Below are 56,231 nucleotides of genomic sequence, written 5' to 3' on the forward strand. Positions count from 1 at the left end.
ATAGCCTGACCATTAGCGGGCAAACCATTGCAGAGATATTAGCAGACATCCCCGAAGAACCATCTGCAAATCAAGATGTGATTCGGACTTGGAACAACCCCATGTATGCTCAAGGACACTTAGCCATCCTCAGAGGTAATCTGGCAACGGAAGGGGCTGTCGCTAAAATTACCGGCGTGAAAAAACCAGTAATTACTGGGCCTGCAAGGGTGTTTGAATCGGAAGAAGCCTCTTTAGATGCAATTTTGGCGGGTAAAATTCAAGCTGGTGATATTTTGGTTATCCGCTACGAAGGGCCTAAAGGTGGCCCTGGAATGCGAGAAATGTTGGCTCCCACTTCGGCAATTATCGGGGCTGGTTTGGGTGATGCGGTGGGATTAATTACCGACGGGCGTTTTTCTGGCGGTACTTACGGTATGGTGGTTGGTCATGTGGCACCAGAAGCAGCAGTTGGTGGTGCGATCGCGCTTGTAGAAGAAGGCGATAGTATTACGATTGATGCACCGGCTCGTTCATTGCAGTTGAACATATCTGAATCAGAATTAGCCCGTCGTCGTGCCAACTGGCAACCTCCTGCTTTGCGTTACACCAAAGGCGTGTTGGCGAAATATGCCAAATTAGTATCTTCTAGCAGCATCGGTGCAGTCACGGATTTAGATTTGTTCAAATGATGATATATCGGGTAATTGATACAGAGTTTTAATGTTCTATGCTTTGAGACGCTAAACCTCAAAGGCATGAAGCGTCTATGGGGAAGAAAAATTAGCGATTTAGCACTCCGAGACTTTCTAAATATCCTAGAGTGGGTGACAAGGAAGAAAAATAAACAGGTAGTCTATATCAACCAATGGTATCCTTCTAGCAAAACTTGTTCTAACTGTGGGCACATAATAGATCGCCTAGATTTGTCAATCAGACGTTGGCGTTGTCCATCATGTCAATTTGAAAATGACCGAGATGAAAATGCCAGTTTGAATATTAAAAGAGTCGGGAGTTCGACTCTAGGCGTAGGAGATGTCAGACAGTCCCAGACTGCAATCTCTGCCTGATGCCTGAATCCCCCGTTTTGAAAACGGGGGAGTGGCTCAAAAGGTCATTGTCCTCAAGGAGCAATCAATTGCCAAGCTGAGAGCTTTTCGCCGCCATCCAAGAGGCCCAAAGATTGCTCAACCAAAACGAACTTATATTAAGAACAAGCCCCATGTCTCAACTGCTAAGACTTTAGGCCAGAAAACACAGAACATTAACACACCTTGAAAGGGCTAGTCCTATAGTATTAGATTTTACTAATTAATCGGCGAGATTCAAGCCAGTGTAATTATCGAGAAAGAGAGAAGGGAAATGTTGAAGAAGAAAAAACTTTTCCCCACAATGCCAAGAAGTCAAGAAGTCTATTTTTTACTAACCCAAGCAAGATCGGACATTCTCGAAAAAATTGCGTTAGATATTGCTCTAATTAAGGTTGACCAAGGAAGTCCTGTTTGCCAAGTTCGACACCGCAGTGTCTAAGAATGTTATATGCTGTTGTGACATGAAAATAAAGATTTGGTAAAACAAAATAGAACAGATATGGCATTCCTTCAAAAGAGAGAGTATTGTCACGCATTTGTAGGGTAATTTCTCTTTCTTCTGAACCGTCAATTTGTTCAGGTTTAAACGTATTTAAATGAGAGATAGTTTTTTGAATGCGGTCAATAAGTTGAGGAAATGTAGTTTCATTGTCCTCGAATTTAGGTGGTTCTATAAGAGCTAACCGTGCAGCACCTCTATTTACTATGTCAGAGGCAATTTGCACTTGTTTTGATAATGGAAACATATCTGGGGATAGACGACTATTAATCAACACAGAAGGATCTATTTTTTTAGTTTCAGCATAAGCAGCACCTTTTTCAAGAATGTTTGTAAGGTTATTCAGTGTGCGAATAGACACGGGTATTAAAGCTTGGTACATTGAAATGGTCATTGAAATTTCTCCAGAAAAAGTTCAAACGACTTTTAGCCGCCCATCTAATATTAGGGGGTATTGACTGTGATGTTGTGTCAAAGAATATGGAACCAAATTTAGTCACAGATCCAAAGATACTGAATGTTTTGAACGAACTCATACAACTCTGGACGATCTTTCATCGCCCAGAAATTGGGGACGAGACGTGCCGACTTTGAGCGGATGACGGAAGCCACATTTTGAGAAGTGGGTGCGTCGGGTCGGCGTTACGTCGGCAGTATGTGTTGGATGAGATGGAGAAGGGATAAGAGTTAGTTCTTTTTACTTGGGTGGAACTAACCTTTTAGCGATCGCTTTCTGTGCCCAACTTTCTCACGCCATCCATTCATTCCACTGTGGCGCATCGACAAGCAGTTGAGCAAATTTGTCATATTCACATTCTCAAACTTCAGCATCACGCCGCGATGCTCACCACTCTTGCCCAAAGTATTGCCCATCTTCTCCAACAGCGATGGCGCAAGCACCCGCCGTAGGCGATCGCCAGCCGCAAGCAGAGGCTAAAAATACTTTTAAAACCTCAAAGTGAGAAACTTTATAACTTAGGTTTTTACTTGGGTTGTCACAATGGAGTGATATCAAGGTTTTCAGCAGCAGATACGGCATTTCTAACCTACGCCGGTACGGTTTACACCCCTTTAATTTTTGTAAAGCCATCGTAATATTTATTTATATAAAGCAATATTTGCTTACATAAGCAAACTCAAATAAAAGAGTAGGTAATAAAAGCGATGAATCAACCCATTGAATTATCTTTAGAACAAGAATTTAGCCTTAGAACTTTCTCTGATCAAGTGCAGCAGATGTCCCGTGAACAAGCTCAAGAGTTTTTGCTGATGCTGTATCAGCAGATGATGATAAGGGAAAAGACTTACCAAGAATTGCTCAAACATCAGTGGGAAGTTGGTTCAGGTTCAATCTTGGGTTAAAACAAACCTTGCTCCCGTTACTTTAAGCGACTCAGAAGATAACGAACACACAATTGTCTTTTTCAAGGGCAAGGCAATAAAGATTATTTGCTTCCAAAAGAAGAAACTGTACAATAACCGACTCACAGTAACAGTTTTGATGGAACAGTGAACTACTTTGACCTACACAGCAAAGAGCCAATCGCACACCAAAGACGTACACCTGCTCCCAAAGTCAACCCCAAATCTGCCACTGCCCCAGGTATGCGTTCCAGTAAGGCTCACCATCAGCAATACCAACAGCCAAGCCTATTGTGGAGACTAGCTGTTGGTAGAACTGACCAGCGCTGTGCAAACCTTGCTGCAATTTCAGCTTCAGGATTTTTGGGTATTGGGTGTTAGGAATTAGGTTGCTAGGTTAAATTATTTGCTTTCTCAACTGCTTCCTTTAACTCTTCAAAGGTAATACTACCGTCTTCGTCTGAATCATAATTTACTAGTAATTCCTGGGGACTAGTGGTATTTGTTTCGGATGAGATGATTGCACTTAAGCCAGGACTTAAAAAAAGATCATTAATGGATACTTTGCCGTCTTGATCGCTATCTAAGGTATTAAAAAGAGATTGAAGCTCTTGCTCGGTTGTCATAAGTTTCTATCTGAATTAGTTTTTCAACTTAATATCTCATTAATCTCTGATTAATCTCTCAAAATTAAATAAACTTGTATCTTTAGACGTAGAAACAGCTATCGCTGGGGCTTAGATCGGGTGTATGCTGTGGGTTATAGGGGTTACACCATATTGACCGTTGAGTAACAAAAGATTTAATGTCTGCCAAACACGGCAATCAACAGATGATTCACGCCATCCACTCCACCCTTGAATTCGCAGACTGCGATGGCGCAAGCGCCCACCGTAGGCGATTTTTATTCCTTAAGGTAGATGACTTTTTTAATTAAAGTATTATCCTGTGAACACAGTTTTCCATTATAAATTTAATACTTTTTTTATTATTTCCATAAATTTTTTCAATATCTAAAACTCTAGTGTTAAACAGCAAATAAGGCTACAATGAACTGTTAATTGCTGGATGTAGCAATTTGTACTTGATTAAATTAAATTTGAAAGTTATTAGGTTAGGTAAACCGAAAAATTTAAGTATGTCCTGTACCTTTTCGCTTTACCTTACCCAATAAATTTGGCGAACTATTAGGTATCAAGAAATCATGTTGAAACGTCGCACAATACTAGTTGGTTTAGCTGCGTTTGGCTTAACGTTAGCTGTTAGTACACAAGTTCATGGACAATCTACTAGCGGGCCAGAAGCTTGGGAAAGTGTCTACAATGAGGCGGCTGCTGGGGCAACAACGATAATTACAGTTCCACTTTTGAACTCCTTATTATCATCTATCTTGCAAGTAGTCTTCAGATTGGCAGGTTATTGGGGTGGTTAACCCGCATTTCTCATACTCAAACAGAAAAAGAGCCTAAATACAGACGAGTGCAATGTAATTTTTGAGTAATTCCTGCGGTGGCGATCGCATTTCGCCCACTGTACGCAATTGTTTGACTATATCTCTTACTTGAAGAGCGCAGATTATCCCATAGCCAAATATTCCAAAAACCGTGAGGAGTTTTCTTTCCATGTTCAAACCTCGCCGAATTTTTAGTGCTTTAATTGCAATTATCCTAGCGTTTGCCATCAGCACGCAGATATATATACAACCCGCAGTAGCTGCTGGAGGAACGTGTAATCCAACTGTGGGAAACCTACCTATATGCCCAAGTACCGCACCTTCCGAGTCAGCTAGTTTTGTTGACCCAACAGCAACAATCACCAATCCCACATATATTACCTTGGGCGAAAAAGTCTACGTCGCTCCATTTGCTGAGTTAGATGCTACTGATGCTCCTATTAGTATTGCAGCAGATTCTAATGCCCAAGACCAAGTGAAAATCACAGCTTCAGGAACGGGAGTGGAGATTGGCGAGCGTGTCATTCTGGCACACATGGCCACGATCAAAGGTGCAGCTAAAATCGGTACTCAAGGCTTAACCGGGCCTTTTACTGACCCAGTTACCAATACTCAGTTTAGTAATACTATTCCAGAGACATTTCTCGCCTTCAACTGTGAAATAGATGGTGCAACTATAGAAAGAAACACAGTAGTCAACTTTCTGGCGCGGGTTGGCCCTGGTGTTACCTTACCTGCTGGTAAAGTTGTTTTGCCCGGTAAAAACGTCACAACTAACCTACAAGCTAGTAGTGGCAGTTTGGGGAAAGTAGTCAACCTGACACAAGCAGACGTTGCATTAATGGAAGGCATTATTGAAGTCAATGAAGCATTTGCCAAAGGTTACACAGATTTAGCTAGGGCAGACTTGACAAACGTCACAGGAATTAATTATGCTCCCGTCACCTTCTTTAATTCTGGAAGTCTGCCGCAGATAGGTGGAAGTCAAACTCGTGATCCAAACTTCCGTAACCGCATTATCGGTAATCTTACTTTCCAAGATTCTTTACCAACTCTCAACAACAAAATAGCTAATAGAATTTCGCTGCGTGCTGATGAGGGTGAACCTTTTAATGTTGGACAAATTGCTGGTATGGCAAACGATGTTGTCTTTCACGCATTAGAAACCACTAGTTTGACTCTTGGTAATGGTGTTGGTTATGGGCCTCGCACTCTAGTTCATGGCGGTAGGCAGGTTGTCAATGGTGTTGCTAATGGCCCTGAAACTAGCATAGGTGATGCTGTAGGGCTAGGGCCGAACTCTGTTATATTCCGCGCCAGCATTGGCAACAGATCAGCAATTGGGCAAAGAAGCGCAGTCTTCAACTCTACAGTAGCTCCCAGAACGCATATCCGTTCTCGAACAATCTATGCCGACAACGGCAGCATCATTCTACCTGTGGAGTGGTAAGGGGAGACAGCTTTCACTCCTATACCAGCCGTATTTTTAGCTGCTCGTTGTATAGCGTAGCTCTCTTTTATAACGGCTGGTATCTTTTTTCTTGGCTTGTGCCTAAGCAATTAACTTTTGCATAATTATGAATCTGAAAATCTTGTCGTTAGTGCAATTACAATGCCTACGATTGATGCTGCTGTTAACTTTGATATTCGGGCTGATATTAGTTGTTGATGATGGTTCATCTGTAGCTGCACAGATTGGGCAACCAGGATTTATAAACCCTGTAACTGCTGATATCAACTCCAGTCAGCCTCAAGTGGTACAACCTTCAGTCACCCGACTTGTGTCTACATTGTCAGATGAAGTCGAGGAATTACCAGCCCAGTTAATTCGCTGGTCGACTTACTGGCAACTTTGCTGGGAAGCATATCCTGAAGCTGAAGCATACGAACTGCAAACGGTACTTATGGAAGGCAAGTCTCCCAAGTTAAAACGACAAAGCGATCGCTGCTTTCGTATACAAGCTGCATCTAATGAAAACGAAAAATCACAAGGATTACTCAACCGTGATGTGATCTTGCTAATGCATAAAATTCAGCTTGGTTATCGAGTGCGAGCCGTCTTAGATAACAACCGCGTCAGTGAATGGTCTCAAGTAATGGCAGTCGGTGCAACTACTAACTCTGAATTGAATGGTATTTAAAACACCTGTGATAGCGGTTGTGGTACTAACGATGGCACCGGGAGTGAGTTTTTCTAATCGTTAAACTCATCATGAAAAACGAGAAGATTGATAAGAGTCCCTTGAATTAGTTCGTCACATATACTGGTGTCGTTAGTACATACACCATGAATGCCTAACTCAATATACAAATCTGAGACAGTAATAGTCATGCTTCCCCTTGAACCATTGTTTTGTCCTTGTTGTACTCCAGCCATATTACATTTGCTGACTCAATCCGACCTGACTCAGCGCCTACTCCAATTAAAAACGCGGTCAGTTTCTGCGCCTATCAGAAAGAATCAAAAACAGTAGCAGCGATCTCTCTATCCGTAGTAGGGCAACGTGATGCGTAAAGCCGCCTGCCTTTAGGCGGCGGATATAAGCGAATAGGACAAATTTATTTGTCCGTCAAGCTTCTGATAAATTCTCTAAAAACATCGTTTAAGCTACGTTCTTTCTTGTGGCAATATTTCACAAGAACCTCGTACTCTTCATCAGAACATCGCACAGTTAACTTTTTCATGCCGTCATAGTGCCGTCGTTGTGGTACAATATTAGCATGAAGACACTAAAATTCAAGTTATATCAGCACAAGCGCAATAAATACCTCAAAGCTAGTATCAATGCTGCTGGAGTTATTTATAATCACGCAATTGCTCTCCACAAAAGATATTATCGAATGTGGGGTAAACACTTGAATTGTGCAAAACTTCAGTCTCATATTGCGAAGCTTCGGAAACGTAAAGATTTCTGGCAGTCAGTGGGTTCTCAAGCAGTGCAAGATATATGCCAACGCATTGAGAAAGCCTACCAGTTGTTTTTTAAACACAATAAAAATGGCTGTTGTCCGCCAGGGTTTAAGAAGGTCAAAAAATACAAATCGTTCACCCTGAAGCAAGCCGGATATAAGTTTCTGGGTGGCAACAGAGTTAAAATTGGAAATCGTGTTTATCAGTTTTGGAAGTCTAGAGAGATAGAAGGAAAAGTTAAGACTTTGACCATTAAACGCACACCGCTAGGTGAGTTGTTTTTGGTTGTTGTTGTCGATAGCGCTGATGAGTCAGAAATCAAATTCACGACTGGTAAGATAGCGGGATTTGATTTTGGCTTAAAGACATTCCTAACCTGCTCAGACGGATCTAAAATCGAATCACCCCAATTCTTCAAGCAATCACTCAATGCCATCAAGAGAGCGAGTCGGCATCACTCTAAAAAATTATTTGGCTCTTCTAACCGGGAACTAGCAAGGAAGAACTTGGTACGCGCCCATGAAGACATAGCCAACCGCAGAACTGATTGGTTTTGGAAATTAGCGCATGACCTAACTAATAGATTTGACATGCTGTGTTTTGAGACGCTTAACCTCAAGGGTATGAAGCGTTTGTGGGGAAGAAAAATTAGCGATTTAGCACTTCGAGACTTTCTGAATATCCTGGAATGGATAGCAAAAAAGAAAGGGAAACTTGTGGTCTATATCGACCGGTGGTATCCTTCTAGCAAAACTTGTTCTTGTTGCGGACACATTTTAGAAACTCTAGATTTATCGGTTAGAGAGTGGCGTTGTCCCTCCTGTCAATCAGTGAATGGGAGAGATGAAAACGCCGCACGTAATATTCAGATGGTTGGGGCATCGACCATTGGGTTAGGCAATGTAAGTCGGTCTGAGACTGCGGTTGCTGTTTGAGCCTAGAATCCCCCGAATTTAGCGGAGCGCATTCGGGGGAGTATGTCAATCCAGGGTCGCTTGAATATTTAGCTGAAACCGCAATTCATCTCACACTCCCCTCCGGGTGAGATGTGATATGAATTGCGGGTGAAGTACAACAACAGTCCTCTGACCAATTTTCCCCATAGGGAGAACAGGACATGGAGGAAACGAACTCTCATTAATCTTCTGGTTGTTGCTGATCTTCTTATCTTCTTCTGGGTCTTCTATCTAATAAATTAACCGCAGCACCAGCAGCAGCACCATTGACACCATTTTTCCAGGTAGTTCTACAACCACCAGAAATTGCACCTGCCAATACACCAGCACCAGCACCTACAGCGATATCTTGAACAGGTAAACGTCCGTTTCTTCTTCTGGCTGTGGTGCGTCTTGCACCATTGGCAGCATTAACAGCAGCACCAGCAGCAGCACCTTTAAAAGCATTGTCTAATACGGAACCACAATTTGTTACAACTCCACTTAATACACCTGCCCCGGCTCCAATGGCTGCATTATTAATAACTCGGTCATCAGCAGAAGCAGGTTGAATCGGGATTAAGCTAGTACCAGCTAAAGTAGCAGCCATCAAGCCAGGTAGGAATGCGCGTTTTAGCAGATATTGCATGGTAGTACCCTCTTAAAAATCTTACGATTGGTGAACAATCAAATTTCAGTGCGATCGCTAATCCTCTTTTAGACAATAGCAATGTTATCTAAAATAAGGATATTTGGATAATTGCACTTACTAACAACGTAATTTTAGCCCAAAGCCTGTTGTATTTACTGAGTGGACAATAATTAAACTGACACATTAGCTAAAAAACAGTAAACCAAAAAGTTTTTCCTCAAAGAGCGATCGCTTCGCTAGGTGGAGCGTAGTCATCGCCTCCTCAATTGATTCTCACGAGTGATTACCGAAAGTGCTGCTGATGTGGGCTATTGGAGCGATAAATGGCGTGTTGGTGGGAAATCTTAGGTCAAGATTCGATTTTGTAGCTCTTTTAGACTGATATACACCATAGGGAAAACGCACCTTATTTACTAATAAAAACTAAGAAAAATTTCAGAATGATATAGATAATTGTAAAATTTAGTGAAATGATAAATAAAATAAATGAAGTATTTCTGAAGCTGAATCACTATTTATTAGTACTAAAATAACTCAAGATTCGAGTCTATAAAAAAAGTATGTTTATCAAGAAAAAAAAGTAATTTCTTCTAAAAAGTCAAATTCAATTTTTGATATATAAGTTTAAGCTAATGCTAAAACTCTTGTTAAATATTTCTTAGAAATTCATCATCGTAATGCCGCACATTCTATTCGCTGTCTCTTCTATCTACCGGAGTGTTATTTTTAAGATTTTTGAGAAGTTGCAAGGATTTTTCATCTAAAATCCCAAATTGGTATGATTTATTTTTCGGAAATCCCTGAGTATAATTCTGATCAGTGTCGCGCTTTCTGATACCAATTGCAAAAGAATCCACAAGCAAGAATTCAGAAGTCACAACTTTAAAAAGCTAATTCTTAGAGAGGTTAGTCATGGGAACTCCTGATTCAGACGCACTGGTATTTTTTGGGGCAACAGGTGACTTGGCCTACAAGAAAATCTTCCCCAGCCTTCAGGCAATGGTACGGCGGGGCAATCTTAATGTCCCAGTAATTGGGGTTGCCGGACGACCTTGGACGACGGATCAACTTAGGGAAAGGGCACGTGATAGCCTAGAACATAATGGTGGTATCGATCAAGCCGCATTTGAGAAACTTTCTGGTCTACTCCAGTACGTTGCTGGTGACTACAACAAACCAGAAACTTACGAAAAATTACGTCAAGCCCTTGGTGATGCCACTCATCCCCTCTACTATTTGGCAATTCCACCGAGCTTGTTTGCACAAGTAGTCTCAGGATTGGGTGAATCAGGCTGTGCTAAAAATGCGCGGGTGGTAATTGAAAAACCATTTGGACGGGATTTGGAATCAGCACGCGAGTTAAATCAAATTCTGGCATCAGTTTTTCCCGAATCATCCATTTATCGCATCGACCATTACCTGGGCAAAGAACCACTGCTGAATTTACTCTATTTTCGGTTTGGCAACTCTTTTCTTGAACCTATCTGGAATCGCAACTATGTTGAAAGCATCCAGATTGTGATGGCAGAGGACTTTGGCATTCAAGGAAGGGGGCGCTTCTATGAAGAGACTGGTGCAATTCGGGATGTGGTGGAAAACCACATGCTGCAAGTATTGGCTTCAGTGTGCATAGATGCTCCCGCCAGTACTGCTCCCGATTCCATTCGGGATGAAAAAGAACGTATTCTCAAAGCTATACCTTCACTGCAACCCGATGATATTATTCGCGGTCAATTTTCTGATTACCGCAAGGAAGAAGGTGTTTCTCCTGACTCTCAAGTAGAAACATTTGTTGCCGTGCGGTTATTTATTAATACATGGCGGTGGTCAGGAGTTCCCATCTACATCCGGGCTGGGAAGAAATTACCTGTTAAAACTACTGAGGTGATGGTCAAACTCAAGTGTCCACCTTTAAATGTGTTCCAGGAGGAAAGAAAAGAAAACGCTAATTATGTTCGTTTTTTACTAGATCCAGAGGTAATTGTGGGATTGGGCGCTCGCACTAAAATCCCTGGAGAAGATATGAGCGGCTCTGCGGTTGAACTCCTGGCCTTTTACGGAGGTGGCGACGAGATGGAACCCTATGAGCGTCTATTGGGTGATGCCATGCGGGGCGACCCTACCTTGTTTGTACGCGAAGATACGGTAGAAGAGGAATGGCGCATTGTTCAGCCAATTCTTGATAACGTCACACCCGTTTACGAGTATGAGCCAAATACATGGGGCCCACCTGAGTCAGATAAACTGCTCTTGCCAAAAGATCAGTGGTACAATCCCTTATCTAGAGAGTAGGATCTATTACTCACAGACTTGGCAATATAATATCAGGGCTTCACCAATTAATGGAAATGGTAAGCAAGTTCGTAGTAAGAACTTTAGTCCTTACTACGAACCTCAAAACTAGCGGGAGCAAAGTATTAGGTAATCACAGTTGGCTGTTCCCGTCCTGTCAGTTTGCGGATCTGGGCGATCTCCTGGACAATAGTGATTAAAGAAGCAAGTGCTTGCTGTGGATCGAGGTCATGTTTGGCGGGATCTGGCTCGTAGCTTTCTAGATAAACTCTTAGGGTTGCACCTTGAGTCCCCGTACCAGAAAGTCGCACTACAATGCGGGAGCCATCGGTAAAGCCAATGCGAACACCTTGTTGCTCGCTAATGCTACCATCAACAGGGTCGGTATAACTAAAGTCATCACTGTATTCAACTTGATAGTTACCGAATTGCTTGCCTTTAAGATTTGGCAATAAAGAACGCAGTCTTTCTATTAAAGTGTTGCCTTGCTCTATCTGTATCTCTTCATAGTCATGGCGGGAGTAATAATTGCGTCCATAAGTCTGCCAGTGTTCCCGTACAATCTGCTCAACAGATTGTTGCCGGACTGCTAGGATATTGAGCCAAAACAGCACAGCCCATAGCCCATCTTTTTCGCGGATATGGTTAGAACCGGTACCAAAACTTTCTTCACCGCAGAGAGTCGCTTTACCCGCGTCTAAGAGATTGCCGAAAAACTTCCAGCCAGTGGGTGTTTCGTAAGATTCAATCCCAATCTGAGCAGCAACTCGATCTACTGCTTGGCTAGTAGGCATCGATCGCGCTACCCCGGCTAAACCTTCACTATAACCAGGGACTAGCTTGGCGTTTGCGGCTAACACTGCAAGACTATCGCTAGGGGTGACAAAGAACTTACGCCCTAAGATCATATTGCGATCGCCATCTCCATCAAAAGCTGCCCCAAAGTCTGGTGCATTCTCTCCGTACAAAATATCCACCAAATCATGAGCATAAACTAGATTTGGGTCAGGATGTCCACCTCCAAAGTCTTCTAGGGGTGTACCATTTTGCACAGTTCCCACTGGTGCGCCCAAACGTTGCTCAAAAATGGCATGGGCATAAGGGCCAGCTACAGCATGTAAGGCATCAATGCTGAACCGAAAATTTCCTCTTGTCAACAGTTGCTGAATCCGCTCAAAATCAAACAGGGACTCCATTAACTCTTGATAATCCTGTACGGAGTCAATTACCTCAACTACCGTCTCTCCCAAATGTGACTCACCTAAAGTTTCTAAATCTACATCTGGTGCTTCCAGAATTTGGTAGCTATCAATGACTTTACTGCGATCGTAGATTGCCTCAGTCACCTTTTCCGGTGCTGGGCCACCATTGCTAATGTTATATTTCACACCAAAGTCACCATTTGGCCCGCCCGGATTATGGCTAGCAGACAAGATGATGCCACCAATAGCCTGATATTTGCGAATAATCGCAGAAGTCGCAGGAGTAGACAAAATTCCCCGTTGACCAACTTTAATCCGCCCAATGCCATTGGCCGCAGCCATTTTCAAAATGATTTGAATAGCTTGGCGATTGTAATAACGACCATCACCACCCACGACTAAAGTTTGAGAGTGCAAGTCCCCCACAGAATCGAAGATCGATTGGATAAAATTTTCCAGGTAGTGGGGCTGCTGAAAAACCTTAACTGATTTCCGCAACCCAGAAGTACCAGGCTTTTGGTCGCTTAAGGGAGTAGTAGAGACTTTACGTATGTTCATAGATACTGTTTATTTAACAAGGCATTTTCTTTTTACAGCTTTGCATAAGTTTGTTACAAAAAATTGCCATGTATCATGTACCCAATGGCAGGCGTAAATCCCTGATTTAACTTTTTAGGGGTGGGGTTACAATCATTGGTGTCAACTTAAGCTCAAACACTCAATTTACCGTAGTTTTAGATCCCCCAACCCCCTTAAAAAGGGGGCAAAAAACTCTAGTTCCCCCCTTTTTAAGGGGGGTTAGGGGGGATCAAAAATCTAGGTGGTACATCGAAAATTTTTGAAATGCTTATCAGACTCGGCTTTCACGTTAAGTTGACACCTATGGGTTACAATAATTGTCGGGTTTTGGGGCAAAGAGACTCATGTTAAAGGGGAAAAAACTTATATATCAAGCCTTCCACTCCTTTTCCCTTTAACCTACAAGTATTATAATCACAGCATAATCAAACCCAGTCGCACACCCACAGCAACAGCCTCAGTACGGCTGGAGACACTGAGCTTTTGAAAAATAGATGAGAGATGAAATTTGACGGTATGCTCAGAAATCTGCAACCGTTTAGCGATCGCTTTATTTCCCAACCCAGAACCAAGCATACCTAAAACCTCTATCTCCCGTGGTGTCAAGGTTTGTACAGGATTTACCACCACTTTCTCCCGGATAGACAGTAATTCTACAGCATCCGGGTGCAGCACCACCAAACCAGAAGCGATCGCCTCTACAGCAGCGACAATTTCTAACTCTGTGCTAGTACTGGGCAATATCCCCCGGATACCAGAACGTAACACCGTCTCTAAGTCGATGCTGTCGAGTTCCTCAATAATGGCGATCGTACCTAATGGGTATTGCTGTTCTTGAATAAGCAACAATTTTTCCCACACCGATTGTTGAAGATTACTACTCAAATCTACCAGCACCACATCTGGTTGTAATTGCTCAACTTCCCTTGACAATTCATCCAAATCGGATGCGCTCCCCATAACTGTTAGTCGAGGATTGGTAGCCACCACAGCTGATAACCCTGCCCGCACAACAGGGGAAGTGGCAACTACCATTACCCGAATCACGTTGCCTCCACAGCAGTTTTTCCAGACTGCACTGCAACATAAATTACTAATTGCTGCCCGCCGCATAGGAGTTGTAGCGGCACAGATCCTTTACTGTCATGGAGATATTTAGTTAAATCATTCACGGTAGTGAATAATCGCCCCGAAACTCCAATTAAAATATCGCCGATTTGCACACCAGAAGTTTCCGCAACACTACCAGGTAGAATTGACAGCACCAATAAACCTAAGCTACGCCTACTTAAAAGCACAGGTTGCAGCGTGACTCCTAGTTGCGGACGACTATTTCCCTGTAAAAAACGCTCAACGGTGTTGCTGGGAACTGCCACAGCTAAACCATTAACAATCATGGTGTTAATTCCCACGACTCGGCCTTGACAGTCGGCAAGTGGCCCCCCAGAATTTCCAGGATATAGCTGCAAATCAGCCATAACAGCCCGCGAATTATTTGCATAGATAATTCCAGTTGTCACAGCACCATTGTCAGCAAAGGGATTACCAACCGCCAAGACCAATTCACCTACTCGTAGCGCCTCAGAATTGCCAATGCTTGCAGCAGTTAAATCAGTGGCGACAATTTTCAGCGCTGCTAAATCCTGCTGTGGATCAAACTGTGTACGCACGGCATCAAATACTCTTCCATCTGCCAATTCCACAGTTGCACGGTTGCTAGTTGCGACATGAGCGTTAGTGATAATTAGCCCGTCAGATTGCCAAATTACACCGGAACCGATTCCTAGAGAGCCACTTTTCACTTTGACAGTGCGATCGCGTAGTTTAGCAGCTACCTCTGTTAATTCAGCAGCGATATTAGTTAATGTTGTGTTTGCCATGTTATACAATTTTTCCCATGTCAAAGTAGAATCTGTTGGCTGACAATTGTTTTTAGTCGGGTTGGGATAATTGAGAATGCTGCAAGATATCAGTCAACCCAACTTTGGAAAGCAAATTTTGACAGTTCCGAGTTCAGAGGCTCAACGTTCGAGTAAAAAGGTCGAAGTTTCGAGTTCAGAGGCTCAACGTCCGAGTAAAAAGGTCGAAGTTCCGAGTTCAGAGGCTCAACGTTCGAGTAAAAAGGTCGAAGTTCCAAGTTCAAAGGCTCAACGTCCGAGTAAAAAGGTCGAAGTTCCAAGTTCAGAGGCTCAACGTTCGAGCAAAAAGGTCGAAATTCCGAGTTCAAAGGCTCAACATTCGAGTAAAAAGGTCGAAGTTCCAAGTTCAGAGGCTTGAATGAATAGAAAATCTAGATAAATCTTCTTGACAGAGCTAGTTAAGGGATTTCCAGAAATTAAATGATCCAATTTTTAGAGCAAAGATGACGATCGGATTCTTTCCCCCCTGCTCACACTTATTCCTCCTTAGTAGGTCGTTCACCAACTGCGATCGCTAACTCAATTAACACTCCACCCCGGACAACTTGCAGGTTGACGGTTTTACCAATGCGATCGCTACTATTGAGCAACGCCAAAACATCACCTGTATCACCCACAGTTACGCCATCGAACCTTACCAAAACATCGCCAAGCAGCACACCTGCATTATCAGCGGGCCCAGAAGACTCAACATTAACGACAATTACCCCAGTTGTAGAAGTTAAATTGAGAGCTGTTTTCAGATTATTTGGTAAGCGTACAGGTTGCATTCCCACACCCAAGTAGCCTTTTGAAATGCGTCCTTTTGCTACTAATTGGTCAACCACGCGATCGACTGTAGCACTAGGAATAGTCAGAGCAGTACCACGCCGCCCTGATGTATTCATACCTACTATAAAACCAGCAGCATCTACGAGTGGCCCACCTGCAAAACCAGAGTAAAGGGTGATGTCTGGGCGGATAAATTGGTCAATATTTCCGCCATTCATACTGCGCCATGCACCGCTAACTACACTCACTGCACCCATCGCCGCCCTTAAATCACCTTCGCTACCTCTTGCCAGTCCTAACACCAGATGACCAACTTTGAGCGTTTTGGCATCACCAACTTTTGCCCCAGGTATTTCTACATTTTCTAGTTTAAAAACAGCTATATCGGTGCTAGAGTCATGACCAACAAGTGTTACTGGTACAGTACTACCATTTGATAGAGTAATGGTGATATCGTCATAGCGCTGGAGAGACTCATCAGAGGTAACAATGATGCCATTACGCCAGTGAATGCCACTTGGGGAAACACGATTACCCCCATTCACAGCAACCACAGCACTTCCAGCTTGTTCTACAGTGTCAGCTAAACTGTTGGACAAAGCCATTAATGAAGACATAAGATTTTTCCAAAAACATTCTTAGATGTTCATATCGTGTCTTTTTCTCAACACAGATGACATCGGAAAAATGGGGAGAACTCATCCTAGAAAAATGGCTAGGATCGGTAAACTAAAAAGTTTTTTCCCAAAGAGCGATGCCTGCGGCAGGTTACTTTTCTACGGGACACTACGCGAACGTGGAAGCAAGCTACGCGCAGTGTCTCGTAGAGAAGTGCGGGCTTTATTGATCCCCCCTAACCCCCCTTTTTAAGGGGGGAACCGGAATCAAAGTCCCCCTTTTTAAGGGGGATTTAGGGGGATCTAGAACTTTTCACTACCGAGAAGAGGACTTTTCAAACATCCTCTTATACTCTTTTTGAGTTATACGGAGTTTTTTCAAAAATCAAATATGAGTCCTATATAATTACTTATTTATTAGCAGAAATCCACGCAGCTTGAAAAAATTCATACTCACAAAACATCGCATAACGGTAGGTTGAATTTACTACGGCATTGTTAGTAGCATAATTCTCAACTAAAGTTTCTAATTGTTTTATTAGTGATTGAAAGTCTGTGCTGCTGTAAGTACGAATCCAGTCTGCATATTGATGATTAGGAATACCATGAAGAGCCAACTGTTTTCCCAAGAAACCATACAAACGCATACAAGGAGACATCGCCGCAGCAGTCAAACCCACATCTCCACCCCAAGCAGTTGCTAACAAAAAATCAGTATAGCGGCGGGTGGCATAGCCAGCTTCCACAGAATGTAAATTCACTCCCCACTGGGAAGCATAGCTACTATGCAACCGTAGTTCTTCTAAAACTGAACTCGCTAAGTTATGAAATGTGGTAAAACCTAACCAGTCTGGTGCTTTAGCTGCGGCGATACTGTACGTCCGCGCAAAAGCTTCTAAGAAAAAAACATCTTGCCCCACGTAGTAGGCAAATTTTACCTGCTCAAGAATACCATTGCCAATGCCTTGAACGAAAGGATGCTCTAGGCAAGCTTGGGCTAAGTCTTGATTTGCTGCCCATAATTCGTTAGATAAAGCCATTTGTTAAAAGTCATTTGTCAACTGTTATTTAATGGTATAGGAGTCCGGTTTGATTTCTGTTCGCGCAGCGTGGCGTAGCTATATTTGCTTGGCGGTGGCTCTGTCCTGTTTTGATCTTCTGAAAGTTGTTCCCTACCTAAAGGCTTATAGCACTCGGCATACCTTCGCTACTTGCGCGATCGCATTTGGGGTATCGCCGGAAAAGGTAGCCTACTGGATCGGCGATAACGTCCAAACAGTTTTGCGGTACTACTGTCACCCAGATGTCACCAAATCTGAGTGTCCAGATTTTTAAATGCTACTCACCTGCTACTCAAAAATGGGCTAAAAATCCTTGTAATCTAGTTGGGTGGCAATTCTAAACTCATTTCACCTAATAACCCCTTACGAAAATCTGTTAAAAGTTGCCTTGCAGCACGCTCTACATCACCTTTGTAACGATGCTCTGCTAAAGCATGTAGATAAGTATCCCCAGTGTCTGAGGTCGAATCGAGTTGATAGCGGGACAGTAATGGTTTCCTCGGTAACAAATCTGTAGTTACAGCTTCCAAGTAGTTGAATAAATCCACTAAGGCTGCTGCTACTAGCTGATTATCGTAAGATGCTTCGCCGATATCATCACAAATGGCTAGTTTCAATGCTGCGTCTTGGTCTTCCAACCTTAGAGGGATGACACCAGGAGCATCTAACAATTCCAAATGTTCAGAAATTCGCACCCAGCGTAATTGGCGAGTTACCCCAGGACGGGCTGCACTTTCCACTACTCGCCGTCCCAAAAGGCGGTTAATCAAAGCCGATTTACCAACATTGGGAAAACCAATTACCACAGCCCGGACTGGACGAGGTAACATTCCGCGATCGCTTCTTCTTTGATTGAGTTCTACTCCGGCCGCTTGCGCTGCCCGCGCCACTTCTGCTATACCTTTACCATGTTGAGCGTTGGTAAAATAAGGGACTTCCCCTTGACGTTTAAACCAATCTATCCACAGCGATCGCATTTGCGGCGTAATCATATCTACTCGGTTAAGTATCAATACCCGTGTCTTACCCTCTACCCACTCACCTATTTGGGGATGATGAGTCGCTAAGGGAATTCGGGCATCTCGTACCTCAAATACCACATCTACGCGCTTAAGCTGTTCTTTTAGCTTCTTTTCCGCTTTCGCAATGTGACCTGGATACCATTGAATTACGTTTAATCTATAGTTTTGAGTTATAGCCATTTTTTTATTTGTCCTTTGTCCTTTGTTATTTGTCCTTTGTCCTACCCTGCGGGAAGCCGCAGAAGCGTCTATGTCATTTGTCCAAAACCAATGACTAATGACAAATGACTAATGACTTTCTGTAGTAGCAGCTTGATGTAAAATCAGACGATTGCCATCAGGGTCATAGGCATAAATTTCTCTGCCGTGAGAAGCAGTGGAAATAATTCCTGGTGGAGGATAGCCTAAAGCTGTTAGGTGAGCGATCGCATCTTTTAAGTTACTCACTTCTAAACACAAACTTATCTTACTTTTGGCGTAGACACCAAGTGCGCTGTCGTTAGACATCGCTTCAAATTCCGATTCGTTTGTCTTCTTGGGTTTAAAAATACCTAATCGCATACCAACCAAATTAAACTCAGCATAGACATTCGGAATCAAAATAACTGCTTTTTGCTCCAGAAATTTAGTATAAAAATCTACTAATTTATCAAAATTAACCGACCCTAGAGTGACAAATGCGTTAGTGTACTCGAAAACCATATTTGCCTATTGCCTGTTGCCTATTGCCTATTGCCTTATCCCAACATCTTAATTTTGGCTAAAGTATTGTGACTAACTAATAACTCTGAGCAAATATTGTGTCAATGTAAAGGCATCTACACCCAATTCAGTCCGCTCTTGGGCTGCCAAAATCCCGGCTTGTGAATGCCACCAAGCGGCAGTTGCCACAATATCTTCTACAGAAATCTGTTTAGTTGCGGCTTGTGCCAACAATCCACCTAGTAGCCCAGTTAATACATCACCGCTACCTCCACGTGCCAGAGCGGGTGTGCTTTCAGTAATCATCCAAATGCCACCTTGAGGGTTTGCGATCGCAGTTCTCGCCCCTTTCAATAACACCACCGCCCCACTTTGTAGGGCTGCTTCCTGTGCTGATTTCACCCTGTCATGTTTAGCATCAGCGACATCAGGAAACAATCGCTGGAATTCACCAGTGTGGGGTGTGAGTACGGTTATGGCAAGACGTTTTTTTAAAGTGGCGATCGCTCCCATTTGTGCCAAAATATTTAAACCATCGGCATCGAGAATCAAAGGGCGATCGCTTTTTATGACCTCTTGCACAATGGGAGTAGCATCTCGTGTTAAACCAGGGCCACAAGCGATCGCATTAAAGGAAGTCAGATCGGTTTTTTCGGGTAATTGCAATTGAGCGATGGCTCCGCCAACACCTTCGGTGAACGCTCCACTTTCCGTCTCTGGACAACCGACGATTAGCGCTTCTGGCAAGTGCGACACCAAAAGAGATTTTAGCGATTCGGGCACAGCAATAGAAAGCATCCCCACACCACTAGCCCTAGCACCCAAACCAGTTAAAATTGCTCCACCGGCATAGCGCCGCGAACCGCAAATCAGGAGTAAATGTCCTTCTTTATATTTGTGGGTAACTGGTGGACGAGGTAAGGGTAAAGTAGCCAGTGCCGTTGCTGGTGTAATACGTTTAATGCTGGGTGCATCTTTGAGAACAGCTTCTACATCAGCTAAAGGAATATCAAAATCGATTAACTCAGCTTTGCCAACATATTCCAGCGCCCGATCTTGGAAGAAAGCTAGTTTCCATAAACCCAAGCAAAAAGTGTGAGTGGCGCGAATGGCAGTTCCTAATACTTCGCCTGTGTCGGTGTGTAAACCTGAAGGTAAATCAATACTATAAATCGGCACAGACAATTCATTTAGCTGATTAATTGCAGAGGCAATAGGATCAGTCAGGTTTTTTTCTAAACCAAACCCAAACAAGCCATCAATCAACAAATCAGAATCTGGCAGTTGCTCAATTGTTTGATAAATTGGAATGCCCAAACTCTGAGCATACTGCAAGTGCTGCGAAGTTAATTCCTTAAACTTAGAGAAAGGAGAATAAATCCAAATCTCATACCCACGAAAGTGTAATTCACGGGCTACTACTAAAGCATCCCCACCATTATGACCAGGGCCGACAAGAATTCCAACACGAGATCCCACCGCTTGCGGCAACTCCTTTTTACGGGGAATTGGGGGGATCGCTTGAATCCGACGGGCAACTAATCCCGCCACCTTTTCCATTAAAGCTACTACAGGCATTCCTGCTGCAAAGATCCGATCTTCAATATCGCGCATCTGCCCAGCAGTCACTATTACTTGTGAAATTTTTTCTTGCCTTTGCATCAGCCCTAAGTCCTATTAGCGATCGCGGGGTATTTAGCCCGTGCTAAATTATAACTTTTAGGTTAATTGAAACTCTTGCAGAAACAGCATTAACTAACGCCAAAATCTTCTCTCTCCTCACTCTGCGTTCTCTGCGCCTCTGTGGTTAATTCATTTCTTGGACAATTTCTAACCGTGACTAATCCATGTATTCCTAGCGTTGTGATTATTCCTCCCAGTAATCCCCAAGTCCCATCAGCAAATACATTAATGCGATGAATGTAGGTGCAATGATAGGCATACTCTCAATACGGTTCGGTTAAGGCAAGAGACGCGATAAATCACCGTGTCTACAAAGGACTGAATTATTGTAAAAACGGCGATTTATCGCGTCTTTGTGATCTAGGGCGTGTCCCATTAATTTTGAGGGATAAGAGAACGAACCGCAAAGGACGCAAAGAGCGCGAAGGAAGAAAAGTTAAGAATGAGTTCACCCATTATATTTAATGGGACAGAACACTAGGTTTACCTGCTCAATGCTGACATAGCAAGAATCTTTGTGTTACAACTTGGCAGATCAATTTGATACATGGAGCGGGTGAATCAAATTTTGGGAATAATCCTCATAGTGTTTGAAGGCATCGTTTTAGTTAGGCTCACGCTATGAGAGCGCGATTTCTAGGTAAAAATCTGATTTTTGGCTGTTTATTTCTTGTATTTTCCTGTATATTGTGGATTTGTTTGTCATTAATTCCAGTACACGCAACTTCCGCAGGGTCTATTGATACTCTGCGACAACAGCAGCAACAAATGAATCGGCAGCGTCAGAGTGTGGTTAACGATCGCGATCGCTTAACAAATCTCCAACAAGAGGCCCAAAAACACCTCACTGGTTTAAAGCAAAATCTGCAAACTACAGATAGCTACATTCAAGAGAGCGAATCTCGATTACAACTTGCCACCCAACGCCTCCAGCAGTTGGAAACTGATTTAGCTGTAGCAGAACGTTCCTACGAGGAGCGGCAAATAGCAACAGTAGCACGATTGCGTTATCTCCAGCGATCGCCTGCATCTGTTGGCTGGGCAGTTTTGCTCCAAAGTGAAAATATCAGCGATTTTATCAGTCGTCGTCATCAGTTGAAATTAGTGTATCAGGCAGACGAGCAAATTTTGGTGAAACTCAACGCCCAAGCAAACCTGATAAATCAACAAAAAACGGGCATAGAACAACAAAAAAACGAAATTGCCTTGATTCGTGAGCAATTACTAGCACAAAAAGCCGGTTATCAAACTCAGGCGGAGTCACAATCAGAATTGATTCAACGCCTCAATAGCGATCGCCTGGCCTTGGAAGCAGCGCAAAACCAGCTAGAGAGGGAATCCAAAAATCTGGAAGCCTTGATTCAAAAAAAGGTAGGAGAAGCCAGAGCAACAGAAGAGGCGCAAACAAAAACCAACAGCCGGACAAGTGTGATCATTCGAGGAACCGGTGTAATGGCATATCCTAGCGACGCTTCTACTAGTAGTCCCTTCGGCTGGCGGATACACCCAATCCTTGGCTATCGTCGCTTTCATGCCGGGTTAGATTTTGCCGCTAGCTATGGTAGTAAAATTCGGGCAGCCGATTCAGGCAGAGTGATTTTTGCTGGGTGGTATGGTGGTTATGGCAGAGCGGTAATTATTGACCACGGCAATGGCATTACTACACTCTATGGACATACCAGCGAGTTGTATGTTTCTGAAGGACAAGCCGTTGAACGCGGACAAGCGATTGGTGCTGTAGGTTCCACAGGTTTCTCAACTGGGCCCCACCTCCACTTTGAAGTCCGTCGGAATGGTACACCAGTAGACCCAGCTAATTATCTGTGAACTTAATAAACCAAGTTTTTCTAGGCTGCAAATTCTATCATAGACGTGCTATAATGGGGGAGGTTAAGGGCGCGTGGCTCAGTGGATAGAGCAACAGATTCCGGTTCTGTGGGTCGGGGGTTCAAATCCCTCCGCGCTCGTTTTTTGTTTTTCGATTGACAATTATTATCTAGGCTATATCTACTCAAGCAGATAAGCTTATTTTGCCACAGCTACGCTTTCTTTGGTTAAGACTGGACGTGCTGATAGAAAATCCGTTTAACGTTTTCTGCACAGATGATATAAAGTCCAACAATTGCTGCCAGCACCAAAAGGAATTCAATGGGTAAAGGTTGGAACCCTAGTAAACTTGCAACTGGACTATAAGGAATCAGGAGGGTAGCAATGGCGATCGTGATCGTTGCCGTCAATAAGTACTTTCCTGGCTTGCTCGTGAGGATAGATTGCCGTGTCCGAATTACCAGCACAATCATAGACGCAGAAATCACTGATTCCATAAACCAACCGGTTCTAAATTGCGCTGAGTTGGCGTGCAGCAGCAATAGGAATGCCGCAAAGGTGAGGTAATCAAAGACTGAACTCAGCAGCCCAAACACCACCATAAAGTTACGGATAAATGCTATGTTCATCCGCCGGGGTTTGTTGACCATTTCCCGGTCTACGCGATCGGTTGCGATCGTCATTTCTGGGAAATCGGTCAACAGGTTTGTGAGCAAAATTTGGCTGGGTAGCAAGGGTAAGAAGGGTAGAACCAGGGAAATACCTGCCATGCTAAACATATTGCCGAAATTAGCACTTGTTGCCATAAACACGTATTTGAGCGTATCAGCAATATCTGCTTTTGGTGGATCGAAAAGAGCAAGATAACCCAAAAACGTCATGTTTGTTTCATCGTCTTTGGTGAATGAATTGCGATTGTCGTCAGACGACACGCAAGCTACGCAGTTGCGGTAAGCCACCCCTAAGACCCGAAACCCTTCACTACCAAGTTCCTCTGCCCGTTGTTGAATTTTGTCCTGCTGTATAGTAATATCAATTGTCTTTCCGTCACCAGTTTCGACGGTTGAGCAAACATCAAGAATTGCCTTTAGCGCCCCTTTGCTGACAATCAGATTCTTATTATCTTTCTTCAACAGAATACTTAGACGTTTGCGATTGAAATCATAAGGTACTTCATCTAGTTTCTGATAGGCAGAAATGTCAAATTGCTTGTGCTGACGAATTGCGGCATCGATGGGATTTACATAACCTGATTCAGACGCAGCATTCAAATAGGCTAAAGCAAAACGCGAGTCGCCTGCGGCGAGGCTCCGCCAACGCTCTCTTTCCCCTCCACATCAACCGCAGCGTGAATTTTCACTTCCCCTTCCGTCAGCGTGCCCGTTTTATCTGTACAAAACACGTTCATGCTGCCAAAATTTTCAATCGCAGACAGTCGTTTCACAATCACCTGCTTTTTCGCCATTTGTTTAGCACCGCGAGCCAAGTTAACGCTAACAATCGCGGGCAACAATTGGGGAGTCAGACCGACTGCAAGCGCTAGGGAGAATAGAAAAGATTGTAGAACAGGACGTTGCAAGTAGACGTTGGCGACAAAAATTAGAACAACCAAAATCAACGTCACTTCCATGAGAAAATAGCCAAACTTGCCCAGTCCCCTTTCAAATTCGGTTTTGGGTGGTCTGAGTTTCAGGCGTTCTGATACCTTGCCAAATTCAGTCTGCTTTCCTGTCTGCACCACAACCGCTTTCGCTGTACCACTGATTGCGTTAGTCCTAAAGGGTGTTTGTTCGCTGGCTGAGTCCGACTTCGTTCGGCAATACGCCACCCAGTTTGTCAGCAGGATAGGTTTCTCCCGTGAGTGCTGCTTCATTCACTGACAGATCCTTCGACTCTAAAATCAGGCAGTCACCAGGGATACTATCGCCAGCAGCAAGCAACACAATGTCACCCGGAACCACCTCCTCATTAGAGATTTCTTGAGATTGACCATCTCTCAAAACTATGGCTTTTACTTGCACTAAAGCCAGTAGCTTCGTTACGGCATCTCTAGCTCCCCGCTCTTGCCAAAATCCTAATAGCCCACTAATTAGTATGATCGTCAGAATAATAATAGTATCAATGACATCTCCAAGAAAACTGGAGAGAATAGCAGCTGCCATTAAAATCAAAATAATCGGACTCTTAAACTGGTTCAGCAACAGGAGTAGTGTGGATGACTGTCGCTTTTGCTTCAGACTGTTTGCACCATATTGAGTGAGCCGTTGCTGCGCCTCTTGGCGACTCAAACCCTGGTGGCTACTCTTGAGCTGATCTAATACCTGTTCGGCAGGTAGGCTCCAAAATGAGGGGATGACTTGAGGCATAGATGTCAGTATCCAATTTTTTTAAATCCTGAATAGATAACCTTGCTGATCTACACTGAACATCTGCACAACGATTGGATACTGTTACGAGAATATCCGCTCTCACCGCATCTATTGGCAATGTCTCACGTTTGGCAGTCTAGGCGATGGCAAGCAGTATGAAATTGCAGCGAAAGGAGCGCCGGAAGCGATCGCGGATCTCTGTCATTTCACGCCCCAACAGCAGAAAATTATGGCAGCCCAAATCAGTGAAATGGCCAATCAAGGATTGCGTGTATTAGGCGTTGCCAAAGCCTCCCTTGTTGATGCGCCACCGCCATTTTTAACGCCTCATCCGTCACTTAATCCAAATCATTTACCCGATGAGCAACATGACTTTCCTTTTCAATTTCTCGGATTGGTAGGACTGTCTGATCCAGTGCGTCCAAACGTTGCGGCGGCAATTCAAGAATGTTATACCGCAGGTATTCGAGTTGTGATGATTACGGGTGATTATCCCGGAAGAACCCGCAGAAGCAACGGTGATGCAGCGTCCTCCTCGTCACCCCAAAGAACCATTATTTGGTAGGAAAACTTTAGGATTGGCAGTGCTACAAGGGGTGGGAATTTTGGTAATTGTTCTTGCCATCTTTGTGGTGGCGCTATATCGCCGACAAGGTGAACTTGATGCCCGTGCCTTAACGTTTACGACGTTGATTTTGGCAAATAGTTTTAGCCTTAACTGAACTGTATTGCAAGATAAAAGTGAAGTTCAACGAGGGATGTCTAAGACGGGCTACGCCTACGCACCAATCATAAAATAGGGAGTAGATTGTTTACCACTCCCTACTCGCTCTATGCTTCAATAACTACCCGCAAATTGCCCCGTTTTTTCGCAACGCGACAAGCAGTAGTTGTACCAGAACGCTCGAATTCTAAATCGAGAATGGTGGGGCCGACTCGCAAATTGTGAAATGATAGGCGATTAATCGATTCTGGCAAAGCAGGGTCGATTATTCGCAAGCAGTTATTTTGAGCATCAGGCACCAAGTTGACCATCATTTGCAGCAGTTGGAAGATACTACCAGTCGCCCAAGCTTGGGGAGTGCAAGCAACTGGATACTGCACAGGGGCATTATCACCGTTCCGTTCGTAGCCGCAGAAGAGTTCTGGAGGACGTTCATAAGGCTGCTGACTGGTCATATCGAATAAACCTTGGAAAAGTTCTAAGGCTTGATCGATTAGACCGAGCGATCGCAATCCCATTGCAATCAGAGCGTTATCATGGGGCCAAACCGAACCAATGTGATAACCCATTGGATTGTAAGCGGGTGACAAACTACTCAGGGTACGAATGCCCCAACCATTAAACATATCTGGTGCCCGCAACCGTTCTGCGACACTGTAGGCTCTTTCGTGGGTGAAAAGACCCAAATGCAGACAATGACCAGGGTTTGAGGTAATACTGTCTACAGGTTTACCATCTCCATCCAAAGCCAAGGCGCAGAAATCCTGGTCTTCTACCCAAAAATCTCGATTAAAACGAACCTTGAGACTTCTAGCCTCTTCTTGCCAACGATCTGCCAAATCAAGGCGCTTTTTCATTCTCGCTATTTCTGCTAGGCGCATTTTTGCAGCATAGACATAAGCTTGCACCTCACAAAGGGCAATCGGGCCGTTAGCTAATTCTCCCTTATGGTTGACAATGCAGTCGCCAGAGTCTTTCCAACCTTGGTTAGCAAGACCGCGTTTAGATTTACGGTAGTAGCTGAGGTAACTGGTTTGTTTGGTATTGCGATCGATCCAGTCCATTGCTGCTAAAGCATTTGGCCAAAGTAACTCTAGGAGTTCTTGGTCGTGAGTCCAAGCATAATGTTCGGCATACAGCATTAGCCACAGGGGAGTCGCATCAACTGTACCGTAGTATGGCGTGTGAGGAATTTCTTGACAACGAGCCATTTCTCCCAAACGTAACTCGTGCAAAATCTTACCCGGTTCTTCTTCGCGCCATTCGTCGTCGATTTTGCCTTGGTATGTCGCCAGTAATATTAGGGTTTCTTTGGCGATTTGCGAGTTTAACATCAGGGTTTGGGAAGCTGTAATCAGCGAATCCCGCCCAAATAGTGTAGAAAACCACGGTACTCCAGCCGAAACTGTCTTATGCTTTCCAAAAGATTGGCGCAACAAATACATATCTTGCTCGGCCCGCTCAATCACTCGATTGAAAGTGCTTTTATCTGAGCTAATGCGGGTAATTTGCTGTACCCAGTGTTGCTCCTCCATCAACTCAGCAGCTTTCGCCTGTCCTAAAGTAATGGCGGCGCTTACAGTTGAACTAGATTGGTTGTTTTTCAACATATTCACCCGATAACCCAGCTTTTGGGTTTCGTGAGAAGCCAACTCTAGCTGCCAAACCGCAGTGTAACCTTTGAAATAGTCTGGTTGACGATGCTGGAATAAAATCCGAGATTCCATCACCGAACCATCCAAACCTTGATAGGCAAGTGTTAAGGATTGTTCCCTAAAAGTTGATGGGTCTTTAGGTAATGGTGAAACGCCATCGACAATTCCTTCTTCAGTCGTGGGTTCTAGTAGACGTAAAAGCCTACCGCGTTTTTCTCTGTCATAACCCCGGACTTCAAATAAATCAACAAAATCTGCATCGAAGCTGATACTTAGTTCAAAATTGACAGTTGTTGTGCTGTAGTTAGATACTTCTATTTCTTCAAATAGAGCGCCATTGAGTACTATTTCTCGCCGAATTCCGATAGTTTCGGCTCTTAGGCGTTCGTCAATTCTGGGGTTAGTACACAAAACTGAGAGTGAAAACCCTTTTCCGGCAGTACTACTGAGAAGTACAGGCGATCGCCCTTCAAGTTGCAACTCTAAGCGATTGAGAAATCTCGTATCACAGCAAAACAGCCCCATGCTGGGATTACCCTCACTGAGGGAACAGCCAGAAATATTCCCGATAGTATCTGTCACGAAAAATAAATCATCATCTTTAACCGTCAGTGTCGGTTGTGGTCTTTCACTCACAACACAAGGCCACTCCGGGATAGGTAATTGTTCAGCAGGAATAAAAGTTTTTCCATCCAGGAAAATTTTTTCCGGGGTCATTAGCGTATCCGGTGTCATTAGCCAAAGTTCCGTGTACAGGTCGTAGATTGTTTGTGGTATTCGGAGTAGAGGTCTTTACCCCTCACAACTTGCAGAAAAAAGACTCTTTGTAAAACTTGTTTGAGCTATTCTAGCCAAAATAATTTTTACGTACTGTTGACAAAGTAGCAGTGTCCAAATCTATATAAGTATTGTATAAGTCTAAACTCAAGACTGAAAACTCAGAATTTTTAGATAAGTCCTTAGTTGTCGAACTTTCTCAAGATACAAGATACATAGTATACTCAGCAAAAATGCGATGTTCCCAGTTATATTGGTAAAGCTAGCATTTATTGACTAAACTATTATACGATTTTGTTTTAAATATCTTTGGCGTTAGATTAGAAAAATTTTCCATCATTCAATTGATTGATTAATTTTAATCAATCATTACTGATTAAATTATATGGTATGTAGCAGTAATCGTTTTTGGGTAAGAAAATTCTATTTAGTGAGTGTAAATATTATGACGCACTACGCCAAGGCGTGGACTATCAATCAATGAAGAGTGCTGAGTGCTGAGTGGGTAAAGATTAGTGAATTTAGCAGTTAAAACAATACAAAAATTATGTGGCTGGTACTTAGTAATGAAAGATTTTAGCTGTGCAAGCATATTTCAAAGTTAGTCAAGAATGTATATTGGGCGTAGTAGGTTGTCAATAAATAGATCAATTTGGTAACAAAATGTTGCGCCTGCTTTGGCGAAAAGTGCATTTTAGCGTTCTTTACATATTGCAACTCTCTATTTAACTTGAGAGTGCCTTGGAATTTGTACAATGCAGCTGTGACGTGGATCTTGTCGAGGTTGAGCGTTTAACAATAATTCATGAGCATTTCGACTTCTGTGCTGAGTGATCTGCTAAAGTCCCTACCATACTTGCGGCCCCAGCTATATTTTAAGGCTTCGCTAACAGCGCTCTCCCATGCGATGGAAGATCAAGTTTTGGCTGCGACTTTAGCACAACCCCTTGTAATTGCTAGTTTCCAGCGAGAGCGATTCTACCGCCAAGAAGCTCATCGCTACCTGCGACTTGCCTTGCGGAGTAACCAAATATACGTATTAGCTGCTCCAGAAACGGATTTCGCCAATAGTTCGGAACACTACGAAAAGATCGCTTTTGAGCCAACGGATGGCTTAAATCAAGAGTGGCATTTGGTAGTGATTGCTGACAATTATGCTACTTGTCTGGTTTGCCGGGAAAGTCTTGGTTCCATTGCTAAAAACAAGCAACTACCAGAACTAAGCCCTAATCTGGATATAGACACAGCGCGAAGATTTGAAGGAGTTTGGACATCGGAAAGGGGAGTTAGCCTCAAAGCCGCTGAATTGCTGTTAGACAGGATTTTGGTTTACAGACCAGAACTGGCAAGTAAAATAAACGAGGCACGTCAGAGGTTTAGTATAGGAGAGCCGCGAAGCCACTCTGGAGCAGAACAGATCAACGAATATGCTTGTGACATTGATACAGATCCCTTTGTGCAACGCTTAGTAACTTACTTGCAAGCTAGTCAGTACAAATTGCACAAAGCCTACCGTTCCATTGCGGCCCAAGCACGAAAAGAACGATTAGTCAACTCGATTAGCACAGCCATTCGGCGATCGCTCGATCCTCATGAAGTTCTCCAAGTGGCAGCACAAGAATTAGGACAACACCTAGAAGCTTGTCGCTGTCTAATTTACCGCGCTCAAGCTACAGATAACCAAGCCATAATTGAACACGAGTTTTTGAATCCCGGTATTTTATCGGTTCGTGGGCAAACTTGGGAATTAGAGAAAAATTCCCTGTTTCAGGACATTGTGCAACAAGGCGAAGGTGTTTGTATTAGCGATACGCTAAATGACCCTCGTGTTAACAATTCGCCAGGGCTTTCCTTAATTGCCAAAAAGTTTGCCATTCGTTCTTGGCTGATGGAACCAGTATTTTATCAGGGGCGGTTGTTGGGCATCGTGGAGTTGCATTACTGTGGAATGCCACCGCACGAGTGCCAACCTGGGGAGTTAGATTTGGTAGAAGCGATCGCCACCCAAGTGGGAGCAGCCCTAATTCAAGCGGAAGCCTACGCCAACCTAGAAGAACTTAACCAGCAGCTAGAAGCCCTAGACCGCACCCGCAGCAACCTTATAGCCATCACTGGACACGAACTGCGTACTCCCCTATCCACCATTCAAGTGTGTCTAGAAAGTCTTGCTAGTGAGCCGGATATGCCCTTGGAGTTGCAGCAAATTATGCTCAACACGGCTCTTTCCGACTCAGAACGGATGCGAAAATTGGTACAAGATTTCCTCACGCTTTCCAACTTGGAAAGCGGGCGAGTGCAATGGCATCCAGAATCCCTGACTTTACAAGAGTGTGTGGATTTAGCACTCAGCCGCAATCGCACGCGTTCTTCAACGGAAAAGCCGCCCCAAGTCAAAACTCAAATTGCCGAAAATCTACCTCTAGTAAGGGCTGATGGTGATTGGCTAGTAGAGGTACTGGCAAAACTCATGGACAACGCTTGTAAATTTACGCCACCCCAAGGAGAAATCACCATTAAAGCCATTTCCAACAGCCATCAAATGGTCGAGGTGACTGTGGCTGACACTGGACGCGGCATTGAACCAAATCGCTTAGAAGTAGTTTTTGACCGCTTCTATCAAGAAGAGGGAGCGCTACGCCGCACCACTGGCGGAACAGGACTTGGTTTAGCAATTTGTCGGCAAATTGTGAATGGCTGGGGCGGAGAAATTTGGGCAGAGTCAACTGGCAAAGACCAGGGTAGCCAGTTTCACTTCACCATCCCCATTGTTCAGAATAGCCGCGAGGAAAAGCGGGCAAAAGTCAAGAGTAAATAGTCATGGGGCATGGGGCATGGGGCATTGGTTTTTAACAAATGACAAAGAACAAAGGACAAATGACTAAAAACTGTTACAGTCTATAACGCGATCGCAATATGATCCTGGTTGCAGTGTTAGGATTCCCTAAAAACGTTGAGAGAACAGACTTTATGGCAGAAACACTCTCTGGACAAACCCCACTATTTGCTGGCAGCACTGGTGGCTTGCTCACAAAAGCACAAGTCGAAGAAAAGTACGCTATCACTTGGACTAGCCCGAAAGAGCAAGTTTTTGAATTGCCTACAGGTGGTGCTGCTACTATGCGGAAAGGTGAAAACCTGCTGTATATAGCTCGTAAAGAATATGGTATCGCTTTGGGCGGTCAGCAACTCCGGAAACTCAAAATTACAGATTACAAAGTTTACCGGATTTTACCCAACGGAGAAACCACTTTACTTCACCCAGCTGATGGTGTCTTCCCTGAAAAGGTAAATGAAGGTCGTGACAAAGTGCGTTATGTAGACCGTCGGATCGGACAAAACCCCAGTCCCTCTAAAGTTAAGTTTAGCGGTGTTACAACCTACGACGCTCCGTAATTAGCTTTTAGTAGCTAATGGGTAATTAGTAATGGGTAATTGGTAAGAAAAAGAATTACCCATTACCCATTACCAATTACCAATTACTTTTAAAAAATAATGATTTTTCCGCATTTCTCCCAGTTTTCTGGCCTAGCGCAACAAGGCAACTTCGTACCCGTATATCAAGAATGGGTAGCGGACTTAGATACGCCCGTATCTGCTTGGTATAAAGTTTGTGCAGGTCAGCCCTATAGCTTTTTGTTGGAATCGATAGAAGGTGGGGAAAAACTAGGACGCTATAGTTTAGTGGGCTGCGATCCGCTTTGGGTTTTGGAAGCAAGGGGCGATCGCACCACCCAATTAAACCGCGATGGTTCGCAGGTCGTTTTTGCGGGCGATCCTTTTACAACTTTAGCCGAGTGTTTAGCGCCTTATCACCCAGTCAAGTTACCACAGCTACCACCAGGGATTGGCGGTTTATTTGGGTTTTGGGGCTATGAATTGATTAACTGGATTGAGCCGCGCGTGCCAATCTATCCACCAGATGAGCGAAATATCCCTGATGGATTGTGGATGCAGGTAGACCACCTGTTGATTTTTGACCAGGTGAAGCGAAAAATTTGGGCGATCGCTTATGCTGATTTACGTGACCCCAATGTAGATTTACACGCAGCCTATCAACAAGCGTGCGATCGCGTCACCCAAATGCTCGAAAAGCTATCTCTCCCCCTATCGCCCGAAAAAACTCGGTTGGAATGGAAACCGCCAGGGAACAGAGAGGCAGAGGAGCAGGGGAGCGGAGGGGCAGAGGAGTATAAAAGTAATTTTACTCGTCCTGATTTTTGTGCCAGTGTCCAAAAGGCCAAAGACTACATCAAAGCAGGCGATATCTTTCAAGTAGTAATTTCTCAACGACTATCAACACCATACACAGGCGACCCCTTTGCCCTTTACCGCTCCCTACGTCAGATAAATCCTTCGCCTTACATGGCTTACTTTAACTTCCGAGATTGGCAAATCATTGGTTCTAGTCCTGAAGTGATGGTGAAAGCCGAAACTGCTCCAGATGGGGGAGTTATAGCAACGGTACGCCCCATTGCTGGGACACGTCCACGCGGTAAAACTACCCAACAAGATGCAGCATTCGCTCAAGATTTACTCGAAGATCCCAAGGAAGTTGCCGAACACGTGATGCTTGTAGATTTAGGGCGGAATGATTTGGGGCGTGTTTGTCAAAATGGTAGCGTCAAAGTTGATGAATTAATGGTAGTTGAGCGCTACTCCCATGTGATGCACATTGTCAGCAATGTTGTGGGTAAATTAGCACTCGATAAAACAGCATGGGATTTATTGAAAGCTTGCTTCCCAGCAGGTACGGTAAGTGGCGCACCCAAGATTCGGGCGATGGAAATTATCCACGAGTTAGAGTCTAGTCGGCGCGGTGTTTATTCTGGTGTATATGGATATTACGATTTTGAAGGACAATTAAATACTGCGATCGCAATTCGCACAATGGTAGTACATGACAAGACGGTTAGCGTACAAGCTGGCGCAGGTTTAGTGGCTGATTCTGAGCCAGAAAAAGAATACGAAGAGACGTTGAATAAAGCTAGAGGTTTATTAGAAGCAATTCGTTGTTTGCGTTGAACTGGGGGCTAGTAGTAACAGAACTTTGCCTAGCTTTAACAGGTAATTGAAGTTCTGCGGCTCATAATTAAAATCCGCTCAAGTGTTCAAAATACAGCAGATTGCAACTTGGTGAGGTACAGACAATCATAGGGGCAATTCATGAATTGCCCCTACCTGTACTTAATTTACCTGAAATACGCTATAACTAAAATTCTTATTTAGTTATCCGAAAGAAGTGCAATAGAATTTATGCTGTAACGTTTTTGTACTACGCTATGAATTCAAATAAAAGTTATATCTTGATGTAATGGCTTTATAGTTACTATCGCTTGCAATTAATAGCCAACTGATTTTTATTAGTTAGTTGTAAAAGTGGACTTGATACAAGTACAGTAACAGTTCGATTTGCTGTATGAGAATCTAGACCAGACTTTAACAGTTGATTGATTAATATTCTTCTATTTTGAATTACATAGGTTTTACTTTGAACTGCAAGATGTTTGGAAACAATTTCTGCCACTTCTAAGCCCATGTATCCACAATACCGTGACAAATTAGGAAGCTTTATAAATCCAATCAACATCAAAGTTTTCCCAAAGCTAAAGAGACTTTTTTAGGCATATTGACATAGTGAAAATAAGTCCTGGTATCCAAATCCAGGACTTCTATTGAAGTTACTAGTAAAATGAACAAACTTGTTCATCCTAATTGAGTGAAATAAATCGCCCAAAGCATTCCAGTTACCCCAATAGCGATTAAGAGGTTAGTGAAAAATCTGCCGAATTCAATTTCTTGTCCCAGTCCCTTGTCATCTTGACCCCCACTGAAAAACAATGACCACGCTTGATTTGCATTGATGATCTCAAAGTTGTTGAAATCGGGTCTAAAAACGACTGTTCCAATCAAATCTTTTCTGGGGTAATCAAAATCAGTTTTCATAAGTTTGCCTCTAAATTGTTTTATTTGTCAACTGGAGAAAATTTGTAAATCTGAAGTGTGTTCTCTAAAAACTAGTTAGCCATCCAATCAAACCGTGTCCGGTGAAAACTTCCAACGCGATGAGTGAGATAAAACCAATCATTGCCAAGCGACCATTGAGTTTTTCGGCGTATTCGGTGAAGCCTGTCCGTGGGGTTTCATCAATATAAATTTTGGGTTCAATCGCAAATCTGTTGAGTTGACCGCGTTCGTTAATAGTAAAGCCTTTATTTGTCATCTTTTACTTTTTATTTTTGTGTTATGTAAATGAATGTAACTTATTGTAAATATTTTTTGCAAGTACTTGACACAATAAAAAAGGTAGTAATAACCGTACTAACCAGATAGGGTATTTTGGCTTCATCCGAGAAGGTAAGCGATGTGTAGACACAATAGTTGAGCGAAGAATTGGTTGTAAAATTTGATACAAAAGAGATATGCCAATACAGTTCAGGTAAGACCAAAACACTTGTAGAGACGGCGATTTATCGCGTCTTAAAACCCACGATTTTGTAAAAGTAGCCCTTAACTGAACTGTATTGAGAGATATGCGATCTCTAGGCTAATCGTCATTTAAATTGCATCATTTTCATGGCAATAAAAGCTGCAAACCCTCTCCCTTGCTCCCTGCCCCCTGCCCCCCTGCGGTCTCAATGTGCAAATTAAATGCTTAACAGCTTACGATGCGCTACGCCTACGCTCTTAGAAGTGAATACACACAAAGGCATTAATTACCTTTAGTCTGACTTCAGTAAAACTTATCATTTACATAAAGAGAAATTATCAAAGTATAGCTGAGGAAGTATTGCTTATTTGTAACGAACTTGTTATGTTTCTTTACATATAGAAACATAAACAACATAAATGCGTTAAAGCACTGTTGGTCAAAGTTTTCTAAATAACTATGCAGTTAAGCCTACAATGTGCTTTGCCGAGTATCAAAACTCAACGGCAACACTATCATTATGCCTTTGGTAGATGATGTCTAAGGCGGCCTATGGTCAGACTGCTTAGTGCTTTTAGTAACACCTAAACGCATTTCCCCTCCGTTTTTTCACATTCAATAGAACTGTAATTTTTTTGGGAACATCTGCTATGTCTTTTACCATCAAGTCGGCTCAAAGTATTTTTCCCGGCACGCTAGTTGCTGACGTTGTTCCAACTGTTGTCGAATCATTCTCTCAACTCAATGCTGAAGATCAACTAGCATTACTCTGGTTTGCTTATACCGAGATGGGTAGAAGTATTACGGTTGCCGCTCCTGGAGCAGCTAACATGGTACTCGCACAAGGCTTACTTGAACAAATTAAGCAGATGCCTTTCGAGGCTCAAACACGAGTCATGTATGATTTAGCTAATCGTGCTGACACTCCCCTCTGCCGTTCTTATGCATCCTTCACTGTAAACATCAAGTTGGGCTTTTGGTATCAGTTAGGAGAATGGATGGCTCAGGGAATCGTTGCTCCTATTCCAGAAGGCTACAAGCTTTCTCCCAAGGCTGCTGAGGTGTTAGAAGCAATCAGAAATGCTGATTCAGGTCAACAAATCACAATTCTCCGCAATACCGTAGTGAGCATGGGATTTGACCCGAACGCTCCCGGTAGTTACAAAAAAGTCTCAGAACCTGTGGCTCCACCCACAGCACCAGCATTTCGGACTAAAGTCACCATTGAGGGTATCAACAACCCTACAGTGCTTGGCTATATCAACAACATGAATGCCAATGACTTTGATGCTGCTGTTGCTCTGTTTACCTCTGAAGGTGGTTTGCAACCTCCCTTTGAAAGACCGATTATTGGTCAAGATGCAATCCGCGCTTATATGCGTGAAGAATGCCAGGGATTAAAAATGATACCAGAGCGTGGTATATCCGAGCCAGTAGAAGATGGCTATACCCAAGTTAAAGTCACCGGCAAAGTCCAAACCCCTTGGTTCGGTGCAAGTGTGGGTATGAATATTGCATGGCGATTTTTGCTCGATCCTCAAGGCAAAATTTTCTTCGTAGCGATTGACTTGCTTGCTTCTCCTAAAGAACTGCTGAATCTAGTACGTAAGTAAAAGCTAGATTAGTCGCTGCTTAAGCGTGGATGAGTGAAAGAGCAAGCCACCTCACCACGTTTAAGCAAAAGAAATTTATCAGGATAAGGGTTTCCTTCTCTAAAACTTTTTGAAAATAATCAATCTCATCAGCAATATTGTAAAAGATTGTTAAATAATTTTAATCTTGATGCGAAGTTTTAAAAGTCTCTTAATAAGAGGAATTTTCAGAAATTATTGATTAGACACTGTGATTTTCAGGTGAGAAATGGAAATTTGGAAGGCAGGCTGTATGGATGCTAATGAACTTCTCAACCGCTATTGTGCAGGAGAGAGAAATTTCACTCAAGTAAGCCTGCACTTAGTTAACCTCAGCGAGGTGTGTTTAGCTGGAATCAACTTGAATCGATCTAACTTGGCTAACGCGACTTTATCACAGACTAACCTGCGCGGAGCAAACCTAATTGAAGCAAATTTGACTGCGGCGATCTTATGGAGAACCGATCTAAGTGGCTCAAATCTGATATTAGCAAACCTCAAGGCTGCTAATCTGATTCGGGCAACTCTTAGGAAGGTGAACTTGCATAAGGCTTCCCTTATGAAAGCAGACCTGCGTTTAGCAGACTTACATGATGCTGACCTCAGTAGTGCAAACTTAGCTGGAGCAGACTTGCGCTATGCTAACCTCAGTGGTGTAAACTTGGCTGGAGCAAATCTCACTGGTGCAAACCTGACTGGCACAAAGTTGAGCAACACAGACCTGAGTCATGCCAGTCTCACCAAAGCTATTTTGTGTAAAACGGATTTAATTGACATTGATTTAACCGAAGTAGACCTGACTGGGGTCAATCTGCACCACTGCTTATTTAACGGAGTAACCTTACCTAAACGAAGCTTAATTGAAGCGGGTTGAGTGTTGTTGTCGTCTAATTAAAAATTTAAAATTATTCACGAATTACTAATTAGAGAGACTGACTCTAAAGAAATAACTGTACATTTTTGGAGTAAGGGATACATAGGCATCATCCCTAAAAGATGGGAAGACAATAAATTAAATCTGCATTTGCAATTTGAAAATTATCCTCAAGGGTTAATAATAAGAATGCTAATTTGTCCTAATGACGATAAATCCATACGCGAAAAAATATATAAAATATCCCAAAAAAATATACCTCTTTTTAAGAAGAAAGCTTTAACACCTCAATGGACAACTATTTATACAAAAACTATTCTTAAGCCTAAAGATTATGAAGATGCTGATCTTGAGGAATTAATGAATAAGGTAGAGGAATTTTGGCTGCACTTTATTAAAAATGACTTTGTAATTATCGAGAATATAATTAATACAAATATAGATGAGATAATCTGTAAAGATATCTCCGTTCATCCTGAACCTTGAAGATAAACTTTAGCGATCGCTCCTACAGTAGCCTAAATTAGTAAAATTTTATACTAAAGATTTTGCATATATACTAAGCCGACTTATGTTGATGCGATCGCACCCCACACAACCCCACACAGCACTAAACTAGAAAGTAAGATGCTCAGGATAGCTTATGAACGCTGTTACAACCACTTTACCTCCTACACTCAAGTTGAAAATCGACTTAACTGATGATCAATTTTTCGAGATGTGTCAGAAAAACCGCGATTATCAATTTGAGCGTACAGCATCAGGGGAATTATTAATTATGCCACCTACAGGTAGTGATACTGGCAGACGTAATGTTAAACTTACAACCCAACTAGATATTTGGAACTCTGAGAGTAATTTAGGCGAAGTTTTTGACTCCTCAACTGGCTTCACTCTACCCAATGGTGCAGAACGTTCTCCCGATGCTTCTTGGGTAAAAATTGAGCGGTGGAATGCTTTAACCCCAGAACAACAAGAAAAATTTGCCCCAATTTGTCCTGATTTTGTAGTAGAGTTGCGTTCTCCTAGTGATTCCTTGAAAGACTTACAGGAGAAAATGCAAGAATATATAGAAAATGGCGCTCAATTAGGCTGGTTAATTGACCGGAAAAACAAGCGAGTAGAAATTTATCGTCCAGGTAAAGATGTAGAGATATTAGACAATCCTGCTAGTTTATCAGGAGAAAATATCTTACCCAGATTTGTGTTGAAGTTACAGCCAATTATGTAGCTTTATCGATTAGGATAAACATAACGTATTTCAAAGCGACTTTGTTCCCAAAGTGGTAGCAAAGCCTGTTTAGCAGCATTTAATTGAGCTTGCGAAAAAGATATTTTTCCATTTTCTATAATCCAAATAAATATCCGAGTTATTAAATCTGCCTTTAAACTATTCTCGTATTCACAATTATTTATTCTTGCTACTTGCTTATCTAAGCAATCAATAGCATATTTAAAAGTCAAGTTTTTCCAGTCTGTGCGATTGTTATCAATTTCTTCTTGCGTATTTTTCCACTCGATCCTACGCAAATTTCCTATAATATAGTCTATGCCTGTTATAGAAGAGTCAGTGTTACGTACCAAATTTGTATAGGCTTGGTAATATGATTTCAACAGAGAGGCAGCAATATTTTCTACATATATATTTAGCCAAGATTGAATGTCGTGAAGATAAGGTGCTAAATCTCTGATATTATCAATTTCTTGAATCAGCATACGACCATTTGTATAATTTGTAATTTTTGCTAGAAATTCAGCTTCAGATATTTGAGACTTTTGTGAGTAATAGTTAATAACTTTTGGAATATATTTCTCTAACAACCACTGTTTAGTATATTTAGCCGTCCAGGTTCCCCAAGAACCAATATCTTGCTGCCATGAGGTAAATTCATCTGTATCAATAGATTGTAAGTTAACATCATTTAGTTCATAAATTACGTTAACCTGATGATTGTTAGGTAATGAAGAAAAACTTATATCAGTTTGGTAGGAAATAAATGTATGATCGTGAATTCCTCTACTCACTCGGATTGACATGTTTTTTGTATGGAATAAATGCCATTCTGACTTACCTTTAATATAATTAAACTCATTAGCAAACTGCTGCATTAGATTCCATAATTCTTGTCTTACAGAAAATAGGATAAAACCTCTATTTCCTGAAAAGTTTACAAATTTAAAATCCCATGTTTCTAAAATATTTTCAAATTGAATTAGTAAATTTTTATATTCTTGGCAAACTCCATCAATACATAAACATAAGTCTGCTGCTTCTACATCTGATAAAATTAGAGTTGTTTGACCTAAATAAACCTCAAAAGTATTTTTATCTAACTGTTTAAAAATCCGACGACATCTCCAATCTGGCTGGGTGTGCAATCCAGTCATTAATTGGCCTAAAATATCTTGATGATTTAAGTAAATTTTTAGACCTCTTAAAATAATACTGCTGAACTCTATTTCACAATTACCCTCTCCAAAAGCTTTGGGTAAATTACATGCGATCGCTACTTTCTTTTTCACAACAACTAAGCGATAGCCTTCCCTTGTTGTGGAAGACTCAAAATCACATTTCTCTAAAATATCCTGTAAATCTGGATGTTGTCTTAAAAATCTCTCTATTAATTTATATTTAGTATTTAATAAACTGCTTGTTGTTTTTTTGTCGATATTCTTAACTAATTCAAAGTTTAGCTTGTTATAAAAGTCTGAGGCAATATAATTATCTTTTAGTATATCTATATTTAGATCAAAAATAGACTCTTTTTTATAGTAATGAAACCGTTTAAAAACCTTTATTTGATATCCGTTAGTAATTATAAAAAATAGCGTCTTAAAACGATCATTATAAATTTTAGTTTGTTGAATAATGTCATTTAATTTAGTTTCATCTGGTGCTATTGTCTTAATAGCAACAAGTGAGTTATTTATGTTTTGCTGATTAATATCATCTGTTGGATAATAAACCTGAATAACTTGGTTATTTCTGTGATATTGTCCTGATTTAGATGTTGTTAAAGGGTATTCACGACGACATCTCTCTGGATAACAGAGATAATGAAGCATTGGTAAAATAAACTTTTCTTTGACATCATCTTCATTTTGTAAAATCCGATGGTCAAAACCTTGTATCCATGTAATAAATTTTTTAATTGACTCTGGAATAGTCATCAGATAATCTACCTGCTAGTATAAATTTGCTATACCTTATTTTGTTTATATAATTAACAATTTATCAATTCAGGTCGAATAGTATCGTGATTTTGAATACCATAATGAGACCCTTCATCTTGATGTAAAGGATTGAGCAAATAGAATAAGACTGTTGGCGAATTAATTTATTTAATTTCAGTACGTTTAAACACACTTTAGCTATTAGCCCGCAATGTATTGCAACCTAGGAAAGCAACACTCTCACCAAGGTTTTAGGGCTGTGTGATTTTAACCCATTATGAATTGACCAACAGCCTTATAGAATAGAGCCTCCGGCACGCTGACGCGAAAACGAAATCCGCATACAACAGGGCTAGGACTAATGAAAAACCACTAATTAAGCAAAGGTAAAAATTGGCGAATTAACCCAATTGTGACTGCCGGCAATTCCAACTGTGGTGTTAACCCCACATCTTCCAACTCTTGAAAAAATCGGATTGCTTGGGGATTCATTTCGGCAAGGCGGCGACCAATTGAAGGCCCTGTAAATTCTGACTTTTGCCCCCAAATAATGGCGGTCGGAGTTGTTAATTCTTGAATGTAAAGCGATAAATCAAAGCATAAATCGCCACGGACAAAGGACAGTGCTGCATATTCAGCATTAGGCTGCTGGGCGGATTGCAAATAAGCATCTACAATTTCTTGGTACACTCGATTAGACTTAGCAAATTGCCGTTGCTCTAAGAAACTGCGAATACCCCCACTGGTGGCTACCCCTGTGCTGTAAATTAAACGGTCAACAACAGGAACACTGATTAACTGGGCAAAAAAACTACGTGAGTAGTCTTCGCCAAAGTCGGAAAGTCCGGCGGGGGTGGTGAGAATTAAAGCCTTAAATAAATCAGGATGAGCTGCTGCTACTCGAATTGTAAATGCTGCGGTCAAAGAAGAAGCGATCGCAGTTACAGGGCCAGTACAAGTCTGCTGTAAAAACTCCCGAATCGTGGTCAAATAATCCTCAATATTATAATTCCGTGCTGGATGCTCAGACCGACCCCAACCGATCAAATCGGGTGCAATGACTCGATATTCAGCGGCAAAAGCTGGATAAACCTTCGACCACTCATAAGCAGAAGATCCACCACCAAAGCCATGCAAGAACACCAAAGTTTCCCGATCATCTCTAGCAGTTACATTATTCTGCCAAGGCGCTCCATCAGCAGAATAATATACCATTCTACCTAGTGAGGTATTTATAGAGCGTTGGTCAAATCCTTGTGGTTGAAACATAAGTATTTTTTGTTGACTGTAGTCATTTGTTGGCACAAGTGAAAGTAGTGATGCGGGTACACGTAGAGAGAATTTTGCTCCTGTCTTTGCGTCCCCAAGTCTTTTTTAGTTACACTGGATGCTTACGTGTTTAGTTCAAACTTCCACTCATTGTTATTATCAGCGAATCAATTGCTCTAAAACTTCTCACCACCGTCAGATTAAGCAGATGTAAAATTACTGGATTAGTTATAAAGATTTGGTGATTTTTTTCACAATGAAAAGGAAATTAACCTTGAAATTACTGTCTTACAAGGTTTTTTATGGTAGCGAGTATCACTAAAGCCTGAATCCAGCATAAGTTTTTATGGTAATCTATCAAAAAACTCATAAATAATTTTGAGCGTTAAAAACAGTTGAAACGCTCATTTTAATAGGCTATTTATTCTACTTATATATGTAAGATAAATTGCTTCTGATGTATAACCAATCTAATTATTATCTAAGTAATGGTAAGGCGGGATGTCATGGTAAAGCAGGCTACTCTTCAATCAAATAAACTACCAACGATTGAAGACGCTGAATTTGCGCTTGACAAGCTTAATATACAAAATGAAATTAAAGCTTCAGCTTGCAGGGATCAGGTCGAGTCAGCCATTGATGCTGCCAGAATTACTGTACCCTCTTGTATTTTTTTAGACTTAGAAGACTTAAAGTGTTTTGAACCAGTAGAGCGCCAGTATGAACGCTGGGGAGTAATTTTTCACAATTCTCTAGCAATACAACCATCAAATCCAGCATTTCCAGCCTATTCAGGACAAACAGTTTTAATGGGAGCGCCCAAAAGCGGATTTTTAGAAGCTACTTTCTTACGTCCGGTTAACTCGGTTACTGCCTTTGTCACTAGTTCTCAACGGCTAGTACTTTCTGCTTACGATCGCGATCGCCAACTGCTCGGTCAAACTGCACTCCCAGGCTCTAATCTTGCCAATTCAGACTCAGCAATTTCCCCCAATACCTTATTATTTATAAATGTGAATAACATCCATAGCGTTACCTTCTGTGCTTTTGATGGTCAATTCACTATTGATAACTTTCGTTTTTGCCTTTAAAAAGCCTTTATGCCCTTGCTCTAAGCCATCTAAAATGGTATCTTTATTTCCGCCGTGCTGTACTAGTCTACTATCCGTCGATGCAAAGCAGGCATCTTGTGGTTTGGGTCTTCACCTTTTCTTCATTCCCTAGTAAAACTTATACAATAGGTAATTTCGTAATCAAGTAGGTAAACACTGTGGCACAGGCTTCGTCTTCTTGGCAGCAATTGATCAACCAGATCCACAACTGGAACTGGTCGCATCCATTGTTCAAGACAAAAGGAGCTACAAAGCAGCAAACATTTCAGCGTTTCTCTGGGCCTGGAGGCTTTCTTGGGTTCCTGACAATTGTCGTTGCTATGTTGTTGTGGAACTGGATGCTGCTATTGGCTCTCTTAATGGGCATTGGGGTAATGGTATTGGTTTACTCAATGCAGAAGTGGGACTGGCAATTGCACTGGTCTAAGATACATAAATTCTTAAACAGTTCAAATCGCCGATTAGTCTTAGCAGTCATTAGTGGGGGTCTTGCTACTGTCAGCACTTATATGGCCGCTGCAATTTGGGTTGACTCTCACAGTTCCTGGATTGCAGCTGGTGCTATTATCCAAGGCGTGGGAACCCTGTTAACTTTGATTTTATTAGTCTGGCAAATTGTCAACTTCTATGAAAATCGAGAAGAAGACTACCTCGATCGATTGTTGGTCAATTTAACAGACAAAGATCCATTGAAACGGTTGATTGCCCTACGTCAACTAACTAAATTCATCAGTCGTCAGCGAGTTGATTCTTCAGTGCAGCAAGATGTTGCCGAATGCTTGCAACTCTTACTCAGTCGAGAGGAAGAAGTTGCGATCCGAGAGGCAGCTTTTAAGAGTTTACAAGCTTGCGATGGTCTCCGGTCGGTCGGAGGCGATCGCCTACAAGTGCCACCCCCGAAAACAGCAGCACCTTTTGTACCCGTATCAGCAAAAGTCAAGCATCACGTTTATTAGTTATTTGTCATTTGTCATTTGTCATTTGTCATTTGTCATTTGTCATTTGTCTAATAACTAATTCCCATTCCCAATTCCCAATTCCCAATTCCCAATTCCCAATTCCCAATTCCCAATTCCCAATTTTTATTTTCGAGACAACTGTCCATTAGTAACTTGCACTACCGGATGATTGCACCGCCGTACCAATTGTTCATCATGGGTGGTAACAATTACCGTAGCTCCAAAGGAATTTAACTTCTGAAGAATCTGGATTACTTGCCAGGAATTATCAGGATCGAGATTTCCAGTAGGCTCGTCTGCTAACAGTAGTGGTGGTGTACCAACGATCGCACGGGCAATACTCACCCGTTGTTGCTCTCCCCCAGATAGTTGATCTGGGAAGCAATCAGCTTTACTCAGCAAACCCACCAGCTTTAAAGTTGGTTCTAAACGTCGTTGAATTTCTTTACGGGTATACCCTTGAGCTTGCAGCACAAAAGTCACATTTTCTGCTACTGTTCGTTGGCTAATCAGTTTGTAGTCTTGAAACACAATGCCAATCCGTCGCCGGAATAATGACAAGCGATCGCCCCGTAAACCCGCTATATTACACTCATCAACAATTACTTCTCCCTGTGTAGGCAACTCCTGGCCATACAACAGTTTCAAGAGCGTTGATTTACCAGAACCACTTGGCCCGGTGATAAACAGAAATTCTCCCTTTTTTACCTCAAGGTTCGCATTCAACAAGGCGTGAGTGCCGTTAGCATAAGTCTTGCTTACAGATTGCAATGTCACCTTTGCAGTAGTATTACTACCATGCTGTTGAGTTGCAGAGTCCTCTCTCTGAACGGATTTATCTGTTTTAACTTGAGTTGTTAATACTGGCATTGTTAAATTTTCCTCATAACCACAACTAAACAATTTGCCGACTTAGATGTGACATTGCCTATCAAAATAAGGATTCCCAGGTTTTGCCTGGGAATTTAAAATTCAACAAAGAAAATTTAAAATTTTTTGAAGACTTCAGTATTAACTAAGTAATAACACCCAGTACAGACGCGATTAATCGTGTCTCTCCACTCTTAACTAATTGCATCTTTTGCTGTCAAACGATAAACAAAAGCTTTTACAGCAAAAGCAGGCAAAGCCAACATTCGCCGCCAACGCCAAGGTTCTTGATATAGCCGATACAACCATTCCAAATTATTATTTGCTAACCAGGCGGGAGCGCGAGTTTTAGTTCCCGACCAAATATCAAAACTACCACCAACGCCAATCCAAATTGCTTGAGGACACAAATGGCGGTTTTCGGCAATCCATAACTCTTGACGTGGCACTCCCAAACCGACAAAAATCACTTGTGGCTGCAATTGAGCAAGAGTTTGTTGCAATTGCGCTTCTTCTTCTGGGGAATGGTAGCCTGAGTGAGTGCCTACTATATTCAAATCTGGAATTTGCTGCTGCCAAAAATCTGCCGCAGTTGAGGCTACCCCAGGCGCTGCTCCATAAAAAAACACCTTTGCTCCTGTCTTCTGTTGTCCAAGTTCTTGTAAAAGTTTTTCTGCTAATTCAATTCCCGGAAAACGCTGAACTTTTTGCCATAATAATAACCGTAAATACAGAACAACCCCGGCTCCATCTGGAATAACTAGTTCAGCATTTTTAATTATCTGAGCGAGTAATTCATTCTGCTCTGCCTGCATAGTCATTTCTGCATTGAGCGTTACTACATGAATTCCTCTGCCTTGTTCTAGGCTTTCTAACAACCAGCCTGGATAGTTAGCCATCACATGAACTGGTATTCCCAATACTGAAAATGCTTGATTGCCTTTAGACATAGCCTATTCTTGAGTAACCCTCACGCCAGATTTACTTGAATGTTAAGTTTATCAAATTTTTTTATATTAGAACTTAGGCAGGAAAGATCCCAATACTTTTCGAATAAACCCAACAATCTCTCTTTTGGTCTGGGAAAAGGGTAAGGGGTAAAGGTAAATTTAAACCCTTTCCCTTTCCCCTTTCCCCCTTAACCGAAAAGTATTGGGAAAGATCCCCAGTGCCTTGGAACAATAGAAAGCTTGACATACTGCCCATTTTAAAAATTGGCTCTACAAGCCTGCGATTTTGAAAGTGGGGATTTCTCAGAGCGCTTGTACTTGGGCTGGATCAGTGCAAACTTTATTGTGAAAGTGTAATATTAACCCAGTATAAAAAAGCTCAACTCGCAACTCTGGTTCCGGGAACAGAAGCTCCTACTATACTGCTTACAGTTAGTGTGGGAGTATGTCACGAAACTCGACTTTATGGTTAAGGTAGTGTAACGGGCTGAAGTTGGCTATGAGTAAAATTCGTATTGCTTTAATTGAAGATCATGACCTCACTCGCGTGGGTATTCGGACAGCGCTCATCCAAAAGGATGAGATTGAAGTTGTAGGTGAAGCTGCCAATGCTGCCGAGGGGCTAAAGATGTTAAAAATGGTACAACCTGATATTGCGATCGTAGATATTGGTTTACCAGATAAAGATGGTATTGAACTAACACGGGAGGTAAAATCTACTGCAAATGGGCAGCAGCTAGCTACAAAAGTGTTAATTTTGACGCTGCGGGATAACAAAGAAGCTGTGTTGGCAGCTTTTGCTGCTGGTGCAGACTCTTACTGTATGAAAGATATCAAATTTGATAATTTGCTGGAAGCAGTGAGAGTAACTTACAATGGCAACGCCTGGATCGATCCAGCGATCGCTCGAATTGTATTACAACAAGCACAACAAAATCCTCAAAAGTTGGAATCGGCTTTTGTAGATGCCAAGACTATTGCCTCTAACCTTGATTATGTCGAGAATCTGGAAGGAATTCAACCTTACACCCTGACAGAAAGGGAATTAGAAGTGCTACAGTTGATTGTCGAAGGTTGTAGTAATGCACTAATTGCGGAAAGACTTTACATCACTGTTGGGACTGTTAAAACTCACGTTCGCAATATTTTGAATAAGCTATGTGCCGATGACCGTACCCAAGCAGCAGTCCGCGCCCTGCGTTCTGGTTTAGTTGGGTAAAGATAATTTTGATGTGGAGCAATTGAAAACGATCAAGGGAAACTCATAACTTTGAGAAAGTGATATTTTCAAAGTGAATGGCTTCTCTGATTTTCTGTGATTTATTATGTGGGATAAACATCACACTATATCGCCATTCAAACATCTCAAAAGTAAAGTCAAATATGGCTGAGACAGGGGTCGAAAAACTTAAGCTCATGGTGGTAGATGATGAGCCAGATAACCTAGATTTACTCTACCGCACTTTTAGACGAGATTTTCAAGTGTATAAAGCCAATCATGCTTTTGGCGCTCTGGAAATCTTGGATCAATTTGGCGAAATGGCGGTGATTATTTCTGACCAAAGAATGCCAGAAATGAATGGAACGGAATTTTTTAGTCGGACAGTAGAGCGCTTTCCTGACACGATCCGGATTTTGTTGACTGGTTTTACTGATGTCGAAGATTTAGTGGATGCCATTAACTCTGGTCAGGTATTCAAGTATATTACCAAACCGTGGAATCCAGATAAACTCAGGGCGTTAGTTGAGCAAGCGACTGATACATATCGTGTAGTCAAGAAGCGCACGCAAGAGTTGCGTCGGGCCCTACGGCGAGAATCTTTGTTTAATGCCGTAACAACCGCAATTCGTGAGTCTTTAGACTACGACAGTATGCTGCAAAAAATTGTCGCAACCATTGGACAAACATTTGACGCTAGCAGTTGCTTGCTCAGACCAGTAGAGGGCGATCGCCTGATCCAAGATGAGTTTTCATACTACGATCCTAAATCCAATGCATTAGATTGCTTCTTCGACCCCAGTATTTTAATTGAAAAAGTTCTGGAAACCCGTCATTATCAACTTACTCAAGAAATATACGAGGGCAACCCCTGTCACCATTTGGTTGTGCCACTTAGCTACCAGCAGCATTTGTTGGCTGTGCTGGCTCTCCACCAATGGGGACGCGATCGTCCTTGGCAAGACGAAGACATCCAACTAATTGCAGGTGTTGCCGAACAAGCAGCCTTAGCTCTCTCGCAAGCAAAACTTTACCAGCGTCTCCAAGAAAAGCAACAGCAGATTCATAATGAGTTGGAGGTGGCTCGGCAAATTCAATACAACTTACTACGCCAAAGTTTACCTGATATTAAGGGTGTAAAAGTGCAAGCCTGCTGCTACCCGGCGCGGGAAGTAGGAGGCGATTTCTTTGAAGTGTTTGTTCATCCCAAAGGGGACTTGTGGTTAGCAGTAGGTGATGTCTCTGGTAAGGGTGTCCCAGCTGCTTTATTTATGGCTAGTATTATTTCAGTTTTGCGCCGAGAATTATCTCAAGAAACACCAGCCGAGCCGAATGTGGTTATGCAAAACCTCAATCATGCTCTGAGTGAAGATTTAATTAGCAACAATTATTTCATTACTCTTGTGTTAGCCTGTTATACCCCTAATACTAAGGAACTAGTCTACACGAATGCCGGTCATATTTATCCACTGTTATGGTCACGCCAAGACGCTTTAGGCGACAATCCTAATTACCTGAAAGTCCGCAGCGTTCCTTTGGGAATCTTACCCAAGTGGCAGGCACAGTCTGGTCGTTTGGTTCTCGCTACTGGAGACACATTATTACTGGCCAGTGATGGTATTACAGAAGCAACGATCTCAAATGATTCTGATTTAACAGTAAAAAACGGGTCTAGTGCTGAGGCAGTTAACCGTTCTATGCTGAACCAAGATGGTCTTTGGCAACTGTTACAACAAGAAGAACAACCACTTTCTCTCAACCATTTACTAGCTCGCATCCAGGCAGATAACCACATTCAAGAAGACGATCAAACTATACTTTCACTGGAGATTTTATAAGTGATGAAAAGTGAGCTTCATGTACCAAGTGACTTGAATTTTCTGAATATTGTCGAAAACTGGTTGCTGGGATGTTTGAAAATTCAGCTAGGAGAATCTGTGGATTGGTCACGGCAATCAAGTCGTTTAAGACTGGCTTTGGTGGAAGCTTACTCAAATGCAGTCCGTCATGCCCACAAGGACAAACCAAATTTACCAATTTTACTGCGTTTGGAAGTGAAAGACCGGGATCTGGCCTTAGAAGTTTGGGACTACGGCGAAGGCTTTGATATGTCTAACTACTACGCCCCCAACCCTTTGGAAAAACAAGAAGGTGGTTATGGTTGGCTGATTATGAATCGTCTGATGGATAAAGTAGACTATGAGTTGCAGATTGATGGTGCAAACTGTCTCAAGTTACAAGCTACTTTACCCGAATTAGTCAAATAGACAAAAGTTATTTATAGGAATTTTTGATGCCTAGATTTTGTTTTGGGTAATATCAAACATTTCCTCAAAAATTATACTTATTTACTACTTTTCACGGCGTAAAGAAAGTAACTCTTGGGGAGAAGCTAAAAGTTTGATTCTAGTATAGAAAATTTGCCGTTGTTGGTTGAGGATAAATAGCCACAAGACATTCACACTACACCAGGAAGTTTGGGCTTTGCCTGCTACCTGAATTTGGATCTCACCGGTTTCTAAAGTCTCGGCGATTGCCGTGTTGGGGTAAGCTTTAACGTTTTGGCCTTCTTGTTTTAAGTAGGCTGCGATCGCATCTGTCCCCACAATATCAGATTCAAAGGGTGGACGCATCACACCATTTACCGCAAATAAGGCAGCAGTTGCCTCAAATTCTCCGGTATTTAAGGTTTCAAAATAACGCAGTACGCTTGTTTCTGTAATTCCCTCAATCTGGAATTCTTCTTTCAACTGTGCTGGGGATATAAATTCAGCAGAAGTCATAAAATTCTCTGTATTATGCTAACTGAATATTCATTTCAATACAAAAATCGCTCAAAAGAAAGCTGCTTTTGAGATAGATTGCTACATATTGCTAAATCTTCCTCACGATGGAAGTTGAGATGTTGCAATGGAATGTCTCTACATTGGTGTTGCAAAAATTGAAGAAGGCAGAGGGCAGAAGGCAGGAGGCAGGAGGAAGAAAATATATTTTTTGCCCTCTGCCAAAAGGGTTTAAAGCCCCGATCTTGAAAAGTTTCCTACGGCGGGTTTCCCGCCGTAGGCGACTGGTAAACCCGAAGGGCGTAAAGAATACAGCGTTCATCATAAATTCCCTAAATTTATTTATGGGGATTACCTCCTGCCTCCTGCCTTTCTTGGGTAACAAATATTCATCAAAGATATTGACTAGGTAATGTATAATTTATTTGCCTTTATTTAGGCAAAATCCAAATAAAAAAATGAGTCAGTATTCCGTAACAAGCAGTAGTGTGGTGAAAGAAAAAGCCAGCGAGTTGGGCTTTCACAAAGTTGGAATTGCTGCTGTAGATAGCATAGATGCCACAGAAGCGCAGAGGTTACAAGCATGGATTGAACTGGGTTATCACGCCGATATGGAATGGATGGCTAACCCAAAACGTCAAGATATCCGCTTAGTGATGCCAGAAGCGCGATCGCTAGTGTGTGTGGCGCTAAATTACTACACACCACATCAACGTCCTGTTCGCGTAGCGTCTCCGTCAGGAGAAGGCGAGGAATATGCCAAAATTTCCCGTTATGGTTGGGGAAGGGATTATCACAAGGTAATGCATAAAAAACTCAAGCAGCTATCTACATGGCTGGAATCGCTCGATGAAAGTGTAAGAGTTCGTTATTATGCAGACACTGGCCCAGTACAAGATAAAGTATTGGCTCAACTTGCCGGAATTGGTTGGATTGCCAAGAATGGTAATGTGATTACACGAGAATATGGCTCTTGGGTATTTTTGGGAGAAGTGTTGACCAATTTGGAGCTAGAGAGCGATCGCCCGCATACAGAACACTGCGGTAGCTGTACTCGTTGTCTTCAGGCTTGTCCTACAGGTGCAATTACTCAGCCTTTTGTTGTGGATGCTAATCGCTGCATCGCTTATCATACAATTGAAAATCGGGACGAAAAACTGCCAGAGGCGATCGCACCTCATTTACAAGGCTGGGTTGCTGGTTGCGATATTTGCCAAGATGTTTGTCCTTGGAATCAACGTTTTGCCCAAGCAACTGATATTCCAGAGTTTCAGCCTTATCCTGGGAATATTGCTCCCAAACTGCTAGAATTAGCCCAAATCTCAGACCAGGAGTGGGATAAACGATTTCCAGCATCTGCCTTGCGGCGGATTAAGCCAGAAATGTTACGACGCAACGCCCTAGCTAATCTTGACGCATCCAGGCAAATAATGACCCCGAAAGTAATTATTTTTGATTTTGATGGCACAATTGCTGATACAGTAGATGCCCTTGTAAGTATTGCCAATCGTCTAGCTGTAGACTTTGGTTATAGACACATCAGCCCAGAGCAATTAGCCCTCCTTAAAAACTTAACATCTAGGGAAATTATTAAGTACTCAGGAGTTTCTCTATTTAAAATACCTTTTTTAGTTAAAAAAGTTAAAGGAGAATTAAAAGACAAAATTCCTGAATTAAAACCAATTCCGGGAATTAAAGAAGCATTAATAGAGCTGCAAAATCAAGGATATAAACTGGGTATTATCACTTCTAATTCTAAAGATAACGTTACCCAATTTCTCACAATCAATGATTTAAATCACCTGTTTGATTTCATCTACTCAGGAATTACAATTTTTGGCAAAACAACCATAATCAATAATGTATTGAGGCAAAAGCAACTCAAACCCCAAGAAGTTATTTATGTTGGTGATGAAACCAGAGATATAGAAGCATCAAAGAAAGCAAATATCCAAGTAATTGCAGTAGCTTGGGGGTTTAACTCATCAGAAGTACTAGCTAAACAAAATCCAGATTATTTGATTCACCAACCTAGCGAACTGCTAGAAGTGATGAATGGTTATTAATTATATACACATCTCCATAAATTAAATATGCGTTATCCATAACTATTGTAGAGACATAGCTATGCTACGTCTCTACATTTTTTTCACCAGATGTCTAAATGTTGGATTAGGAAAATTTACTTTTTCGGTTGACCCTTTTCCAAAGCTTTTTGTACTAGTTCATCACTGACATTAGTTACACCTTCAGTTCTAGAATTCCCAACTTCTTTGGCTAATTCTGCATAATCGTCAGGATTACCAGTTGACTGCGCTTCAATTTTTGTCTCTTCTGGCTTAGAGGTTTGATATTTAGGTGCTGTAGCTGTTTCGGCTGCTGCTGAACCTTTAGCAGTGCGATCAACTTCACTCACGCTAAATTGTTGTGCTGCTGCATAATCAGCATCAAAATCGACCTTTGGCGCTTGTTCTTCACCACTAGCTATGCTTTCGGCAGCTAATTGAGCATCATGGGTGGGAGCTTCATTTAAATTGGGCTTTACTTCATCAGGCATAATTAAAAACCTTAAGGTAAATTTTTATTACTAGGGCGATTGTAACAAGTCAATATGCCGCTTCGTTGCTTCCTTGGGAGAGACTTTTACCTCTATTAAAAGATAGATAAAAGCTGCAATTTGCAATAAAGTTAACTCCTTCTATCGGTACTAGAATCTGATGAGAAAACTCTGGTAACACTTAGTTTGGTCTATTAAATTTACTTGGGGACAAAATTATGACTGCAAGTTACGACAAAACTATTTCTCAAGCCCAGAGCAATGAAACTCAAAAATTAGTGGATGCGTTTAATGCCTTAGATACCGATGCCAAATTAGCCTGGTTCTATTTTGTTTATAAAAAAATGGGTGATTCGATTACGCCAGCTGTACCTGCTGCGGCTGAACCAGAATTAGCACCACTTCTGTTAGGAGACTATTTTGAATTATCAGATGAGCAGCAACTAGATATTATGCGGGATATTGTTAACCGCAAAGATACAGAATACTCTCGTGCTTATGGATCGATAAAAGAAAACAATCAGTTGTTAGTTTGGTATGCTTGGGCAGTAGCTATGGGAAATCAGGTGGTTGGTTTACCAGCTAGCTACCAACCAAGTAAGGCAATTAATGATCTGGTTTCCCAAATTGAAGGACTAGATTTTGAGGAGCAAATTTCGGTGTTTCGGACAATAGCTGGTGAAATGGGTTACACCGATGTCAAGCCGATCGCAACACAAGCAGAAACTGGTAAAACATCGAGTTTGTAATCATATCAAAACCGCATTTATCAGCCTTGGCGACTAGATACAAACTTTCGTCCACCTACCGAACGCCAAGGGCGAACTCGGACTTTATTAAGCTATGACACAGTAAGGTTACTCAAGTCGCTTGGGGTGAGGTTAGAGTGTACCACTTGACCATCGCGGAACCAAACGATGCGCTGGGTTTGACGGGCAACTTCTGGCTCATGTGTCACCATGACAACGGTGATTCCACTGGCATTGAGTTCGCTAAAGATATCTAAGACTTCTTGGGTTGTGCGCGAATCAAGTGCGCCTGTGGGTTCATCGGCTAGGAGTACTACAGGACGATTGACAATGGCTCGTGCGATCGCTACTCTTTGTTGTTGCCCCCCAGATAGTTGAGTTGGTTTGTTGTTGAGGCGATTTGCTAAACCGACTCGCGTCAATGCAATTGTGGCGCGATCGCTTCTTTCTTTTGGATTCACACCAGCATATAGCATTGGCAGTATCACATTTTCTAATGCTGTTAGTTGAGGCAATAGGTGGAATTGTTGAAACACAAACCCCAGTTTTTTATTACGGATGTGCGCCAATGAGCGATCGTCCATTTGAGCTACATCAAGATTATCTAAGTAATAATGTCCCGTTGTCGGACGGTCTAAACAACCGATAATATTCATGGCTGTGGATTTACCAGAACCGGAAGGGCCCATGATTGCACAATATTCGCCTTGTTCCACAATTAAGTTGACATCATTCAGCGCTCGTACCTCTGTTTCGCCACTACCATAAATCTTGAAAATGTTTTCTAGTCGAATGATTGCTGGTTTCGGTAGAGGATTAGGAACCAGGGAATCGTTAATTGAAATAGTGTTTGTCATAAAGATTATAGGTAATCTCGGGCTGGTAAGTTACTTTTTTTCCAGTTGTAACTATAGTAACCATCCTCACAAGGTAAATTGTCGGGAAGGAATTAGCGATCGCTAATTCCTTTGATCAGTTAAGTTGGCACAATAAGATTAAACTATCTTGTAAAAATCGTTATTTTCACGATTTTCGTCGAGCCTTCGCGTGAGACAAAAAAATATTTATGCAAGAGACAAATGACAAATGACCAATAACATCTAATTTCTTCCAAATCCCTTAGAAACTGAGCGCTTTTTTAAACTATCAGAATTTTTACCAGCAAACATCCATTGCAAATGCTGTGGTAACAGTTTGGCTAAATCATAACGCTTCAAAATTGTCTCTCGCGCATTCGCACGAATTTTTTTCATCTCTTGAGGATGATTCAGCGCCTCTTCAACCCGATTAGCAATATCCTGGGGAGAAAAGAAATCTACCAACAATCCATTTACCCCATCCTGGATGACCTCCAATACTGGCGGAGTCTTAGAAGCTATTAGTAAACATCCTGCTGCCATTACTTCTAACATTGACCAGGATAAAACAAAAGGACGGGTTAAATAAATATGAGCAGAAGAAGCTTGCAAAACTTGAAGGTACTCATTGTAAGGTAGTCTATCTGTAAAGTGCAGCCTCGATAAATCTAAAGATGATTTTAATTTTTCTAGCATTAATTGTTTATAAGTCTGACCATCGGGGAGATTCTTCCCATAAGCCACCCTATCTTCTCCCACAACTACTACATGACAGTTAGGTCTTCGCTGTTGAATTAGTGCCACCGTTTCCATAAACTCTGGAAATCCTCTATAAGGTTCCATTCCCCGTCCCACATAAGTTACCAACTCTTCGACATAAGAAAGGTCAAGATTTATTCTTGGTAAAACTAACTTTGCGTCTGACTTGGGAACAAAATAATTGGTATCAATACCATCATGAAGTACAGTGATTTTGCTATGATATTCTTTGGGGAACTGGTAACGCTGCCAATTAGTGGGAGAAAGCCCGCGATCGCAGCTATATAAATCAGTCAAAATCGGTGCATTTTTCACGCGGATACGGCATTCATCATCAGCATTCAGTGGTTCATTGGGATCAAAATCTGCATCCGAACCGTGAGCGTGATAAAACCACTCGAAATAACACAATAATTCTGCTTTGGGAAAAACATCTTTCATAAATAAAGTCGGTCCCCAACCAGAATGGCCATAGACTATATCTGGAACAAAACCCTCAGCTTTTAATTTTTCGGACACGCGATAGACAGCCTGCGCGGTGAGAACAGCATTTTCTAGATTGCGAACGTAATGGTGGGTTTGGGGAGCAGCTTCCCGAGAAGGAGTGTAAATAGCTTTAAAAACGCCAGGTATTTCGCCTTCACGACGATTTGTTCCAAAGACGACTTGGCAATTAGGATCTTTACCTAAAACTGTCGCTAGATTGCGAAATTGTGAGGGGAAATTGGGATGTAAAAATAATATTTTCATTGGAATAATCTTGATTAATTTATTGCCAGATAAAATAAATTAAGACAAGCTATTTCAGATTATAAGATTATTTCTTACAATTTTTAGCAAGTAAATTTAGGTGAATCGATGCCGCGAAATGCGAAAATAATTGCAAATTCGTGTTATGACAATGAAATTTATTGGCATTGATTTAGGCTGGCGATCGCAACCAAGTGGATTGTGCTGTTTAGAATGGATAGATGGACAACTGCAACTACTCGATCTAGACCGCAAAGAGGCTATTGCAGACATCCTTACCTGGATCGATCAAAGCGTTCAACCAGACGAACCAGCAATCATCGCCGTAGATGCGCCTACCCTCATACCCAACGCTAGCGGGAGTCGTCTCCCCGACAAACTCAGCCACAAGTACTTTGGCAAATATCATGCAGGCTGCTACCCAGCTAATCAAAACCTACCCTTCGCCGATCGCACCATCAACTTTGGCTTAGAATTAGAATCACGCGGTTTTGCCCACGCGCCCACCATCGAACCGCAAAAACTCAGCAGATATCAAATAGAAGTCTTTCCCCACCCAGCGATCGTTAACCTATTCAACTTAGAACGCATCCTCAAATACAAAAAAGGAAGACTCAGCGATCGCCGCCTAGAACTAATCAAACTCCAAAATTATCTTCTCGATATCCTCCCCTCTCTTTCTCCTCCTCTGCGCCTCTGCGGTTCGTTTCCTTCCGAAATCCCCACCACAGGCGCAACCCTCAAAGCAGTTGAAGATAAACTAGATAGCTTAATTTGCGCTTATGTAGCTGCTTATTGGTGGTATTGGGGAGAACAACGTAACTTAGTATTAGGCGATCGCACTACTGGCTACATTATCATTCCCCAAAGGCTTTTAGCTTCAAATGAGCGTTGCAGCAGCCTATTTAAAAGTGAGTGAATTTTGTCAATACGTCTTTGAGTATAAATAAATTTAATAATATCGTGCTTATTTTAAATAATAGACATCTCTGAAAAAGAATGTAGAGACGCGTTAGCGAAGCGGGACGAAGTACAATTTCGCGTCTCTACAAGGGTTGTGGATAATGCATATTTGATTTCTGGAAATGTCTAATAACTATCTGCTATTCTGCTATTGTTTAACCAAAATTCCACACACAAGAGGAACTGTAATATTTCAATCCTTTTGTGTGTGGAATAATATTGCCTCTCGCAGATGTTTAGAATTTC

The 56,231-nt window shown here is 42.1% G+C and carries 59 protein-coding genes, 1 tRNA gene and 2 pseudogenes; 32 read left to right on the plus strand and 30 right to left on the minus strand.

Features of this window, described 5'->3' with window-relative positions:
• The 3 genes and pseudogenes from IQ274_RS21530 to IQ274_RS21540 form a co-directional block, all read left to right on the plus strand.
• A partial coding sequence (locus IQ274_RS21530; RefSeq protein WP_194143372.1) for a dihydroxy-acid dehydratase occupies positions 1–671 on the plus strand: 671 nt, incomplete at its 5' end.
• A gap of 15 nt (positions 672–686) precedes the next feature.
• Positions 687–1,049 (plus strand): annotated as a pseudogene (locus IQ274_RS21535) (RNA-guided endonuclease InsQ/TnpB family protein); the annotation flags it as partial.
• 31 nt (positions 1,050–1,080) lie between these two features.
• Positions 1,081–1,257, plus strand: a complete 177-nt coding sequence (locus tag IQ274_RS21540) for a hypothetical protein (protein WP_163939577.1) — start codon at positions 1,081–1,083, stop codon at positions 1,255–1,257.
• 199 nt (positions 1,258–1,456) lie between these two features.
• Here the strand turns inward: IQ274_RS21540 and IQ274_RS21545 are convergent, their stop codons facing one another.
• From IQ274_RS21545 to IQ274_RS21555, 3 genes are all read right to left on the minus strand, one after another.
• Positions 1,457–1,963: a DUF1993 domain-containing protein gene (locus IQ274_RS21545; RefSeq protein ID WP_163939579.1), complete on the minus strand. Its 507-nt coding sequence runs from the start codon at positions 1,961–1,963 to the stop codon at positions 1,457–1,459.
• A 317-nt stretch (positions 1,964–2,280) separates the two neighbouring features.
• Positions 2,281–2,442: a hypothetical protein gene (locus IQ274_RS21550; protein WP_194143373.1), complete on the minus strand. Its 162-nt coding sequence runs from the start codon at positions 2,440–2,442 to the stop codon at positions 2,281–2,283.
• Positions 2,414–2,659 carry a hypothetical protein gene (locus IQ274_RS21555; protein ID WP_194143374.1) on the minus strand — a complete coding sequence of 82 codons (246 nt, stop codon included), beginning with the start codon at positions 2,657–2,659 and terminating at the stop codon, positions 2,414–2,416. The genes IQ274_RS21550 and IQ274_RS21555 overlap by 29 nt, the downstream gene beginning before the upstream one ends.
• A 74-nt stretch (positions 2,660–2,733) precedes the next feature.
• Here IQ274_RS21555 and IQ274_RS21560 point away from each other — a divergent pair, with 74 nt between their 5' ends.
• The gene (locus tag IQ274_RS21560) at positions 2,734–2,931 is read left to right on the plus strand and encodes an NblA/ycf18 family protein (protein WP_163929712.1); all 198 of its coding nucleotides are present in this window, start codon (positions 2,734–2,736) and stop codon (positions 2,929–2,931) included.
• A gap of 147 nt (positions 2,932–3,078) precedes the next feature.
• Positions 3,079–3,312 carry a hypothetical protein gene (locus tag IQ274_RS21565; protein WP_163929711.1) on the plus strand — a complete coding sequence of 78 codons (234 nt, stop codon included), beginning with the start codon at positions 3,079–3,081 and terminating at the stop codon, positions 3,310–3,312.
• A gap of 11 nt (positions 3,313–3,323) precedes the next feature.
• Here the strand turns inward: IQ274_RS21565 and IQ274_RS21570 are convergent, their stop codons facing one another.
• Positions 3,324–3,557 carry an EF-hand domain-containing protein gene (locus tag IQ274_RS21570; protein WP_163929710.1) on the minus strand — a complete coding sequence of 78 codons (234 nt, stop codon included), beginning with the start codon at positions 3,555–3,557 and terminating at the stop codon, positions 3,324–3,326.
• A gap of 578 nt (positions 3,558–4,135) precedes the next feature.
• On the opposite strand from IQ274_RS21570, the gene IQ274_RS21575 reads away from it, so the two are divergent.
• The gene (locus tag IQ274_RS21575) at positions 4,136–4,363 is read left to right on the plus strand and encodes a hypothetical protein (protein WP_114081550.1); all 228 of its coding nucleotides are present in this window, start codon (positions 4,136–4,138) and stop codon (positions 4,361–4,363) included.
• A gap of 33 nt (positions 4,364–4,396) precedes the next feature.
• Here the strand turns inward: IQ274_RS21575 and IQ274_RS21580 are convergent, their stop codons facing one another.
• Positions 4,397–4,555: a hypothetical protein gene (locus tag IQ274_RS21580; protein WP_163929709.1), complete on the minus strand. Its 159-nt coding sequence runs from the start codon at positions 4,553–4,555 to the stop codon at positions 4,397–4,399.
• Here IQ274_RS21580 and IQ274_RS21585 point away from each other — a divergent pair.
• Together IQ274_RS21585 and IQ274_RS21590 are read left to right on the plus strand one after the other, a co-directional pair.
• Complete coding sequence (locus IQ274_RS21585; RefSeq protein WP_194143375.1) at positions 4,554–5,834, plus strand: acetyltransferase; 1,281 nt, start codon at positions 4,554–4,556, stop codon at positions 5,832–5,834. The genes IQ274_RS21580 and IQ274_RS21585 overlap by 2 nt on opposite strands.
• Positions 5,835–5,961: 127 nt before the next feature.
• On the plus strand, positions 5,962–6,525 hold the full coding sequence (locus IQ274_RS21590) for a hypothetical protein (protein ID WP_194143376.1): 564 nt from the start codon (positions 5,962–5,964) through the stop codon (positions 6,523–6,525).
• A gap of 53 nt (positions 6,526–6,578) precedes the next feature.
• On the opposite strand, the gene IQ274_RS21595 is transcribed toward IQ274_RS21590, so the two are convergent.
• Positions 6,579–6,761, minus strand: a complete 183-nt coding sequence (locus tag IQ274_RS21595; protein WP_194143377.1) for a hypothetical protein — start codon at positions 6,759–6,761, stop codon at positions 6,579–6,581.
• Positions 6,762–7,105: 344 nt separating this feature from the next.
• On the opposite strand from IQ274_RS21595, the gene IQ274_RS21600 reads away from it, so the two are divergent.
• Complete coding sequence (locus tag IQ274_RS21600; protein ID WP_194143378.1) at positions 7,106–8,230, plus strand: RNA-guided endonuclease InsQ/TnpB family protein; 1,125 nt, start codon at positions 7,106–7,108, stop codon at positions 8,228–8,230.
• 229 nt (positions 8,231–8,459) lie between these two features.
• On the opposite strand, the gene IQ274_RS21605 is transcribed toward IQ274_RS21600, so the two are convergent.
• On the minus strand, positions 8,460–8,879 hold the full coding sequence (locus IQ274_RS21605; protein WP_163929716.1) for a hypothetical protein: 420 nt from the start codon (positions 8,877–8,879) through the stop codon (positions 8,460–8,462).
• Positions 8,880–9,571: 692 nt separating this feature from the next.
• Positions 9,572–9,760 (minus strand): hypothetical protein, encoded by a 189-nt coding sequence (locus IQ274_RS36645; protein ID WP_163929706.1) that lies wholly within the window; start codon positions 9,758–9,760, stop codon positions 9,572–9,574.
• Between the two features lie 34 nt (positions 9,761–9,794).
• On the opposite strand from IQ274_RS36645, the gene zwf reads away from it, so the two are divergent.
• On the plus strand, positions 9,795–11,174 hold the full coding sequence (zwf, locus tag IQ274_RS21610) for a glucose-6-phosphate dehydrogenase (RefSeq protein WP_163929705.1): 1,380 nt from the start codon (positions 9,795–9,797) through the stop codon (positions 11,172–11,174).
• Positions 11,175–11,299: 125 nt separating this feature from the next.
• On the opposite strand, the gene IQ274_RS21615 is transcribed toward zwf, so the two are convergent.
• The 3 genes from IQ274_RS21615 to IQ274_RS21625 all read right to left on the minus strand — a co-directional run bounded on the left by IQ274_RS21615 (position 11,300) and on the right by IQ274_RS21625 (position 14,835).
• On the minus strand, positions 11,300–12,934 hold the full coding sequence (locus IQ274_RS21615) for an alpha-D-glucose phosphate-specific phosphoglucomutase (RefSeq protein ID WP_194143379.1): 1,635 nt from the start codon (positions 12,932–12,934) through the stop codon (positions 11,300–11,302).
• Between the two features lie 435 nt (positions 12,935–13,369).
• A complete protein-coding gene (locus IQ274_RS21620) occupies positions 13,370–13,990 on the minus strand; it encodes a response regulator transcription factor (protein WP_228058290.1) in 621 nt (206 codons plus the stop codon).
• Positions 13,991–13,998: 8 nt separating this feature from the next.
• Positions 13,999–14,835 carry a S1C family serine protease gene (locus IQ274_RS21625; RefSeq protein WP_194143381.1) on the minus strand — a complete coding sequence of 279 codons (837 nt, stop codon included), beginning with the start codon at positions 14,833–14,835 and terminating at the stop codon, positions 13,999–14,001.
• Between the two features lie 76 nt (positions 14,836–14,911).
• On the opposite strand from IQ274_RS21625, the gene IQ274_RS21630 reads away from it, so the two are divergent.
• On the plus strand, positions 14,912–15,232 hold the full coding sequence (locus tag IQ274_RS21630; RefSeq protein ID WP_194143382.1) for a hypothetical protein: 321 nt from the start codon (positions 14,912–14,914) through the stop codon (positions 15,230–15,232).
• Between the two features lie 118 nt (positions 15,233–15,350).
• On the opposite strand, the gene IQ274_RS21635 is transcribed toward IQ274_RS21630, so the two are convergent.
• Both IQ274_RS21635 and IQ274_RS21640 read right to left on the minus strand, forming a co-directional pair.
• Complete coding sequence (locus IQ274_RS21635; protein ID WP_194143383.1) at positions 15,351–16,262, minus strand: S1C family serine protease; 912 nt, start codon at positions 16,260–16,262, stop codon at positions 15,351–15,353.
• A gap of 410 nt (positions 16,263–16,672) precedes the next feature.
• Positions 16,673–17,302 (minus strand): TenA family protein, encoded by a 630-nt coding sequence (locus IQ274_RS21640; protein WP_163929700.1) that lies wholly within the window; start codon positions 17,300–17,302, stop codon positions 16,673–16,675.
• A 49-nt stretch (positions 17,303–17,351) separates the two neighbouring features.
• Between IQ274_RS21640 and IQ274_RS21645 the strand changes: the two genes are divergently transcribed.
• Positions 17,352–17,597 carry a hypothetical protein gene (locus IQ274_RS21645; protein ID WP_228058291.1) on the plus strand — a complete coding sequence of 82 codons (246 nt, stop codon included), beginning with the start codon at positions 17,352–17,354 and terminating at the stop codon, positions 17,595–17,597.
• A 46-nt stretch (positions 17,598–17,643) separates the two neighbouring features.
• On the opposite strand, the gene ylqF is transcribed toward IQ274_RS21645, so the two are convergent.
• The 3 genes from ylqF to IQ274_RS21660 form a co-directional block, all read right to left on the minus strand.
• On the minus strand, positions 17,644–18,525 hold the full coding sequence (gene ylqF, locus IQ274_RS21650) for a ribosome biogenesis GTPase YlqF (RefSeq protein ID WP_163929699.1): 882 nt from the start codon (positions 18,523–18,525) through the stop codon (positions 17,644–17,646).
• A gap of 108 nt (positions 18,526–18,633) precedes the next feature.
• Positions 18,634–19,047: a VOC family protein gene (locus IQ274_RS21655; RefSeq protein ID WP_194143384.1), complete on the minus strand. Its 414-nt coding sequence runs from the start codon at positions 19,045–19,047 to the stop codon at positions 18,634–18,636.
• A gap of 72 nt (positions 19,048–19,119) precedes the next feature.
• Positions 19,120–20,709 carry an NAD(P)H-hydrate dehydratase gene (locus IQ274_RS21660; protein ID WP_416209844.1) on the minus strand — a complete coding sequence of 530 codons (1,590 nt, stop codon included), beginning with the start codon at positions 20,707–20,709 and terminating at the stop codon, positions 19,120–19,122.
• Positions 20,710–21,351: 642 nt separating this feature from the next.
• On the opposite strand from IQ274_RS21660, the gene IQ274_RS21665 reads away from it, so the two are divergent.
• Together IQ274_RS21665 and IQ274_RS21670 are read left to right on the plus strand one after the other, a co-directional pair.
• Positions 21,352–22,557: a murein hydrolase activator EnvC family protein gene (locus IQ274_RS21665; RefSeq protein WP_194143385.1), complete on the plus strand. Its 1,206-nt coding sequence runs from the start codon at positions 21,352–21,354 to the stop codon at positions 22,555–22,557.
• Positions 22,558–22,624: 67 nt separating this feature from the next.
• Positions 22,625–22,697 (plus strand) — tRNA-Arg (locus IQ274_RS21670).
• Positions 22,698–22,784: 87 nt separating this feature from the next.
• Here the strand turns inward: IQ274_RS21670 and IQ274_RS36650 are convergent.
• From IQ274_RS36650 to IQ274_RS37455, 3 genes are read right to left on the minus strand one after another with little or no spacing between them, the layout of a single operon-like run.
• On the minus strand, positions 22,785–23,828 hold the full coding sequence (locus tag IQ274_RS36650; protein WP_228058292.1) for a cation transporting ATPase C-terminal domain-containing protein: 1,044 nt from the start codon (positions 23,826–23,828) through the stop codon (positions 22,785–22,787).
• A gap of 5 nt (positions 23,829–23,833) precedes the next feature.
• A complete protein-coding gene (locus IQ274_RS37450) occupies positions 23,834–24,430 on the minus strand; it encodes an HAD-IC family P-type ATPase (RefSeq protein WP_265578562.1) in 597 nt (198 codons plus the stop codon).
• Positions 24,333–24,923 (minus strand): HAD-IC family P-type ATPase, encoded by a 591-nt coding sequence (locus tag IQ274_RS37455; protein ID WP_265578563.1) that lies wholly within the window; start codon positions 24,921–24,923, stop codon positions 24,333–24,335. The genes IQ274_RS37450 and IQ274_RS37455 overlap by 98 nt, the downstream gene beginning before the upstream one ends.
• A gap of 232 nt (positions 24,924–25,155) precedes the next feature.
• Between IQ274_RS37455 and IQ274_RS36660 the strand changes: the two genes are divergently transcribed.
• Together IQ274_RS36660 and IQ274_RS36665 are read left to right on the plus strand one after the other, a co-directional pair.
• On the plus strand, positions 25,156–25,491 hold the full coding sequence (locus IQ274_RS36660; RefSeq protein ID WP_228058301.1) for a hypothetical protein: 336 nt from the start codon (positions 25,156–25,158) through the stop codon (positions 25,489–25,491).
• The gene (locus tag IQ274_RS36665) at positions 25,448–25,648 is read left to right on the plus strand and encodes a cation transporting ATPase C-terminal domain-containing protein (protein ID WP_228058293.1); all 201 of its coding nucleotides are present in this window, start codon (positions 25,448–25,450) and stop codon (positions 25,646–25,648) included. Before IQ274_RS36660 ends, IQ274_RS36665 begins: the two co-directional genes overlap by 44 nt.
• A 109-nt stretch (positions 25,649–25,757) precedes the next feature.
• On the opposite strand, the gene IQ274_RS21685 is transcribed toward IQ274_RS36665, so the two are convergent.
• Complete coding sequence (locus IQ274_RS21685) at positions 25,758–28,040, minus strand: amylo-alpha-1,6-glucosidase (protein WP_194143386.1); 2,283 nt, start codon at positions 28,038–28,040, stop codon at positions 25,758–25,760.
• A gap of 847 nt (positions 28,041–28,887) precedes the next feature.
• Between IQ274_RS21685 and IQ274_RS21690 the strand changes: the two genes are divergently transcribed.
• From IQ274_RS21690 to trpE, 3 genes are all read left to right on the plus strand, one after another.
• A complete protein-coding gene (locus IQ274_RS21690; protein WP_163929695.1) occupies positions 28,888–30,897 on the plus strand; it encodes a DICT sensory domain-containing protein in 2,010 nt (669 codons plus the stop codon).
• A gap of 152 nt (positions 30,898–31,049) precedes the next feature.
• Complete coding sequence (locus IQ274_RS21695) at positions 31,050–31,475, plus strand: photosystem I reaction center subunit II PsaD (RefSeq protein WP_163929694.1); 426 nt, start codon at positions 31,050–31,052, stop codon at positions 31,473–31,475.
• 99 nt (positions 31,476–31,574) lie between these two features.
• Positions 31,575–33,104, plus strand: coding sequence for an anthranilate synthase component I (trpE, locus tag IQ274_RS21700; RefSeq protein ID WP_163929693.1), 1,530 nt, complete (start codon positions 31,575–31,577; stop codon positions 33,102–33,104).
• A gap of 681 nt (positions 33,105–33,785) precedes the next feature.
• Here trpE and IQ274_RS21705 read toward each other — a convergent pair.
• Positions 33,786–34,025, minus strand: a complete 240-nt coding sequence (locus IQ274_RS21705; RefSeq protein ID WP_163929692.1) for a hypothetical protein — start codon at positions 34,023–34,025, stop codon at positions 33,786–33,788.
• 64 nt (positions 34,026–34,089) lie between these two features.
• Positions 34,090–34,302, minus strand: a complete 213-nt coding sequence (locus tag IQ274_RS21710) for a high light inducible protein (RefSeq protein WP_163929691.1) — start codon at positions 34,300–34,302, stop codon at positions 34,090–34,092.
• A gap of 857 nt (positions 34,303–35,159) precedes the next feature.
• On the opposite strand from IQ274_RS21710, the gene IQ274_RS21715 reads away from it, so the two are divergent.
• The 4 genes from IQ274_RS21715 (at position 35,160) to IQ274_RS21730 (ending at position 38,245) form a co-directional block, all read left to right on the plus strand.
• Complete coding sequence (locus tag IQ274_RS21715; RefSeq protein ID WP_163929690.1) at positions 35,160–36,122, plus strand: orange carotenoid protein N-terminal domain-containing protein; 963 nt, start codon at positions 35,160–35,162, stop codon at positions 36,120–36,122.
• Positions 36,123–36,369: 247 nt separating this feature from the next.
• Positions 36,370–37,014, plus strand: coding sequence for a pentapeptide repeat-containing protein (locus tag IQ274_RS21720; RefSeq protein WP_228058294.1), 645 nt, complete (start codon positions 36,370–36,372; stop codon positions 37,012–37,014).
• 189 nt (positions 37,015–37,203) lie between these two features.
• The gene (locus IQ274_RS21725; protein WP_163929689.1) at positions 37,204–37,500 is read left to right on the plus strand and encodes a hypothetical protein; all 297 of its coding nucleotides are present in this window, start codon (positions 37,204–37,206) and stop codon (positions 37,498–37,500) included.
• Positions 37,501–37,657: 157 nt separating this feature from the next.
• Positions 37,658–38,245: a Uma2 family endonuclease gene (locus IQ274_RS21730; protein WP_163929688.1), complete on the plus strand. Its 588-nt coding sequence runs from the start codon at positions 37,658–37,660 to the stop codon at positions 38,243–38,245.
• Between the two features lie 2 nt (positions 38,246–38,247).
• Here IQ274_RS21730 and IQ274_RS21735 read toward each other — a convergent pair whose 3' ends face one another.
• A complete protein-coding gene (locus IQ274_RS21735; RefSeq protein WP_194143387.1) occupies positions 38,248–40,185 on the minus strand; it encodes a hypothetical protein in 1,938 nt (645 codons plus the stop codon).
• Positions 40,186–40,560: 375 nt separating this feature from the next.
• Positions 40,561–41,457, minus strand: a complete 897-nt coding sequence (locus IQ274_RS21740) for an alpha/beta fold hydrolase (protein WP_163929686.1) — start codon at positions 41,455–41,457, stop codon at positions 40,561–40,563.
• A 506-nt stretch (positions 41,458–41,963) separates the two neighbouring features.
• Between IQ274_RS21740 and IQ274_RS21745 the strand changes: the two genes are divergently transcribed.
• On the plus strand, positions 41,964–42,548 hold the full coding sequence (locus IQ274_RS21745) for a hypothetical protein (protein WP_163929713.1): 585 nt from the start codon (positions 41,964–41,966) through the stop codon (positions 42,546–42,548).
• Between the two features lie 179 nt (positions 42,549–42,727).
• On the plus strand, positions 42,728–43,525 hold the full coding sequence (locus IQ274_RS21750) for an armadillo-type fold-containing protein (protein WP_194143388.1): 798 nt from the start codon (positions 42,728–42,730) through the stop codon (positions 43,523–43,525).
• A gap of 126 nt (positions 43,526–43,651) precedes the next feature.
• Here IQ274_RS21750 and ftsE read toward each other — a convergent pair whose 3' ends face one another.
• The gene (gene ftsE, locus IQ274_RS21755) at positions 43,652–44,398 is read right to left on the minus strand and encodes a cell division ATP-binding protein FtsE (protein WP_163927653.1); all 747 of its coding nucleotides are present in this window, start codon (positions 44,396–44,398) and stop codon (positions 43,652–43,654) included.
• Between the two features lie 194 nt (positions 44,399–44,592).
• Positions 44,593–45,348 carry a WecB/TagA/CpsF family glycosyltransferase gene (locus IQ274_RS21760; protein WP_163927654.1) on the minus strand — a complete coding sequence of 252 codons (756 nt, stop codon included), beginning with the start codon at positions 45,346–45,348 and terminating at the stop codon, positions 44,593–44,595.
• Positions 45,349–45,847: 499 nt separating this feature from the next.
• Between IQ274_RS21760 and IQ274_RS21765 the strand changes: the two genes are divergently transcribed.
• The 3 genes from IQ274_RS21765 to IQ274_RS21775 all read left to right on the plus strand — a co-directional run bounded on the left by IQ274_RS21765 (position 45,848) and on the right by IQ274_RS21775 (position 48,834).
• Positions 45,848–46,567 (plus strand): response regulator transcription factor, encoded by a 720-nt coding sequence (locus IQ274_RS21765; RefSeq protein WP_163927655.1) that lies wholly within the window; start codon positions 45,848–45,850, stop codon positions 46,565–46,567.
• Positions 46,568–46,731: 164 nt separating this feature from the next.
• Positions 46,732–48,405: a SpoIIE family protein phosphatase gene (locus IQ274_RS21770; RefSeq protein ID WP_163927656.1), complete on the plus strand. Its 1,674-nt coding sequence runs from the start codon at positions 46,732–46,734 to the stop codon at positions 48,403–48,405.
• 3 nt (positions 48,406–48,408) lie between these two features.
• Entirely contained in the window at positions 48,409–48,834 is a 426-nt protein-coding gene (locus IQ274_RS21775; RefSeq protein ID WP_012411419.1) for an ATP-binding protein, read from the plus strand.
• Between the two features lie 84 nt (positions 48,835–48,918).
• Here IQ274_RS21775 and IQ274_RS21780 read toward each other — a convergent pair whose 3' ends face one another.
• Positions 48,919–49,350, minus strand: coding sequence for a ketosteroid isomerase family protein (locus IQ274_RS21780; RefSeq protein WP_194143389.1), 432 nt, complete (start codon positions 49,348–49,350; stop codon positions 48,919–48,921).
• Between the two features lie 458 nt (positions 49,351–49,808).
• Here IQ274_RS21780 and queG point away from each other — a divergent pair.
• Positions 49,809–50,806, plus strand: a pseudogene (queG, locus tag IQ274_RS36670) (tRNA epoxyqueuosine(34) reductase QueG).
• Positions 50,781–51,416 (plus strand): HAD-IA family hydrolase, encoded by a 636-nt coding sequence (locus tag IQ274_RS36675; protein WP_228058295.1) that lies wholly within the window; start codon positions 50,781–50,783, stop codon positions 51,414–51,416. Before queG ends, IQ274_RS36675 begins: the two are co-directional and overlap by 26 nt.
• A gap of 116 nt (positions 51,417–51,532) precedes the next feature.
• Here IQ274_RS36675 and IQ274_RS21790 read toward each other — a convergent pair whose 3' ends face one another.
• On the minus strand, positions 51,533–51,907 hold the full coding sequence (locus IQ274_RS21790) for a hypothetical protein (RefSeq protein ID WP_163927659.1): 375 nt from the start codon (positions 51,905–51,907) through the stop codon (positions 51,533–51,535).
• Positions 51,908–52,125: 218 nt separating this feature from the next.
• Between IQ274_RS21790 and IQ274_RS21795 the strand changes: the two genes are divergently transcribed.
• Positions 52,126–52,656, plus strand: a complete 531-nt coding sequence (locus IQ274_RS21795; RefSeq protein WP_163927660.1) for an orange carotenoid protein N-terminal domain-containing protein — start codon at positions 52,126–52,128, stop codon at positions 52,654–52,656.
• A 92-nt stretch (positions 52,657–52,748) separates the two neighbouring features.
• Here IQ274_RS21795 and IQ274_RS21800 read toward each other — a convergent pair whose 3' ends face one another.
• Positions 52,749–53,513, minus strand: coding sequence for an ABC transporter ATP-binding protein (locus IQ274_RS21800; RefSeq protein ID WP_228058296.1), 765 nt, complete (start codon positions 53,511–53,513; stop codon positions 52,749–52,751).
• 243 nt (positions 53,514–53,756) lie between these two features.
• A complete protein-coding gene (locus IQ274_RS21805; RefSeq protein ID WP_194143391.1) occupies positions 53,757–55,022 on the minus strand; it encodes a glycosyltransferase family 4 protein in 1,266 nt (421 codons plus the stop codon).
• Positions 55,023–55,173: 151 nt separating this feature from the next.
• On the opposite strand from IQ274_RS21805, the gene IQ274_RS21810 reads away from it, so the two are divergent.
• Positions 55,174–55,941 carry a DUF429 domain-containing protein gene (locus IQ274_RS21810; RefSeq protein WP_194143426.1) on the plus strand — a complete coding sequence of 256 codons (768 nt, stop codon included), beginning with the start codon at positions 55,174–55,176 and terminating at the stop codon, positions 55,939–55,941.
• Positions 55,942–56,231 lie beyond the last annotated feature (290 nt).

Origin of the sequence: Nostoc sp. LEGE 12447 (genome assembly GCF_015206985.1) — a bacterium.
Taxonomy (GTDB): domain Bacteria; phylum Cyanobacteriota; class Cyanobacteriia; order Cyanobacteriales; family Nostocaceae; genus Nostoc.

Bases quoted from the DNA above. Each gene is read 5' to 3' on its own strand.
- IQ274_RS21545 (WP_163939579.1), bottom strand. From the start codon at position 1,963: ATGACCATTTCAATGTACCAAGCTTTAATACCCGTGTCTATTCGCACA.
- IQ274_RS21550 (WP_194143373.1), bottom strand. From the start codon at position 2,442: ATGGGCAATACTTTGGGCAAGAGTGGTGAGCATCGCGGCGTGATGCTG.
- IQ274_RS21555 (WP_194143374.1), bottom strand. From the start codon at position 2,659: ATGGCTTTACAAAAATTAAAGGGGTGTAAACCGTACCGGCGTAGGTTA.
- IQ274_RS21560 (WP_163929712.1), top strand. From the start codon at position 2,734: ATGAATCAACCCATTGAATTATCTTTAGAACAAGAATTTAGCCTTAGA.
- IQ274_RS21570 (WP_163929710.1), bottom strand. From the start codon at position 3,557: ATGACAACCGAGCAAGAGCTTCAATCTCTTTTTAATACCTTAGATAGC.
- IQ274_RS21575 (WP_114081550.1), top strand. From the start codon at position 4,136: ATGTTGAAACGTCGCACAATACTAGTTGGTTTAGCTGCGTTTGGCTTA.
- IQ274_RS21585 (WP_194143375.1), top strand. From the start codon at position 4,554: ATGTTCAAACCTCGCCGAATTTTTAGTGCTTTAATTGCAATTATCCTA.
- IQ274_RS21580 (WP_163929709.1), bottom strand. From the start codon at position 4,555: ATGGAAAGAAAACTCCTCACGGTTTTTGGAATATTTGGCTATGGGATA.
- IQ274_RS21590 (WP_194143376.1), top strand. From the start codon at position 5,962: ATGAATCTGAAAATCTTGTCGTTAGTGCAATTACAATGCCTACGATTG.
- IQ274_RS21595 (WP_194143377.1), bottom strand. From the start codon at position 6,761: ATGGCTGGAGTACAACAAGGACAAAACAATGGTTCAAGGGGAAGCATG.
- IQ274_RS21600 (WP_194143378.1), top strand. From the start codon at position 7,106: ATGAAGACACTAAAATTCAAGTTATATCAGCACAAGCGCAATAAATAC.
- IQ274_RS21605 (WP_163929716.1), bottom strand. From the start codon at position 8,879: ATGCAATATCTGCTAAAACGCGCATTCCTACCTGGCTTGATGGCTGCT.
- zwf (WP_163929705.1), top strand. From the start codon at position 9,795: ATGGGAACTCCTGATTCAGACGCACTGGTATTTTTTGGGGCAACAGGT.
- IQ274_RS21615 (WP_194143379.1), bottom strand. From the start codon at position 12,934: ATGAACATACGTAAAGTCTCTACTACTCCCTTAAGCGACCAAAAGCCT.
- IQ274_RS21620 (WP_228058290.1), bottom strand. From the start codon at position 13,990: ATGGTAGTTGCCACTTCCCCTGTTGTGCGGGCAGGGTTATCAGCTGTG.
- IQ274_RS21625 (WP_194143381.1), bottom strand. From the start codon at position 14,835: ATGGCAAACACAACATTAACTAATATCGCTGCTGAATTAACAGAGGTA.
- IQ274_RS21630 (WP_194143382.1), top strand. From the start codon at position 14,912: ATGCTGCAAGATATCAGTCAACCCAACTTTGGAAAGCAAATTTTGACA.
- IQ274_RS21635 (WP_194143383.1), bottom strand. From the start codon at position 16,262: ATGTCTTCATTAATGGCTTTGTCCAACAGTTTAGCTGACACTGTAGAA.
- IQ274_RS21640 (WP_163929700.1), bottom strand. From the start codon at position 17,302: ATGGCTTTATCTAACGAATTATGGGCAGCAAATCAAGACTTAGCCCAA.
- ylqF (WP_163929699.1), bottom strand. From the start codon at position 18,525: ATGGCTATAACTCAAAACTATAGATTAAACGTAATTCAATGGTATCCA.
- IQ274_RS21655 (WP_194143384.1), bottom strand. From the start codon at position 19,047: ATGGTTTTCGAGTACACTAACGCATTTGTCACTCTAGGGTCGGTTAAT.
- IQ274_RS21660 (WP_416209844.1), bottom strand. From the start codon at position 20,709: ATGCAAAGGCAAGAAAAAATTTCACAAGTAATAGTGACTGCTGGGCAG.
- IQ274_RS21665 (WP_194143385.1), top strand. From the start codon at position 21,352: ATGAGAGCGCGATTTCTAGGTAAAAATCTGATTTTTGGCTGTTTATTT.
- IQ274_RS37450 (WP_265578562.1), bottom strand. From the start codon at position 24,430: ATGAAGCAGCACTCACGGGAGAAACCTATCCTGCTGACAAACTGGGTG.
- IQ274_RS37455 (WP_265578563.1), bottom strand. From the start codon at position 24,923: ATGCCTCAAGTCATCCCCTCATTTTGGAGCCTACCTGCCGAACAGGTA.
- IQ274_RS36660 (WP_228058301.1), top strand. From the start codon at position 25,156: ATGGCAGCCCAAATCAGTGAAATGGCCAATCAAGGATTGCGTGTATTA.
- IQ274_RS36665 (WP_228058293.1), top strand. From the start codon at position 25,448: ATGCAGCGTCCTCCTCGTCACCCCAAAGAACCATTATTTGGTAGGAAA.
- IQ274_RS21685 (WP_194143386.1), bottom strand. From the start codon at position 28,040: ATGACACCGGATACGCTAATGACCCCGGAAAAAATTTTCCTGGATGGA.
- IQ274_RS21690 (WP_163929695.1), top strand. From the start codon at position 28,888: ATGAGCATTTCGACTTCTGTGCTGAGTGATCTGCTAAAGTCCCTACCA.
- IQ274_RS21695 (WP_163929694.1), top strand. From the start codon at position 31,050: ATGGCAGAAACACTCTCTGGACAAACCCCACTATTTGCTGGCAGCACT.
- trpE (WP_163929693.1), top strand. From the start codon at position 31,575: ATGATTTTTCCGCATTTCTCCCAGTTTTCTGGCCTAGCGCAACAAGGC.
- IQ274_RS21705 (WP_163929692.1), bottom strand. From the start codon at position 34,025: ATGAAAACTGATTTTGATTACCCCAGAAAAGATTTGATTGGAACAGTC.
- IQ274_RS21710 (WP_163929691.1), bottom strand. From the start codon at position 34,302: ATGACAAATAAAGGCTTTACTATTAACGAACGCGGTCAACTCAACAGA.
- IQ274_RS21715 (WP_163929690.1), top strand. From the start codon at position 35,160: ATGTCTTTTACCATCAAGTCGGCTCAAAGTATTTTTCCCGGCACGCTA.
- IQ274_RS21720 (WP_228058294.1), top strand. From the start codon at position 36,370: ATGGAAATTTGGAAGGCAGGCTGTATGGATGCTAATGAACTTCTCAAC.
- IQ274_RS21725 (WP_163929689.1), top strand. From the start codon at position 37,204: ATGCTAATTTGTCCTAATGACGATAAATCCATACGCGAAAAAATATAT.
- IQ274_RS21730 (WP_163929688.1), top strand. From the start codon at position 37,658: ATGAACGCTGTTACAACCACTTTACCTCCTACACTCAAGTTGAAAATC.
- IQ274_RS21735 (WP_194143387.1), bottom strand. From the start codon at position 40,185: ATGACTATTCCAGAGTCAATTAAAAAATTTATTACATGGATACAAGGT.
- IQ274_RS21740 (WP_163929686.1), bottom strand. From the start codon at position 41,457: ATGTTTCAACCACAAGGATTTGACCAACGCTCTATAAATACCTCACTA.
- IQ274_RS21745 (WP_163929713.1), top strand. From the start codon at position 41,964: ATGGTAAAGCAGGCTACTCTTCAATCAAATAAACTACCAACGATTGAA.
- ftsE (WP_163927653.1), bottom strand. From the start codon at position 44,398: ATGCCAGTATTAACAACTCAAGTTAAAACAGATAAATCCGTTCAGAGA.
- IQ274_RS21760 (WP_163927654.1), bottom strand. From the start codon at position 45,348: ATGTCTAAAGGCAATCAAGCATTTTCAGTATTGGGAATACCAGTTCAT.
- IQ274_RS21765 (WP_163927655.1), top strand. From the start codon at position 45,848: ATGAGTAAAATTCGTATTGCTTTAATTGAAGATCATGACCTCACTCGC.
- IQ274_RS21770 (WP_163927656.1), top strand. From the start codon at position 46,732: ATGGCTGAGACAGGGGTCGAAAAACTTAAGCTCATGGTGGTAGATGAT.
- IQ274_RS21775 (WP_012411419.1), top strand. From the start codon at position 48,409: ATGAAAAGTGAGCTTCATGTACCAAGTGACTTGAATTTTCTGAATATT.
- IQ274_RS21780 (WP_194143389.1), bottom strand. From the start codon at position 49,350: ATGACTTCTGCTGAATTTATATCCCCAGCACAGTTGAAAGAAGAATTC.
- IQ274_RS36675 (WP_228058295.1), top strand. From the start codon at position 50,781: ATGACCCCGAAAGTAATTATTTTTGATTTTGATGGCACAATTGCTGAT.
- IQ274_RS21790 (WP_163927659.1), bottom strand. From the start codon at position 51,907: ATGCCTGATGAAGTAAAGCCCAATTTAAATGAAGCTCCCACCCATGAT.
- IQ274_RS21795 (WP_163927660.1), top strand. From the start codon at position 52,126: ATGACTGCAAGTTACGACAAAACTATTTCTCAAGCCCAGAGCAATGAA.
- IQ274_RS21800 (WP_228058296.1), bottom strand. From the start codon at position 53,513: ATGACAAACACTATTTCAATTAACGATTCCCTGGTTCCTAATCCTCTA.
- IQ274_RS21805 (WP_194143391.1), bottom strand. From the start codon at position 55,022: ATGAAAATATTATTTTTACATCCCAATTTCCCCTCACAATTTCGCAAT.
- IQ274_RS21810 (WP_194143426.1), top strand. From the start codon at position 55,174: ATGAAATTTATTGGCATTGATTTAGGCTGGCGATCGCAACCAAGTGGA.